A 56,498-nucleotide genomic window follows, 5' to 3' on the forward strand; every position below is an offset into this window, starting at 1 on the left:
CATGATGGGAGGACAGGCACGGATGATCCTCATCGGAGATTACGCAGCGTAGACACCTACGTGATCTTGAGGTTCCGTGCCTGTGTTACGTCTGGCTCCTTGCTCGCGGCCTATCCGCGCGACCTCTTAGTGTGGCCAGCAGCGCGGCTGGTCCGGCGTTTTTTCTTCCAGTGCCGATCACGTTCATGGTCTGAGCTCCTCGCGGTAATGCCGCCCACGCGGCTGCTCGATGTATGCAGATGAGGCTATGGAGCCGCTGTTGCCACGTGGTTGCCATGCGCAGCGCAGCGAGACACGAGGCTGGCAGCAGGGTGAACATGCCGGACCGACCGTTTGGCCATGCAATCCGCGCGGGGGCGACCGTGAGGGAGTGTTGCCGGCGCAGCGCGGGCCGCGTGTTTGATCTTGAGGTTGCCGGGGTGCGGGTGCGTTTGGGCTGGGGGGTTGGGTCCGGCCGGTTGGTCGGGGTGGGGATGACGGGGTGTTGTACGTCATGTTTTTCACGTACGGGGTCACGTGCCGCTCTCTCCGGCCGTCCCAGCTTCCCTCGCTGGTCAGAGGCGGTGCCTCACCCCACGAGGGGGAGGAATTCCTTGTGGACCTCGTTTGAGTTGATCTCGTAGGAGGAACCGTCCGCGCGGCGGAAGAAGTTCCGCGTGTAGATCTCATCCCCGGTGGCGGCGTCCTCGTCCAGCCGGTAACCGGCCACCTTGAAACGATCTCTGTTGCCGGGGTAGTTCCGGTAGAGCATCGTGTCGTCGGGGTCCGGCCAGTCGGCTCCCATGTACCTGGTCGTGGTGAGCGTGTCGGTGGCCAAGCGGGGGGAGCAGGAGTTCTCGGCAATCACGTAGAGGTCGCCGCGAAGCTGGGTGATGGTCAGGGTGCAGCGCCCGGCTGCCTGCGTGGATTCGGCCAGGGCGGGCTGGGCCAGGACGGGGACTGTTGCGAGGGTCGTCAGTGCCGCTATCGCGAGCGTCGCTGCGGCTCGCTTGTGGATTGCTGTGGTCTTCATTTCGCTTTCCTTGTGGTTGGGTCTGGATATCTGGTGAGGATCAGTAGGTGAAGGTCTTGCGCCCTGGTGGCTGATCCCCTGCCATATCGGGACGGTGCCGTGGAGGTGCGCGGCGTCGATGAGTTGCCTTCACCTGCTTAGGCGTTCCATGGGGTTCCATTGCATTCCAACGCGTGATAGGGGCAATCGGGTGGTCGGTCCGCCGTCGATATCTGGCGCTCGACGTCGGTGATGTGGCCACCTGTATCGGCCTGGCCCGTCGCTTTCCCGTTGTCCTCCGCCCATCAGACGGCCGGGGGTTGCCTCAAATCCCCGTAGTTGATCTTGGAGTGTCCCGCGGCGGCGTTCTTAATGATCTTGGTGTCGTCGCGATGGTTGCGGGCGGCTGCCGCTCCCGCTGGGATCGGGCGGGTCAGGTTTGGCTGGTGGGGGGGCCTGGGGCGTGGGCGGCCTCTATGGCGGCGTCTAGCGTTTCGTGTGGTGGTATGTGGTCGCTCAGGTGGGTGAGGTCCAGGAGGCGTCGGGCTCGGCTACCGGTGGGGGCGACCACGATTAGGTGCCGGTCGTTGCTGGTGAGGCGTTGGCGGGCGTTGATGATCAGGTCTAGCCCGGCTGATGCGATGAAGTCGATCTGGGTGAGATCAATGATCAGCACGGCCGGTTCGTCGGCCCGCATGAGATCGTCGAGGGCGGCTTCGACGATGGATGAGGTGGCGAAGTCCCGTTCGCCGATGAGGCGTAGCACCGTGCGCGTGTCGAGTCGCCAGGTCTGTACCTGTAGCGGTGGAGGGTCTTCGGTCACGGTGTGCCCTCTCCGCCTGCGGTTTCCGGTGCCTGGTCACCGTCCGGCCTGTGCAAGCGGCCTGAGGGGGTCGCGTGGGGACAGCGTAGTGGCGGTCCACGGTGATGGGAATGCGGCGCGGGTGATCTTCAGAGAGGCGGACGGTACGGCTTGCTGGTCGGTCCATACTCTACGCCGCCATCCTTAATGATCTTGGTGGGCGGGCTTCCGTGACGAACTGCGGGCGGCTGCCGCTCCCCCGGGACCGGGCCGGAGGCCCGCATGCCCGGGGGGAGGGCGGCGTTTTGCCGCCCGGGCAGCCCGAGCCTGCTCGTGTAGGCCCGGCACAGCTCCTCGATCGCGGGCACCAGACCGGCGTCCTCCAGCGCCACCGGGCGCAGTTCGAGCAGGATGGCCCGCATCTCCCGCATCGCCCGGGTCGCCGTGCTCTCCATCGCCTCGGACTCGCGCCGCAGCCGGTCTGGGGCGGCCCGGCGCATTCCGGCGGCCAGCAGGCTCAGCGAGAACAGGTCCTGGGAGATGGAGTCGTGCAGCTCGCGGGCGATCCTGACCCGCTCGGCCTGCCGCGCCTCGGCCTGCCCGGCCGCCCGCTCGGCGTCCAGGGCCGACTCCAGCCGTTCGGTCATCCGGTTGAACGACTCCTCCAGCTGGCCCACCTCGTCCCCGCCGGTCACCGCCACCCGCGGGCGGAAGTCACCCTGGGCGGCCGCGCCGGTGGAACCGGCGTAGTCCGCCGGCGCCTCGGCGTAGACGTATCCGGCGATCTTGTATGGTTTCCCGCCGCTGGAGTGGCTGATCAGGACCGGGTTCACCCACCAGATGACGTTCCCCGTCCGCGCCTTGCCCTGCCCGCCGCCGCTGACGACGGGCACGTCGAGCACGCCGCCAGGAGGGTAGGCGTCCACGGCCGAGCTGGCCACGATCCGGCCGTCGGGGTCGGCCAGCACCTCGATGGGCTTGTCCGGAGAGGTCCCCTTGGCGGACACGATCTGGATGCCCTGGTTGTCGAGCCTGGTGCCCTGGAGCGAGACCAGGGGTCCCGCCTCCCGCTGCGCCAGGAACAGCAGGCTGGGGATGTTCAGCTTGGGGTTATCGGAACTGATCTTGCTGATGGTGAGACTGAGAATCTTCGCGTCCTGAGTGGCCAGGCTCTGCAGGCGGTTCCGCAGGTCGGAGTCGCCCAGCAGCGACGGCACGAAGACACCCAGCAGGGCCGCCTCCACCACCAGCACGGCCGCCGCCGTCACCAGCACGTACGACGCGGCCATCCGGCGCCTGAGGCCCATGTCCGCAGCGTAACGCCCCGGCGGGAATCGCTCCTCCCCCGCTCGGGGGACCTAGCGGGTAGCGGCGACGAGCGGTTCCGCAGCCGTCTCGGGTGCCCTGCGGCCACGGGCGGCCGGCACCAGGAGCGCCAGGCCGACGGTGATCGCCGAGGTCACGGCCACCAGGACGAAGGCGCTGGTGAAGCCGGTCTCGTAGGGCAGGCCGCCCGGCTGGAGGTGCGCGGTGATGGTGGTGCTGACGACGGCCGTGCCGATCGAGCCGCCGATGGTGCGGATGTTGGCGTTCATGCCGCTGGCGGCGCCGGTCTGGTGGGCCGGGACGCTCTGCACGATCAGGTTGGTCATGGCGGCGTAGGCCAGGCCGAGGCCGAAGCCGAAGATCCCGCCGGCGGTCGCGAGCTGCCACGGCTGGTCGTGAAAGATCGCGAAGGAGGCGCTCGTCAGGACGCTGAGCACCGAACCGAGCACCAGTTGCCCCTTGACGCCGATGATCGGGGCGATCGGACCGCTGAGGACTCCCGCGACGGCCATGGTCACGAGCATGGGCAGCATCAGCAGCCCGGCTTCGGTGACGGTGGAGCCGAGGCCGTAACCGGTGGCCGACGGGATCTGCATGAAGATCGGCAGGAACGCGTAGACCGGGAACATGCTCGCCCCGAACAGCAACGCCGTCAGGTTGGTGGTCCAGACGGCCGGCAGGCGCATCATGCGCATGTCGATCAGCGGGTGCGACGAGCTCAGCTCGACCCAGATCCACAGCGCCAGCAGCGCAGCGGCGAGGGCGAACAACCCGATCGTCGCGGGCGAGCTCCAGCCCCACGACGAGGCTTCGCTGAGCGGGATCAGCAGCGCCACCAGCCATCCCGACAGCAGCACCGCGGCCAGCCAGTCGATCCGCCCGGGGGTGCGCACCGGAGACTCCGGGACGTACCGATGGGCCAATATCGCGGTCACCCCGACAATGATCACCGGGAACCCGAACAGCCACCGCCAGTTCAGTGATTCGACGATCGGGCCGGCCAGAACGATGCCCAACCCGCCTCCCACCGCGATCACGGCCGACAGGCCGCCGATCATCGAGGGCACCCGCCGGGCGGGGAACTCGTCGCGGATGATGCCGAACGCCATGGGGAAGACGGCTCCGCCCAGCCCTTGGATCACCCGGCCGACGATCAGCACCCCGATGGTCGGAGCCAGCGCGGCGGTCAGGCAGCCGACCGCGATCGCGCCCAGGGCGATGAGAAGCGTGCGCTCCTTGCCGATCATGTCGCCGATCCGGCCCAGCAGGGGGGTCGCGACCGAAGCCGACAGCAGCCACGCGGTCAGCACCCAGGTCACGGTGCTCTGGCTGGTGTTCAGGTCGTGCTGGATGGTGGGCAGCACGGGGCTGACCAGGGACTGCAAAATCGAGAAAGAGGCCACGGCGGCCGAGAGCACCACAAAGGTCAGCCGTGTAGACGAGGTCGTGCTTGCCATGGAGAATCCTTCGACGCGGAGAGCGCGGGATGATCGATACCTGCCGGCGGGCATCGCTGAAGAGATGCCTGCTAAAGTTGAGGCATACCTCCACAATAGCGGAGGCATGCCTCCGGTACAAGTCGCGGTCCAGGTCAGGGGAGGAAGACGATGACAGACAAGGCCGTCGCGATGCGCCGCCCGCACCGGGCCGACGCGCGGCGCAACTTCGACGCCCTGCTCAGCGCCGCCCGCGAGGCGTTCGCGGAGAAGGGCACCGAGGCCTCGCTGGAGGACATCGCCCGCCGCGCGGGCGTCGGGATCGGCACGCTCTACCGCAACTTCCCGACCCGCCAGGACCTGTTCGAGAGCGTGTACGTCGGCGAGGTCGAGGACCTCTGCGCGGCGGCGGAACAGGTCGCCGAGCTCCCCCCGTGGGAGGCCCTGGTCACCTGGCTGCGCCGTTTCGTCTCGTACGTGGCCACCAAGCGGGCCATCTACGAGGCGCTCAACCGCGAGTCCGAGATGTTCCGTACCTGCAGGGTCGCCATGTACGGCGCGGGAGAGCCCCTACTCGCCCGGGCCCAGCAGGCCGGCGAAGCCCGCGCGGACGCCAGCTTCGACGACGTGCTGCGGCTGGTCAGCGGCATCACCGCCGGCGCCTTCGCGGACGACGCGCAGCGCGAGCGGGTGCTGGGCATCGCCCTCGACGGCGTACGGGCACGCCCCGCAGCCAGCACCGGGTGAAATCGGTGGTGATGTGGCCATCCTGATGTCACGCTCGGACGGTGGATAAGCCGGAAATTTCCACTCACGGTGCTACGAAGCCCCCCGGGAATGGCAAGGCTCCCGAGCGGTTCACGATCGATGACTTCGTCCGGGGTGCGGACGGGCCGCGCGACTGGCGGCGACTACCCCGGCTGGTGGGAGCCTCGTTCCGGCTTCCGCGACGCGCCGTTCATCGTGCTCGACGAGCCCACCGCGTCCCTCGACGCGCGCGCCGAGCACGACTTGTTCCAGCGGATCCGCGAGCTGTTCCGGGGGCGTACGGTGCTGCTCATCTCGCACCGGTTCTCCACTGTGCGGTCGGCCGACCACATCTACGTGCTGCACGGCGGCGAGATCGAGGAGCGCGGGAGCCACGAGGAGCTGATGGCCTCCGGCGGCCGCTATTCAGAACTTTTCACCCTGCAGGCGGCGGCGTTCCTGGATCCCGAGGCGGAACGTTGAAGTTGTCGCGGAAGACGTTGTCGGGGTCGTAGCGGAGTTTCAGCGCGCGCAGCCGCTGGAGGGTCTCGGTGGGGTAGGCGTCGGTGAGGCGCTCGGGGCGCAGGTCGGTCTCGAAGTTGATGTAGAGGCCGGAGAAGTGGTGGTGCATCGCGTCCCAGACCCGGTCCAGTCCGGTGCGGTTCGGACCGAACGCGACGACCTGGAAGTTCGCCGAGCGGTGGGCGTAGGCGGTGGCGTCGGGGGCGACATCGGCCACGGCCCCGCCGACCGAGCGGATCTGGAAGAAGTAGGACTCCCCGCTCATGATCAGGTCCGTCGCGGCGGCGGCGAATTCGGGGGTGATGTGGCCGACGAGCCCGGAGCGGGTCACGGGTTCGCCCTGCGCGTCGTGCGCGGCGGGCGGGGCCGCCATGACCGCCGGGTACGGCACGCGCTGGATGGCGTGGTCCAGCAGCGGCCCGGCATCGGCCAGGGGCTGGATCCTGTCGATGATCGTGTCGGGGTCGTCGCTGTCGACCACGGCCATGACCTGGGCGATGACCGGCTGCCCCGGCCGTGGCCGCCCGATGATGAGGAAACTGGTGAGATCCCGTGGCGCGGCCTCCACCGCGGCCCCCCAGCGTTCCAGGAACCCGGCGGTGTCGCTGGCGTCGAGCACCAGCTGCCCGAATCCCACGTCGCCGACCTCGTCCGCCTCGAACTCGAAGGAGGTGACGATGCCGAAGTTCGCCCCCGCGCCGCGCACCGCCCAGAACAGGTCGGCGTTCTCGGTCTCGCTGGCGCGGGTGAGGGTGCCGTCGGCCAGGACGATGTCGACGGCGCGCAGGTGGTCGATGGTCAGGCCGTGCTCGCGGACCAGCCAGCCGATGCCGCCCGAGGTGGCGAGGCCGCCGACGCCGACCCCGCCGTAGTCTCCGGAGCTGAGCGCCCACCCGTGCGGGGCGAGCGCGGCGGCGACCTCGCTCCATCGCGCGCCCGGCTCGACGCGGATCCGGCGCGTCTCCTTGTCCAGGACCTCGATCTGATGGAGTTTCGCCAGGTCGATGACGATGCCGCCGCGGTTGGTGGACCGGCCGCCGATGCCGTGCCCGCCACTGCGGATCGACAGTTTCACGGGCTGCCGCCGGGCGAAGGACAGCGCGTCGGCCACCTCGTCCACGGTGCGGGGCCGCAGGACCAGGCCCGGCGAGCCGCCCCGCAGGTAGGTGGACCTGACGGCGGCGTATCCGGAGTCGCCCGGTTCGATCGCCGCGCCCGCGAGGGAGGCCGGAAGTCCGTCGTAATCGATATCCGGGTGGCGGCGGTCGCGGATGGAGACGCTCGGCACCGTGTCATGGGCGGTCGGCACCGTGCCCTGGGCGGTCCCGCGTGCGGCGCGTTCCGCGGCGACGGCTTCGCGGAGCGCGGGTGCGACCTCCTGGCCGAAGATCTGGATGGCGGCCGGGTCGTCGCCCATGAGGATGTAGCCGGAGAATCCGTACTCCAGGGTCAGGACCGCCAGCTGCTCGACCCACTGCTGGGGTGGGCCGGACAGGAACCCGTCCCCCGCCGGGCCGAACCGGCCGCCGATGTTGAGCAGGCGGCGGACCGCCGAAGGGTCGCGCCCGGCCTGGGCAGCGGCCTCGTCGATGATCGCGTTGCTCGTGGCGATCTCGTCCAGGCCGCCCTTCAGGTACGGCAGGGACGGCAGCCACCCGTCGGCCTTGCCCCCGGTCAGCCGGAGCATCTTCGGCTTGTAGGCCCCCACCCAGATCCCGATGTCATGCGCCGGGGCGGGACCGCGCTTGGCGCCGTCGACCTGGTAGTACGTCCCGTCCACCCGCAAGATCGATTTGTTGTCGGCATCCCAGATGCCGCGGATGATGTCGATGGCCTCGCTCAGGGCCTGCACCCCCTGGGCGGGAGTCAGCCGCCGCCCGCCCATCGCGCCGATCGCGTCCCAGAAGCCGCCCGCGCCCAGGCCGAGCTCGACGCGCCCGCCGGACAGCAGGTCCAGGCTCGCCGCCGCCCGCGCCAGCACGGCCGGCGGGCGCAGCGGGAGGTTGAGGACGTTGGCCGAGACATGGATGCGCTCGGTTTGCGAGGCGACGTAGGACAGCAGCGTCCAGGTGTCGAGGAATCCCGGCTGGTAGGGGTGGTCCTGGAAGGTCACCAGGTCCAGACCCGCGGCCTCCGACGCCCGCGCCAGGCCCACGACCTGCTGCGGCGCGGCGTTCACCGGGGTGATGAAGGACCCGAAGATCAGGTCGTGGCCGTAGTCGGACATCCGTCCGCCTCTCCTCCCGAGCGATGCGCTCTGCCATCCAGATGAGTTGTCGCACAAACTATATTCATTGCCGATGTTTTGTCGAACAGCGCTTCCCTGGGTAATATTTCGCCATGACACCTCAGGAGCGGCGCGCGGACGGCGACTTCGGCTGGCATCTCGGCGTGCTCCTGTCCGCGTATCACGGCTCGGTGACCCCGCTGCTCGGGGAACTCCCGCACGCCATGCGCGGCTACCAGATCCTGTCCACGGTGGTCCACGGCGACCAGCCCACCCAGGCCGCCCTGGCCGGCCACCTGAGCATCGACCGCACCGTGATGACCTACCTCATCGACGACCTCGTCAAGGCCGGCCTGGTCGAACGCCAGCTCAACCCGGCCGACCGCCGGGCCAGGAAGATCGTCGTCACCCCGCTGGGCGAACGCACCCTCGCCGAACTGGAACAGCGGGTCCGCGAGGCCGAGGAGAGCCTCCTGGGCGGGCTCGACGAGCGGCAGCGGGCGGCCTTCCGCGACCTGCTGCGCCGCGTGGCCTGCGGTCTCCGCGACATCGAACCGCAGGCCGACCCGTGCGTCGCCGCCGAGCACGTCCTGACGGAACTGCCCTGAGCTACGCGCGCGACAGCGTGCGGGCAATCGGGCCCGGCTGTCAGCGCCTGCCGCGCACCGCCCAGGCCCGGGCGGTCAGAGCGATCTGGCCGTCGGCCTCGATCGGCAGTCGCGTCCGGATGAGTTCCCGCAGGTCGGCGCGGCGATCCCCGGCCAGGGACACGGCGTAACCCGGCGCGGGGCCCTGGCCGCCGAGGAACGGGAGCCAGTAGTCGTCGAAGTCGCGGAATCGGGTGGGCACGTCGATCGCGGACACCTCCACGCCGGCCAGCCCGCCTCCGGTGAACAGCGAGGCGAGGGCGTCGGGATGGCACAGCGGGAAGCGCGTCCCCTCGTAGAGGTCTCGCGCCTGGGGGTCGAGTTCTACGGCGGCGTCCCAGAAATGCCGGATGAACTGCGCCCCATCGGCGTAGTCCCACACGTATGCGCCGATCACACCATCGGTGCGGGTCACCCGGGTCATCTCGGCCACGGCGCGCTCGGGTTCGGGCACGAAGTTGAGCACGAGGCCGCTGATGGTCGCGTCCATCTCGCCGTCGCCCAAGGAAAGTGCCGTGGCGGTGCCGACCTGGAAGCCGGCGCGCGGGTCGGTGACATGGGCACGGGCGTAGGCGAGGAAGCCCTCCGACTGATCGATGCCGATCACCCTGGCGGGTGCGGCGAACCTCAGGACGGCCTCGGTGACCGCCCCGGTCCCGCACCCGACGTCCGCCCACTGGCATCCGTCCGCGATGTCCAGCCACCGCAGGAAATCCGCCGCCACAAGACGGCTCCACCGCCCGACATACGGCTCGTACGCGTCCCCTAATGCCCATACCTCAGCGCTCATGTCCGACAAAGTACGGCGTAAGTGGACCTGTGGGTTGCCGTATGGCGGTGCTTTCATGGGGTCGGGATACGACCGGGGGTGAAGTTTGGAAGTCTCGTTCGGCCGGAGCGTCCGGGGATTGTTCGCGGGCGAGGACGGCGGGGAGTTGTACAGCAGTGATGCCTGGCTGGAGCTTCTTGAGCGGGTGGGTCATGAGCACCGGTATCTGACTGTCGCCGACGGTCCGGGCCGCGCGATGGTGCCGGTGTGTGCGGGAGAGCAGGTCAGGTCTGGCCGTTATGCCGTGGGCCATCTGCTCGCCGGTCGGCTGGCCGCGCGGGAGTGTGTCGTGGCCGCGCCGCAGGCGGGGTATCGCAACGCGCCGAGGCTGGCCGGTGGCGCGACGGCCGCGCTTCTGGCGGGTGGAGTTCTGGACGCTTTTCCGGATCGGGTCACGATCATCCCCTACGTCAGCACGGACACCGCTGAGGACCTGCGGGCCGCCGGCGTCCAGGTGGAACCGCTGGTCAGCGATGCGTGGTTGACGCTTCCCGGGAGTGGGTTCGACGACTACGCGCAGTCCCTGGCACCGAAGCGGCGGCGTATGGTGCGCGCCGAGATGCAGGCTGCGGTGGAGTCGGGGGTGCGCTATTCCGTCGTGGATCCGATGGATTGCGCGGACGAAGCCGCCGCTCTCTTCGTCGGTCAGATGCGGAAATATGACGCTAACTACCGGCGGCCCGCCAGCGACTACATCGAGTATCTCAAGGAATGCGCTGGGCTTCTGAAGGGCTTCATGATCACGGCTCGGTTTCGGGGTTCCCTTCTCGGGTGCGCGGTGTTCTTCCTTCACGGCGGCACGCTCTGGGGGCGGATGCTCGGCATCGATCACCGGCAACCGGCGCACCGCCAGGTCTATTTTCAGCTCGTCTTCTACCGGGCCATCGAGCTCGCCTACGAGATCGGCGCGAGGGCGCTGCATCTCGGCATCGGCTCCTACGCGGCCAAGACACAGCGCGGCGCCGTACTGGAAACGCTGTGGGTGGGTCTGGCCGGGAGGGATCCTGAACTGGTCGCGATCGCCCGCGACGGCGTGCGCGAACGCCGCCGGGCCGACGCGGCGGAATCGCTTGATCAGCCCCCTTCGCCGTGCGCGCCTACGTAGGCGTCCTCGCCGGGCCGGTCTTCCGCCGTTACTACGCCGCCCAGTCGGCCTCGATGCTCGGGGACGCCTTCGCCCCTACGGCGATCGCCCTCTGCCTGGTCGGGACCGGTGACGACGGAACCTGGCTCAGCACCTTCCTCGCCGCGGTCACCCTGCCACGCCTGGTCGTCACGCTGGCCGGCGGCGTCCTGGGGGACGCGCTCCCGAAGCTGCCGCTGCTCATGGCCGGCTTTCTCGCGCGCGGCTGCCTGCAACTCGCCACCGGCCTGCTGTTCCTCCTCGACGGCCCGCTACTGGCGGCCCTGCTCTGCCAGCTGCTGTACGGCACCGTCGCGAGCATCGTGTTCCCGGTGGGCTTCGCCTACCTGCCGGTCTGCGTCGGCGAGCGGGACCTGGGCCCGGCCAACGGCCTGCTCGCCAGCACGCTGAACCTCGCGAACATCGTCGGCCCGACGTTCGTCGCCCTGATCGCCTTGGTCACCCGGGACGCGGCCGTGGCGATAGTCCTGGACGGGGTCACCTTCTTCGCCGCCGCGCTGCTGATGCGCGGACTTCCCAGGGGCGCCGCGACGGGCGGGATCAGCCTGGGCGGCGGGATCGCGAGCCTGCGCGCCGGGTGGGACGCGCTGCGGCGGGTCCGCTGGCTGCTGCTGGAGACCAGCGTGTCCGCCTCGATGTTGTTCTTCGTGACGGCGCCGTTCATGGTGTTCGGCCCGTCGCTGGTCGAGTCCCACGGCTCCGGGGCGTGGGCGCTGGTCATGACCGCGTTCGGCGTGGGCAGCGTGCTCGGCGGCATGGCGGCGGGTGCGGCCAGACCCTCCCGGCCGGTCCTGTGGGCCGGAGCCGGGTTGGGCCTGCTCGCCTTCCCGCCGCTGGCCCTGGCCCTGGACCAGCCCTTCTGGATCATCTGTGTGGCGGAGGCCGGAGCCGGTGTCGGGATCGCCGCCTATTCGGTGCTGATGTCGGCATCGATCCAGGAATCCGTGGAGTCCGGGTTGATGGCCCGGGTCAGTGCGGTCTCTTCGGCCGGATCTTTCGTGCTGTTCCCGCTGGGCCTCCTGATCGCCCCCGTGGTCGCGGGCGGAGCCGGGCAGTCCGTTGTCCTGATATTTGGCGGCTTATGGGCGGTCGCGGGGACGCTGGTCCTGGTGGCCAGCCGTGACGTGCGCGCCTACCGCGCGGAGGGCCCGGGGTGAACGGGACATCGTCGCCGTCGATCGACGCCGTCGCGGAGCGGCTGCTTGAGCGTGAGCTGGAGCGGTCGGCCGCGTGGCTGCGGGCTGAAGAGGGCAGGGTCGCGGACCGCCAGAGCTACGTGACCGTCCATGCCGAGGACGGTCAGGCGATCGGGATGGCGGCCTGCTACCTGGTCCCCCGCGCCGGAACGCATCGCGCGTACCAGCCGGCCGAAGTCCTGCTCGGCGCGCGAGCCGAGCAGCTCGCCCGGCGAGACGACCTGGAACGCCTCGCCGTGCTGCGGCGGCTCGCCGCGGACCGGTGCGGCGACACGCTGGTCGTCGTGACACCGGGTACGGCCACGGCATCGGGCGTGGTCCTCGCGCATGACCAGGGGATCGCCGAGACCTTGGTGTGTGCGGTGGAGTCGGTCGCGCGATCCTGGGGAGCCACGCATGTGGAGTTCGCCCATCTCCAGGCGACGGGTCGAGACCGTTGGATCGCGAAGGTCCTCGACGCGCGGGGCTACGCCGACGCGCTGGTCGGCGCCAACGCCGTTCTGGACGTGACGTTCCCCAGCCTGGACGCCTACTTCGCAGGTTTCACCGCCAACCGGCGCAAGGTGCTGCGCAAGGAGCGCCGCCGCTACCTCGACGAGGGTCATCGGGTGTCGGCGGGCAGCGACCTGACCGGCGACCTGGTCCCGCTCCAGCTGGAGCGCTACCTGAGGTACGGCTTCGAAGCCGACACTCACGCCGTCCGGGATCGTTTCGCCCGCGCGCGCACGATCCCCGGCCTCCAAGTTGTACGGGCGGACAGCCAGGACGGCCCCGCCGGATTCGTCGCCTGCTACCACGACCCGCATCGCTCCCGCCTGGTGCCCCGGCTGGGCGCCTTCGGCCGCGACCGGGCCGGGGTGTATTTCAATCTCGCGTTCTACGAGCTGATCATCCACGCCATCGAGATCGGCGCGCGGTCGATCCACTACGGCACGCACTCCTACGAGGCGAAGACCCACCGGGGTTGCCGCCTCGAACGCCTGCACACCCGCATCCTCGCGCTGGACGGCGACCAGGACTGGCTGGCGGACGCGGCGGCGCTGCGCGGCGGGCTGGAGGAGTCCGAACTCGCCCGCTTTCACCACCAGAACGGGGACCAGGTTGCCTGACACGATCACCACGGTGCTCTTCGACGCCGCCGGAACGCTCTTCGACCTCGACCCCCCGATGGCCCGGCTGATAGCGGACGAGGTGACCGCCGGCGGAGTTCCCGTGACTCAAGCGGAGATCGAGCGAGCGGTCAGCCTCGTCGGCACGTCTGAGGGCTGGCCCGACGACCAGAGTTCGGCGTCCGCGCGCGTCGAGGCCTGGTCCCACTTCGTCGGGAACGTCCTGCGCGCGGCCGGTCAGTCACACCCGGAGCCGCGGACAATCGCCCAGAAGATCCTGGACCCGACCCGATATGTCCTGTACCCCGAGGCGCGGCCGGTCCTGGACTTGCTGACCGCCGCCGGTATCAGGATCGCCGTCGTGTCCAATTTCGACGACCTGCTGTACGAGATCCTCGACGCCACCGGCATCACCCACTATTTCCGGCTCATCGTGACCTCGTACCGTTTCGGCGCCTACAAGCCCGACGCGTCGATCTTCCAGTACGCACTCGACCAGACGGGCTCACTCCCCCACGAGACACTCCACGTGGGCGACTCGCCGTATTCCGACATCGGCGGCGCCACGGCGGCGGGAATTCACGGCGTGCTGGTGGACAGAACCGGCCGGCACTCCTCCTTCGCGGGCACCCGAATCCCGTCCTTGACCGGCGTGGTGCCGCTCATCAAGATGTCTGGTTAATGCCAGCCCGCGCCGAGTGTCATGAGCAACTCGGCGACCCGAGCCGTCTGCGCTGGAGCCAGGTCCGGCCGGGGCGCCACCGAAAGGAAGACCAGGGCGAGCATCACGGCGGCGTCGAGACGGTAGAGGCAGTCGGCGACCCCCTCCTCCGGGAGGCCGGCGGCGTAACCCTTCCGGATCAGGGCCTCGTCCAAGCCGTTCTCCGGGATTCTGGCGTATTCCGACATACGCGCCAGCTCCATCCGCGGGTCGCCGACGAGCGCGTTGGACCAGTCGATGACCGCGCGCACCAGGCCGCCCCGGCAGAGGAGATTCTGCCGCCGGACGTCCAGGTGCAGCAGGGCGTGGCGGGCGGGAACCACGGCGAGCCGCCTGGCGATCGCGGCGGGCGACGGCAGGCCGCCGAGATCCGGCTGGAGGGCTTGGAGGCGGCGGAATCGTTCCGGCAGCCGTTTGGCGATCAACTCCGGCAGGGACATGCCGTACTGCAGGACCGGCCCGGGTTCCGGCGCGGGCAGGGCATGCAGGGTGGCGAGCAAGGCGCCCACCGACGCCCAGTCGGGGTCCCCGGCGTCGGAGTCGATGAATCGGGAGATCAGGACGGGAAGCCCCGTGCCGGTCTGGTGCCGGCCGAGGACCTCCGCGACCGGGAAGCCCTGGGGTGACAGCCACTCGGCCAGCCGCTGCTCCTGGTCGAGCAGGAGTAAGGCTTCGACCCCCACGTTGTTCGCCGTGTGGAAGGTGCGCGCCCGGGGCATCCGGACGACCAGGTCCTCGCCCTCGGGGCCGGTGCCCCGGAAGGCGAGGAACTCGATCCCGCCGCTCAGCGGCGCCAGCCGTACGATGCCGAGAGCGGAAGCCAGGGCCGCCAGCTCGGCGGGAACGCCGCTCATCCGGAGAGCCTTCGCCACGACCGGCTCAGCCACGCCTCATACCGGGACCCGGACGGCTTGTCCACCACCAGGCAGAGCGGCTCGATGACGCGCCCCCGCCCCCCGGCCATACCGCCGTGCAGGGTGGTGAGATTGTGCCCCACCAGCAGGTCGAACCGCTCCCCCGGCACCTGGACCTCGTAACGCGCGCGGAACTCCGGCCAGGTCAGGCCCATCGCCAGCGAGGTGACATTGCAGAACACCCGGGTGACCTCGCCGGCGCAGCCGCGGCACGGGCAGGTGCCGCTCAGGGTGTGCAGAAGCGGGAAGCGCTCCTTCATCTCCGCCGCGACCGGCCGCTCGCAGTGCAGCAGCGGCACGGCCAGCAGGGCCGTCTCGGTCAGGCCGAGCATGCCGCCGACCGTGGGATAGGAGAAGGAGTGCGTCAGGCCGGCGTCCAGCGCCCGCCTGAGGTTGTCGCCCAGCCAGCGCGCGGTGCTGGGCGCGTCCGGGTTGCCGATGAAACGGGCGGACTTCACGTCTTCGAGGATGCGCAGCCAGTCGTAGTACGTGGTCACGCTCAAGGCCTCGCCGGGGTCGGCGATGAAGATCCCTTGATACATCTTGTGCGCATGCGTGGTGGTGTACCCGGAGCTGGAGAAGGTACGCCAGGCGGGGTCCCAGTCCGGCTCGTCCAGGACGCTCGGGGTGAGATACGAGGCGTGCTGGCCGTCGTGGTGCGGCAGCAGCGAGCGGCACGAGAACGGCTCGGGCACGGGGGTCGCCTGGGCGGCGTCGATCTCCAGGCCCAGGTCGTCGGGCGCGCCCGCGCGGATCAGCTCGGTCCGCAGTTCGGCGGCGACCCGATGCGCCAGCCGGCGGCTGGCGTCGCCGTCGAGCCGGAGCATCCCGATCTTGAAGACGACGAAGCCGTACCGCTCCAGACCCGCGACCGCGTTCTCGGCCACGACCGGAGCCGTCTCCGGCCAGAATTCCTCGTGTTTCATCAGCGAGCAGTCGATCAACTGCTCCATCAGGGGAAATCTCATCGTTCTGCTTTCTATTTGACTGCGAGGAATCCCTCGAAACAGACGTATTTCTGCACGGAGACCACCTGGCCGAACCCGGCGGCACGCAGCGAGGCGATGTTCTCCTCGCTGGTCAGCGGCGCGAGCACGCCTTTGAGGCTGCGCGACTTCCCCAGCACCTCATCCGGCGTGTACCCATTGCTCAACTTGAAATCCTGATAAATCTGCTGGGCCAGATCCTGGAACATCGGGCTGGCCGAGCGGACCTTCTCGTAGACGACGACGGCGCCACCCGGAAGCAGCGCGGAGTAAAGGCCGGCCAGCAGCCGCTGCCGCTGATCGGGGCGGAGAAACTGGAGCGTGTAGTAGATCGCGGCGAAATCGAATCCCTCGAACTCCAGAGCGGTGGCGTCGGCCTCGATGATTTCGATGTCCGGATCCCGCGCGCAGCGCCGCCGCGCCTCCTCCGCCATCCGGGGTTCGACGTCCACGGCCAGGAATCGCACGTCCTTGCCATGGTGCCGCCGGGCGAGCGCGCGGATCAGGGTGCCGGTCGAGCAGCCGATCTCGTAAACGACCCCGCCGGGCCGGACGAAGAACTCGGATAGCTGGGCCACCAGCTCGTGCCCGTCCCGGTAGTACGGAATGCTTTTGTCGGCGTGAATGTCGAAGGTGTCGCAGACATCGCCCGCGAAAGTCCACCTCCCATGCGGGCTGACAATGCCGTCGCCGACCGCCGTGCCATGGAACAAGTTCATAGTTCATGGAACGTCGCCGGGCGCATCGCGCACAGATCCACTCGGAATGCGCATTGACCCGCAAGTGGTCCGATCGACATACCCGGGGGTCCACTCCGGCCCTTCACTTCACCGCAAGTGGCCCTGGGCGGTACGGCGCGGAAAGGGTCCCATGGATTTCGCAAGTCGCGCCGGGCACCCGGCGCGAAAGAAATCATCCCTGGAGGAAGTCAATGACTTCAGAAAGCGCCACGCACGCCCGAGGGCGTGCGCTGGTCCTGCTGGCCGGGATCGGGGTGGCCGTCGCCGCCTTCCTGGCCAGCGGTGCCGCGGACGCCCGCGTCGGGGCCCTGCCCCCGTGCGGCGCCGAACTGCCCATTCCCGGGCACCCGGGCGAGACGTACGAGGTGCTCTGCCCGATCCAAGGTCCGCCGCCGAACGACGATGTTCCGTACGACTTCCAGGAGCCAGACCCTGACTGGCCCTGGCCCGGCCCGATCAACCCCTGATCGGTTGGACGCTCCTGGGGATGCCCCGCGCATCTCCAGGAGCCGGCGTCACCGGACGGTGAGCGGCCGCGGCGATCCGCCGACCCGGCGCAGGCTCGCCGCGACGGCGTTCCGCAGGGGCGGGGCCCCGCAGCGGGCGGCCAGCTCCAGCGCGGCCTCCAGGCGGGTCCGCGCGTCCGCGAGGCGGCCTGCGCGCAGCAGCGCCTCGCCGAAGGCGTGCAGCGACTTGGCCTGCTCCAGGTTGGCCTGGGTGGGGTCCAGCAGGCGGACCGACTCGGCGAGCATGTCCAGCCGGCGCGAGCCGGATTCGACCGAGGCGGCGAACCGCAGCGCCCGGCCGACGGCCCGCGGGGTGCCCCACGCGGTCGCCACGGCCAGCATCTCCCCGGCGGCCTCGCGCGCCTCCTCGCCCCGTCCGAGCAGGGCCAGGCAGCGGACCAGCGGCGCGCGCCAGTCCGAGACCAGCGGGTTGACCAGCGGTTTCCAGCCGCACTCGTCCCGGGTGGCCAGCACCGTCTCGAAGGCCCGCCGGGTCTGGCCCATGGCCAGGTGCACGGCGATCTCGCCAGGGGCGTACAGCACCGCGGTGACGCCGGCGACGTGCCGGGACCTGACCTGCTTGAGCACCTCGGCGGCCGCCTCGACCTCGCCGCGGGCCACCAGCGTCTTCAGCAGCGCGTTGGCGATGAACGGCTCGCCGATTCCGGTGGGCTCACCCTGGCAGCCCTCCCATGACTGCCGCGCGTCGGCGAGCGCCTCGGTCAGGCGGCCGAGGGCGTACATGATCTCCGAGCGGTAGAAGAGGGAGGGGGTGATGCCGCGCGGGGAGCCGGTGCGGCGGCTGTGCGCGAGCGCCGCCTCCACCGACGGCAGCAGCGCGGGTGAGTCACACGGGAGCAGGGCATACCACGCGCAGGTCAGCGGCGGCTCGGCCAGTGGATGGCCGATCAGACGGTCGCCCGCGATGACGTTAAGCCCTCGCCGCTCGGCCGCCTCCCGCCGGTTCTGGTGCGCGTCGTGCAGCGCGAGACCCGCTTCGAGGATGAGCCCGCCGATGGACGTGCCGGGCGGCTCGGCCGCGTAGCCGTCGATCAGCGCGACCAGGTCGGAGCCGTAGCGGGTGCCGTAGGCCACCATCGCGGCGCAGCCCTGCAGCGCCTGCCGGGCGTCCGCGGACATGCCCAGGTCGCGGTCCAGGGATGTCTGGCAGACGCGAGCCGCCTCCCTGGGGCGACTGGTCAGCCACAGCGTGCTGGCCAGACCGTGGGAGATCCGCGCCCGCGCCTCGGGGTCGGGTTCCCTGGCCAGCGCCTCCGACAGCCGCTCGATGGCGGGCCCGGTGCCGACCAGCGCTTCGGCCATGCCGAGCCGGGCCAGGATCCCGGGCCGCCGGTCCCCGAGATCCTCCGCCAGGGCCCGGCGCAGGAAGTCCACCGCGCAGGTCACCGAGCCGCGGGCCAGGCTGAGGTCGGCCGCCTGGGTGAGCACCCCGACCGGGTCGGGCGCGCCGGCGCCGGGCGGGACCTTGAGCAGGTGGGTGGCGGCGGTGATCGGATCCTGGCCGCGGCCGGCCGTCTCGGCGGCGCGCAGGTGCAGGTCGGTGCGGAGCGCCATCGGGATGGCGTCGTATACCGCGGTGCGGATCAGCGGATGGTCGAAGGCGAACCTGGCCGGCACGCCGTCGGCGACGATCAGCTGGCTGGACAGCAGCGGGACCAGCGCGTCCATGGCCTCGCGGGGGGAGATCCCGGCGATCTGGGCCAGCCAGTCACTGCCGGCCGCCTCGCGTAGCACGGCCAGGATCCGGGCCACGTCCACTGCGGCGGGCGGCAGGTGGCGGAGCTGCTGGGCGACGAACCTGGTCACGCCCGCCGGCAGAGTCCTGCGCGCGTCGCCGCCGGAGGCCGCGAGTTCCCGCATCAGGAACGGGTTGCCGCGGCTCATGGTGTGGCACCGGCCGGCCAGCTCCGGGTCCGGCTCGGCGTCGATCGCCTCGGCCAGCAGTTCGGCGCAGCCGTCCCGGCTGAGCGGCCGGAGCACCCGGGTGGTCGCGTGCGGCAGGCCGGCGATGGCCGAGGTCAGATGGCCGATGCGGTCGTGGCCCGGCCGGAGGGCGAGGACGAGCACCACCGGCAGCGCGTCGAGACGGGCGGCCAGGAAGGCCGCGAACCGCACCGAGGGCGTGTCCGCCCAGTGCAGGTCGTCCAGCACGATCACCAGCGGGTGGTCCGCCGCCAGCCCGGCGGTGCGCCGGTAGAGCGAGCTGAGGACGCGGTACTCGCCGTCCGGCGTGGTGGGGACGTCGTCCACCTCGGTGTGGCCGGGGAAGAGCTGCCTGGCGCACGCCCACGCGTAGTCGGGCTCCAGGTCGGTGCCGCGGGCCGCGGCCAGCGGCCAGCCCAGCGCGGCGGCCCGCTTCCTGGCGTGGTTGAGCACGCTGGTCTTCCCGATCCCCGCCGGTCCTTCGAAGATCAGGACATGTCCGGTACGGGTGGCCGCCGCGTGGTCGAGCGCCTGGTCGATGAGGCTGGTCTCGGCGTCCCTTTCGATCAGGGCGGGGCCCGCGAGCCGTCCGGACCGCTCGGGTACGGGCGCACGATCCAGGGCTGGGTCCTGGCGCAGGATCGCCGCCTCCAGGTCGCGCAGCGGCGCGCCGGGGTCGATGCCGAGATCCTCGCGCAGCCGGTCGCGCAACCGGCGGAAGACGGCCAGGGCGTCGGCCTGCCTGCCGCTGCGGTACAGGGCGATCATGAGCTGCCCGTGCAGGTCCTCGTCGAACGGGTACAGCTCCGCCAGGCCCGGGAGTTCCGGCACCAGCGAGGCGTGCTGGCCGAGCAGCAGCCGGCATTCCACGGCCGCCCGCTCCGCCGCCCGCCGCATCCGCTCCAGCCGGTCCGCCTCCCGGGCGAACCATGACAGGCCGGACACGTCGGCGAGGGGCTGTCCCCGCCACAGGCCCTCCGCCCGCTCCAGGGTGGCCAGCCGTTCCACCGGTTCGGCGGTGTGCCTGGCCCGCTCGATCAGCTGCTCCGCCTGGCTCAGATCGGTCCCCCACCCGGTGAGCACGTATCCCGGGGGCCGCGCGAGGATCTTCCCGCGCGCCCCGAGCAGGCGCCGCAGGGACGACACGTGTCGCTGCAGCGAGTTCGCCGCGGTGGCGGGGGGTTCGCCGTCCCACACCGCGTCGATCAGCTGTTCTGCGCCGACCACCTCGCCCGGCCGCAGCGCCAGCCGGGCCAGTACGGCCTTGCGCCGCAGGCCCGGCAGCGGCATGGCCACGCCGTCCACCGTCACATCCACCGGACCCAGCAGCCGCACCAGGACTGACATGAACAAGATCACCTACCGTACGGTTCCACGTCGCTGTGGGGCTCGCCTCTCTCAATGTGGCGTTCCATCCCGTTCCAGGTGGCGTTCCAGCGGTCACGGGAGGCTGTAGGAGTCTGCGCCAGGGGGCCAACGCCCTCGCGCCAGCACGACGCGTACCTTTTCGGCTTATGGGCGGGGTGTGGTTCCGGGCATGGCGAATAGCCCGAATATGCCCCAGTTAAACGAATACCCGGCCTTCCTGATTTGGCGCTGACGTGGCGCTGACGTCTGAAATATCACGCTTTTCCCGCGAATCTGTGGATCCGCCGCTGTGTGATGCTTAAATCCCGACAAGACAGGAAAGGCCCGATGGGCGTTGAGCTTGTGGACCCGCTGAGCGACCCGGAACCCTCGGGATGGCGCGATCTTCACCGGGACGAGGGGCTGACCGCGCCGTGGTCCTATGACGTGATCCGGGAGGCGGCCGGCTCGGCGCGGGCGGGCGTGCTGCCCGCCCTGCTCCACGACGGCGGGCGGGCCTGCGGCATCGCGATCGGCCTCTACCTCGGGCTCGGCCGCGGCAGGCGGCCCCGGCCGCGCCGCGAGCCGGTCCTGCTCGACGTCCGGGTGCCCGGATACTCGCACGGCCCCGGCTGGCACTTCGCCTCCTGGGTCCCGCCGGAGCGCCGGCGCCTGCTGCTGCGCGCCTACGAGCGCGCGGTCCTGGCCTGGCTGGGGAAGGGCTGCGCCGGTCTCGTGTACCGGGGCATGACCGCCACCGATCTGCCCGTGGTGGCGCGCCGGGCGGCCTTCACCCAGGCCGCCGCCACGTCCGGGAGCATGCCCGTGACCTGGACCTCGGCCGAGGAGTGGCTCGGCTCGTTGCGCGCGAGCCGCCGCAAGGACCTGCGCAGGCAGCGCCGCATCGTGGCGCGCTCGGAAGACCTGGAGGTGGAGATCGGAGCCGGGCGCGCCGACCTCGGGCCCGAGGCGCACGCGGAGATGGCGCGCTTGCACGACGACCACGAGCTGCGGCTCAAGTCGATGTGGGAGCCGCACGTGCCGCTGCCCGCGAGCTACTTCGCCGCCCTGCACGGCCGCCCCGACGTGGTCACCGCGACCTACCGGGAACGCCAGGGGCGGCTGCTGGCCTTCGGCGCCCTGCTCGACCATCCCACCCATCCGAAGCTGGGCTCGTGGGCGGCGGTCGATCCCGGCGAAGGCGGCCGCAAGCACCTGTACTTCTACCACTACCTCCGCCTGATCGACCACGTGGCCGGCAGCGGCGGGCGGCGCGAGCTCTCCGCCGGTCAGGGCATGTTCGAGGTCAAGGGTTCGCTCGGATTCCAGCCCGTGCCGATGTGGCGGGTGGTCGTGCCGCGATGGGCGGCGGGACGAACCGCATAGTCCACTTTTTCCGCCGCAAGTGGTTCTGTGATCGCCAGGGAAGCAGGGATAGATTTCCGGCAAATCATCCCGGAACATTAATGGAGGCATGGTGAAGAGTCCCGTTCTCATCACGGGAGTGGCGGGGTTCCTGGGGAGCCATTTAGCCGACGCGCTGCTGGCGGAGGGGCATCAGGTGCGTGGCGTCGACAATCTGATGGGCGGCTACAAGGACAACGTTCCCGGCGCGGTGGATTTCCGGGTCGCCGACTGCCGCGAATCCGGGGCGTACGCCGATCTGCTGGCGGGGGTCGAGACCGTTTACCACTGCGCCGCCGCGCCGTACGAGGGGCTCAGCGTGTTCAGTCCCTTTCACGTGCACGAGCACACCTGCGGCGCCACCGTGGCGCTGCTGTCGGCCGCCGCCGCCGCGGCGGGCGTGCGCCGTTTCGTGTTCTGCTCGTCGATGTCCAGGTACGGCGATGGCCGCCCGCCGTTCGCGGAGACCGACGAGCCCGCCCCCGTGACGCCGTACGGGATCGCGAAGTACGCCGCCGAGCTCATGGTGCGATCGGTCTGCGAGGCGCACGGCATGGAGTTCAACATCGCCGTCCCGCACAACGTCATCGGCCCCCGGCAGCGTTACGACGATCCCTACCGCAACGTCGCCGCCATCATGATCAACCGCATGCTGCGGGGAGAGCGCCCGGTGATCTACGGCGACGGCTCCCAGCTGCGCTGCTTCAGCTTCGTCTCCGACGTCGTGTCGTGCCTGGTCCGGCTCGGCGCGGACGCCCGGGTGCGCGGCGAGGTCGTCAACGTCGGCCCGGACGAGGATCCGGTCTCCGTGCTCACCCTGGCCGAGACCCTCGCCGAGCTCATGGGGGTGCCCTGCGATCCGATCTTCGTGCCGGCCCGGCCCCTGGAGGTCCACCACGCCACCTGCGACTCCGGCAAGGCGCGCCGGCTGCTGGGCTACGAGACGGGGACCACGCTGCGGGAAGGGCTGCGGAGCATGATCGATTGGATCTCGGCGCGCGGGCCGCGGGAGTTCGACTACGGCCTGGAGCTGGAGATCGTCTCGGCGCTCACGCCCAGAACCTGGACCGACCACCTGATCTGACCGCATCACAGACCACTCGGAGTCCCCATGCCTGTAGACGCCTTACCAGAGCACCGCGCGCCGTTCCTGCGGGCGAACGCGGTCACCCTCGTCGCCGGGACGACGGGCCTGGCGCTCGCGGCGATCGTGTGGCTCCGGCTGCCGCACGAGCACACCATCGAATCCCTGTGGATCTTCCTGTTCAAGCTGCTGCCGTTCGTCGCGATGAGCGTCGCGATCGCGTGGCTGGATCCGGCGTGGGCGCGGTGGCTGCGGCTGCCGATGATCCTCATCCCCGCCTGCTTCCTGATCTTCTACGCCGTGTTCATCCCCCGGATGTTCTTCGTCGCCGGTGAGCCGGGCTCGGAGTACTACTACACGGTCCTGACGCTGGTCCCGTTCATCATCCTGTCCATCGCGCTGGCCTACCGGCTTGGCGGCGGCTCGCGCTCGGGCACGCTGCGGCTGTGCGGGGCGATGATCATCCTCCAGCTTTCCGGGCTTGAGGATCTGGCCTTCCTGGTCATCAACCCGCACACCGATCCGGCGTGGACGCCCATCCCGGAGGTGTGGCACTGGGCCGAGCACATCAGGGTCAGGCTCGGGCACTATCCGGCCAAGCACGAGGCGTACATCTTCATCGCGGTGCACGTGGCGCTGGCGATCGCGGTGCTGGCGGTGCCGGGGCGGGCGGTCCGGTCTCTCAGCCGGCGGCTGCGGCGGTCCCCGTGACCGGGCTGACGGCCGTGGTGCCCTGTTTCAACGAGGGCGAGCAGGTGGCGGCGGCGCATCGCGCCATCGTGAGCGCGCTCGGCGCGATCCCCGAGCTGGAGATCATCTTCATCGACGACGGCAGCTCGGACGACACGTTGGAGCACATGCGCGCGATCGCCGCGATAGACCGGCGCGTGCGGTATATCTCGTTCTCGCGCAATTTCGGGCTCTCGGCCGCGATCAGCGCGGGGTTCCGCTACGCGAGCCGCCCGTGGATCGTCCAGCTCGACGCCGACCTGCAGGTCCCGCCGGACCAGACGTGGGTGCTGCTGGCCGAGGCGGCCAAGGGCTACGACGTGGTGTTCGGCACCCGGCGGGTCCGGCATGATCCACTCCTGCGCCGGCTGGGAGCCGCAGGCCACCAGTGGGCGGCCAAACGGCTGCTCGGCGTCGAGGTGCCAATGGGGGCTTCGTCTTTCCGGGTGCTCCGCGCGCCGGTGGCCCGCACCCTGGCCGAGCTGCGGATGAACAACGCGTACTTCGCCGCGAAGGTGCCGCTGGTGACCTCCCGCTATACCGCGGTCGAGACGACCCACCAAGCCCGGGAGTCCGGGGGGTCGCGGTTCCGCCCGCTGCGTCTTGGCGGGCACGCCTTCGAGCTGTTCTTCGGTTTCTCGTGGCGGCCGCTCAACGCCGCGTACCTGATCGCGGCGGTGGCGGCGGCCGTGGCCGCCGTGGCCGCCGTGGGCTGGCTGCTGGGCGTGATCGCGCCGGCGGGCGTGGCGCTGGCGGCGCTGGACAGCTCGGCGCTGACCGCCGTCGTGTGCGCCCTGTCGGCGCGCTACCTGCACCGGTTGATGCTGGACTCCACGCCGTTGCGCGCCTTCTACATCGCCGAGTCGAATCTGGACGTCCTGCCCGAGGACACCCTGGACGGGGGCGTGCCCGCCGTGCCCCCGCCCGCGCTGCCGCTTGAGAAAGGGCACGATCATGTCCGCTGACGGGCCGCTGCTGGTGCTGGGGGCCGGGGAGGAGCAGTTGCCGCTGTTCCGGGAGGCGCGCCTGCGGGGTCTGCGTACCATCGCGGTGGACTGGCGGGACGACCGGCCGGGGGTACCGCTGGCCGACCGGTTCCTGCGGGTCTCGACCCGCGACCACGCCGCCGTGGTCGCGGCGCTCGGCGAGACCCGGCCGAGCGGCGTGGTGTCGGCGGGCAGCGACATGTGCCTGCTGAGCTGGCACATGCTCTCCCGGAGGTACGGCACCCCGCACCTCTATCCTCGGGAGGCCGCCGACGCGTCGATGGACAAGGCCGCCTTCCACCGGATCGCGCGGAGCGCGGGCCTGCCCGGCTACCGGTGGGCGGTGACGCGCCGGGCCGAGCCAATGCCCGGGCTGGAGTTCCCCGTGGTGGTCAAGCCGGTGGACGCCTCCGGCGGCAAGGGGGTCGCGCTGGTGCGCGAACCGTCCGGGCTGGTCGCGGCGCTCGCCGCCGCGCTGGCGCATTCGGTGTGCGGCGAGGCCGTCGTGGAGGAGTTCCGCGAGGGCAGGAACATCACCGTCGAGGTCTTCCTGCGGGACGGCGCGGCCGCCTTCTCCGTGCTCACCGAGAAGCGGGTGATCCCGGGCCCGGGCTTCCTGATCGGCGGGCACACCTGCCCGGCCCCGATCGCCGCGGAATCACGGAGGAGGATCGTCGAGGCGGCCCTGCGGCTGTGCGCGGCGATGGGATGGCGTGACGGGCCCGCCCATTTCGACGTCATCCTGGCTCCGGACGGTACGCCCTACGTGCTGGAGGTGGGGGCGAGGCTGTGCGGCAACGGGTATCCGCGGCTCACCCGCGCGGTGTACGGCGTCGACACGGTCGGCGCGCTGATCTCTCTCGCGCTGGGCGAACCTTACGACCTGACGCCGCGGCGGCACGGCCACGGCATCATCCACGTGCTGCGCTCACCGTACGAATGGGACGGGGGGCTGGCCCGCGTCGACGGTCTGGACGAGGTCAGGGCGCTGCCCGGGGTGGCCGACGCGGAGGTGGTGACGCCCGTGGGGGCGCCGGTCCATCCGTTCACGCAGTCGGGGCACAAGCTCGGCTACCTGGTGGTGACCGGCGACTCCGCCGAGGACGCGGAGGCCACGCTGAAGAAGGCGCTCGCGACGCTGCGCCTGGTGATCACTCGCGGGCCGCGCTGACCGTGCGCCGGATGACCCGCAGGGTGGCGCCGAGCACCGCCTCGCCGAGGTGGCCGAACCCGATGACGAGCCCGTTCAGCGCGGGCGACCGGGGATGCACGTAGGAGTCGAGCTCGGTGAGGTGGATCCGCTGGACGGCGAGGGCGCGGACGACCCGCTTCGCGCACACCTCGTCCGGCAGCAGCAGCGTCGCCGTGCCTCCGGCCCGCAGCAGCCGCGTGCCGGGCTGGTCACCCAGGGCCTGCCACACCAGCCGCCACAGCGCGGCGTGCCGCCCGGCGAGCCGGGTGAGGTGCGCGGCCATGCCGCCGGAGGCCAGCAGATCGCTGACGGCCAGCTGCACGAGCGGCGACGGCTGCTCGTAGTGGGCGGGATCGGTCTTGGCGATCGTCTCGGCCAGGCCGCGCTCGACGACGGCGAAGCCCAGGTGCAACGCCGGGGTCAGGACGGCGCCGAAGGAGCCGATCAGGGCGGCGTGCTCAGAGCGCGCCAGCGACATGAGGGGCGGCAGCGGGCTGACGTCCAGGTCCAGGACGCCGCCCAGGGCCGGTTCGATGAGGAGCGACCCGCGCGTGCGCGCGTCCTCGGCCAGCGCCCGCCTGCGCTCCAGCGACAGCCGCGCGCCCAGCAGCGGGTTGCGCTCCGGGGTCAGCACCGCGGCGTCCCAGTCCCCGCGCATCAGGTCGAGGCGCACGCCCTGGTCGTCGACCGGGACGGACGACACCCGGCCCTGCCTGGCCGCCACCGTGCGCGCCATGGGCAGCGCGGGACACTCCAGCGCGATCACCGGATCCTCGCCGAGGGCGCTCAGCACCAGCCGCAGAGCGCTGTCCTGGCTGCTGGTGACGACCACCTCGTGCCGATCCAGCACGATTCCCCGCGCCTGGAGGAGGTGCCCGGCGATGGCCGCGCGCAGTTCCGGCAGCCCCAGCGGCGGCGCCTCCGCGACGCCGGGGGCGATGTAGCTGACCGTGCGCCAGGCCGCCCGCCAGGCCGGCAGCGGGAAGCAGTCCGAGCTCGGCCGGTCCGGCCGCAGATCGATGGCCGGCGCCGGTCCCGGCCTGCCGGACGCGGGGGCCGTGCGCGCGGCGTCCAGGGAGTCTTTCGCGACGTAGGTTCCCGAGCCGACGACTCCGGTGATGTAACCGTCGGCGTAGAGGGCGTCGTAGGTTCCGACCACGACGCCGCGCGACACCTTGAGTATTCTCGCCAGCGCCCTGGTGGAGGGCATCCGGGTTCCGGTGGCGAGCCGGCCCGAGTCGATGGCCGCCTTCAACTGCGTCAGCAGTTGCTCCTGGAGCGGCGGGGCCTGGTTTCTGTCTAGGAGCAGAGGAACGCTGAGTCGCTGTGGCTGGCGCATTTTCTCCCCGGAACGCGTCTTTCCGTCGCCGCCCCCGCCGGCGGCGCTTGACCCCTTCATGGTGTCCGGGCGGCCTGAAAATCCGCTGACGCGGTGCTGAAGCAGGAGGTCAGCGCGGGGTCACCTTCGAGATCACCGTGCGCAGCTTGCCCGTGCGCCCGCGCGCGATCCGGGCGGTCAGCCGGACCTCCACCCTGACCTCCCCGCCGAACAGCGCGCCCAGCTCCCGCTCGATCACGGCCGGGGTGGAGTCCCGGTGCGCCTCGGCGACGTTGACCCGGACCAGGACGTGATCGAGGCTCTCCTGGATGAGCACGTGCTCCAGCAGTCCGGGCAGGTGCTCGTAGACCGGGTTGATCGCCCGGGGGCTGAGCCGCCGGCCGGAGGGCAGGACGACGAAGTCGTCGACCCGCCCCTGCACCAGCTTCATGGTGGGGAACCCGCTGCCGCACGGGCAGATCTCGTCGCCGGGCACGCCGACGTCGCCGATCGCGTAGCGGAACAGCGGCATGGCGCGGTTGCTCAGCCCGGTGAGCAGGATCTCCCCTTCCTCGCCGGGCCCGGCGGGCCGCCCGTCCCGGACGAATTCCACGATCACGTTGTCGGCCGCGAGGTGGTAGCGGTGCCGCGGGCACTCGTAGGCGATGTGGTGGAACTCGAAGGCGCCGTAATCGTCGAAGCAGTCACACTGGAATCCCTCGCTGATCTGCCTGCGCAGCCCCTCGGTCAGCAGTTCGGAGTGCAGGTGGATGGCGCGTGGCCGGATGCGGGACAGCTCCGCCGGGGTGGCCGTGGCCAGGATCAGCTGCAGGATCGAGGGATAGGCCGTGATGAAGTGGGGCCGGACGCGCAGCAGGTCCGCCACGTAGCCGCGCGGGTCCGCCTGGGTGAGATCGACGCGTTCCCGCCGCCCGAGGCCGAGCCGCTCCCAGGGCAGCGGCGTGAGCCGCTCGTAGGCCGTGTACGCCACCCGGTGCCACGGCCGGTAGCCGATGGCCGCCAGGTGCCGGTAGGCGAAGGCGAAGTACCGGTTGTACGCCTCGCGCGAGTGGTAGAACTTCATCACGGTCCCGGAGGAGCCGGAGGTGGCGTCCTCGAACGTGTTGGCCGGGGAGTAGCCCCGCGCCAGCGCCCGGGTGATTCCGTACCGCTGGAGTTCGGCCTTGGTCGTCGTGGGCAGCCTGGCCAGATCGGCGATCGACCTGATGTCTTCGGGGCGCACCCCGGCCGCCTCGAACTTGTCGCGGTAGAACCGGCTGCGGTTCCAGGCGTACTCGACCATGCGGCGCAGGGAGCGGTCCTGGCGGCGCCGCACCTGGTCCGGCGTCAGCCTCTCGTTGCGGAGCGCGCGGATCACGGCGGCGCCCTGCTGTATCGCGTCTCGCATCATGACATCCTCCGCAGCGGCCAGCCGACGCACCGGTTCAGGATTGGACTGCGCATGGCGAGCAGGCGTCCCCTCGGTTCCTGGCACACGCCGAACTGTTTCTTCGTCTCGTACGCCGATGCGCCGAATTGCACCCGGCGCACGCCCAGCGTGATCGCGGTCCGCACACACGCGGCGACCAGCGCGTGGTAAGCGCTGGTGCCCTCGGTCAGCCCGTAGTCCCGGCCGATCCATTTGGCGGACAGGTCATCGCCGTCCCGGAGCAGGGCGACACATCCGGCCAGCTCCTCGTTCCGGTAGGCGGCCAGGACGGTCAGATCGTCACCCAGCACGGCGGCGGCCTCCTGGAACAGCCCTGGCACGAACCGGTGAATGCCGTGGTGGCGCCGCACCACATCGCCCACCAGGCGATCCAGGCGCGGATCGCCCCGCTCGGCCAAGGGCCGCACGGTTATACCCTCGCCGAGAGAGCGCCGTGCGACCCGCCGAACCTCCTGCCGCCGCTTCCTGGGCAGGCTCCCCAGGTACTCCTCGAACGAACTCCACGCCACGTCCATGCGCGTCTCCGGCGCCATGACGAGCGCATGACACCTGTCCAGGCCGCTCCAGGCCGGATGGCCGACCGGCAGGTGGTCGATGACGCTGAACGGGGCACGCTCGCGCCGGGTCAGGGCGCGGAGCTCCCGGCACAGGGCGGCGAACTCGTCAAGGTCCCGCGCCAGCAGCCCGGCCTTCGACATCATGGGCACCCCCACGTGCAGGTACGGCGTCCGCCGCAGCACCCACCCGAACCGCGCCTCCAGGGCAGGGTTCTGCAGCCGCTGTTCGAGCGTGCACGCCGCCGCGGCCACCAGCCGTCCCCGGCGGCGCAGCAACAGGTATCTGGGCCGGTGACCGGCCAGCACCCGCTCGGCCAGCCGCAGCCAGCGATGCCCGGTGAAGTCGCCGACCGTGCCAAGAGCGTCCCACTCGGCGGGATCGACGGACGTGATCGTGTCCAGCACCTCAGTGGAGTACATGGCTCGCCACCGTGAAGCGCAGCGTCCGCGACACGGCCGCGGCGGCGGCGTCGAGCGCGGCGACGCTGTCCCCGCGCAGGACCACCCAGCCCAGCTTGTCCGACACCTCGCGGTAAGGTCGCACCTGCTGCCCGGGTCGCGCCAGGATCACCAACTCGGCCACGCCTGGGAGCGCCCTGGCCCGCTCAGCGCCGGACACCGAGACAAGCCTCCCCGCCTGCTCGGCGGCCAGCACTTTCCACATGACCGGCCGCGGTATGTGCGGCCTCAACTCGATCGGCTCGCCGACCGCGGCCCGCACCGCCGCCCGGACCGGATCCACCCCGTGGCAGATCCGCGTCAGGTCGTCGATGCCGTTCCCTCCCGTGCGCACCCCCAGCTCGATCAGGTACGGCTCGCCGCCCGGCGTGACGACCAGGTCGAGATTGAGCGGCCCGCGCCGGTAGCCCAGCAGCCCGCAGACCCGGTTCACCAGCCGCCGACAGGCCCGCTCGACCTCGGGGGGCAGCCCGGCGGGCATGGCGTGCGCCGTGGTCAGTGTCAGCGGCGGCGGGCTCAGCGTGCGCCGGGTCATCGCCATGAACACCACCCGGCCGCCCTCGATGACGCACTCGCAGCCGCAGTGCGTGCCGCGGATCTCCTCCTCGACCAAGATCCCGCCGCCGTAGGCCCGCTCCTTCGCCGCCTGCGCGGCCGCCAGGATCTGCTCGGGCGACTCGCATCTGGTCACCCCGCGGCCCCCCTGCGCGTCCGCGGGCTTGACCACCACCGGAAACCGGAGGCCGCGGGCACGTTCGGCGATCTCGCGGGGATCGTGGCTCGCGATCCACCGATAGGAGGAGACACCCAGCCCGTCGAGCATGCTCCTCAGCACCGTCTTGTCCACCGACGCGCGGACGGCCGTCTCCGACAGGTGGACAGGCAGCCCGAGGACACGGGTCAGCTGGAGCAGGGTGGGCAGGGCGATGTCGCTGCACGGCGCGATGACCCCGGCCAGGTCGCCGCGCGGGGCGAGCGCGCGCTGGATCCCGTCGGCGTCCCTGGTGCTCAGCGGCACGTACTCGTCCGCCACGGCGACGCCGGGCGCGGCGGCCGAGCGGTCCACGGCGATCGTCCGGTAGCCCATCTCGGCCGCGATCCGGTAGGTGGACAGCGCGCCGTCCGCCGCGCCGAGCACGACGAGGGTCTTCACGACGCCACGTGCCCGCGCGCGAGCCACCGCTCGGCGACCCTGTCCAGCGGCAGCAGGAGCACGGCGAGGGCCAGCGCCAGGTGCACGGCCATGAAGATCACGGCAGCGGTGACGCTGGGCGGCCCGCCGAGGAAGACGATGATGTGCGAGGCCCAGCTCAGCTCGGACGGCCTGCCGTTCTGCCAGTCGTAGGTCAGCCAGAAGGTGAGGTCGTTGAGCCCGGAGATGACCACCAGGATGGCGGCGAACCCGGCCTTGAGCACCGCCGTGGTCCGCGCACCCGCCATGCGGTAGGCGAAGAGCGCGAACAGCACCACGAACGTCACCGTCAGCAGCTGGAACTGGTAGATCGGCTGGAACGCGGCGTCCTGCTCGGCGGGCGGGACCGCGCCGTACGCGAGGATCCGCAGGACCAGCCCAGTGTCCAGGAAGCCCATGTAGACGACCGTGGCGAGAACCAGCAGCCAGGGCGCGGCTCTCCAGCGGGGCAGCAGCGCCACCGTCACCACGGCGAGCACGAACGGGCTGAGCCTGAATGCCCAGTCGGCCAGGTCGCCCAGTGTCTGCTTCGGCGGCAGCACGATCATGATCAGGTAGACCAGGGCCGCCGTCGGGACTCCCGGAACCAGCCAGAGCCAGTTCTTCACGCGCCGGCCTCCTTCCGCGTCCAGAAGGGGCCGAGCGCGAGCGCGTCGACGTCGGTCTTGCGGAAGCAGGCGACCGCGTCCTCCGGCGTGCACACGATGGGCTCGTCGTTGTCGTTGAACGAGGTGTTCATCAGCATCGGCACACCGGTCAGCTCCGCGAACCTCTCGATGAGCCGGTGGTAGAGCGGGTTGTCGTCCCGGCACACCGTCTGCACCCGGGCGGTGCCGTCCACGTGCGTGATCGCGGGCACCCGATCGCGCTGATGCGCCAGCACGTCGGAGACCAGCAGCATGACCGGCGACGGGTGGTCGCCCGCGAAGTACTCCCCCGCGCGCTCCGCCAGGCACGACGGCGCGAACGGCCGGAACGCCTCGCGGTGCTTGACCTTCTCGTTCATCCGGGTCTTGGCCTCGGGATCCCGGGGGTCGGCGAGCAGCGACCTGTTGCCCAGGGCGCGCGGGCCGCACTCCATCCGCCCCTGGAACCAGCCCACGATCAGGCCGTCGGCGAGCGCCGCCGCGGTGTGCGCGGCGATGTCGTCCACCCGCTGGTACGGCAGCCCGGCGTCGGACAGCGCGCGTTCCATCCGGTCCTCGCCGAACTGGGGTCCCGTGTAGATGAAGCCCCCGGTCGGCCGGGGGCGGCCGTAGCGGCCCACCGACACCTCCAGGGCCGCGCCGAGCGCCGACCCGTCGTCGGCCGCCGCCGGTTGGGCGAAGAACTCCTCGAACGGCGTCTCCCGCAGGATCCGGCCGTTCATGACCGAGTTCAGCGCCACGCCGCCGGCCACGGCCAGCCTGGGCAGGCCGGTTCGCTCGTGCAGCCACCTGGCCAGGTGCAGGCCCGCGCGTTCCAGCGTCGCCTGCAACGCGTAGGCGATGTCCATGTAGTGCTGCGAGATCGGGTTGTCCCTGGTGACTTTCGTGCGGGGCCGGGGCGGGCCGAAGGTGTCGAGGAACTTGCGCGAGACCAGGTGCCTGCCGTTGACGTGATGCCGGAACCAGCTCAGGTTCAGCTCGAACCCGCCGTCGGGGTCCAGGTGGACGAGGTCGGCGAACTGCTCGGTGTAGGTGGCGGAGCCGAAGGGGGCCAGGCCCATCACCTTGCCCTCGTCCACGGTGGGGTGGAAACCGAGGTAGCCGGTGATGATCGCGTACATGGCGCCCAGGGAGTGCGGGTACTTGACGCGCCGCAGGTCGGAGATCTTGCCGCCGTGCGCGACGGCGAGGCAGGTGCTCGTGCCGTCGCTGCCGACGCCGTCCATGGTGAGGACGGCGGCGGAGTCGAACGGGGAGACGTAGAAGGCGCTGGCCGCGTGCGCGCGGTGATGGTCGATCAGATGCACCTTGAACCGGGTCGGGCCGGTGTGCCCGACGGCGTCCCTGATCTCCTGGCCGATCGTGTAGGTGCGTTTGACATGCGCGAGCACCGCCCCGCCGACGTGGAAGTCGTCCACGCCTCCGGATCCCCCGCCGTGCCGCCAGGTCTCCCGCCAGCCGGCCGAGCGCACGCCCCCCTCGCGCCTGTTGCGGAACACCTCCAGGGTGCCCGGGAAGTAGCGGGCGAACACCCTGGCCGCGTGCGCCACCTCGGGCCAGCGCTGCCAGTAGAAGGCGACGTGGTCGACCTCGGCCAGGGTGATGCCCGCCTGGTCGAGGCAGGAGTTGATCGCCCCGCCGGGAAAGCGGCCGTCGTGCTTGACGCGGCTGAACCGTTCCTCCTCCGCGAACGCGACGATCTCGCCGTCGCGTACGAGCGCCGCCGCCGAGTCGTGGACCCGGGATATGCCAAGGACGTACATGTCAGGGCTCCGTACTGTAGGTGCGTTGGGTTCGCCGCAGGACGCCCGCCCGGGCCGCGATGGCGAGGGCCAGGGCCGTCAGGCCGCCCACCGCGCCGAGCGCGGGCGCCAGCGCGGCCGCCAGGAGGCCGGCGGCGAGCACGCCGATCAGCGCGGTCGTGGAGGTGTGGGCCGCGGCCCGGTCGGTGGTGTTCTCCAGCAGGTGCACGGCGTATCTCACGATGAGGAACAGGGCCAGCACGAGGAGCGCGAGCGCGCCGAGCGCCACCCAGCGGCCGATCCCGGTCAGCAGCAGTTCGCGGGTGCCAGGCACGAGCAGCAGGACGGACCACAGCACGGCGAAGGCGAGCCCGAGGCGCTCGCCGAGGCGCAGCAGCCCGGCGGCGCGGGCGTCGCCCTCGGCGCGACCGGCGCCCCGCAGCCGGGCCGACGTGCCGGGCTGGGCCATCCGCAGCAGGTAGTTGGCCAGCTGGGCGATCGCGGTCGCGGGCAGCAGGACCAGGTAGAGCGTCCCGCTCTCGGCGACCTGTCCGGACACGGCCAGGGCCAGGTAGACCAGGGAGAAGGAGAGCGTGTCCAGCACCTCGGAACCGCCGAGCAGCACCGTCGAGCGCGCCAGGCGGCGGACGAGCCCGCGGCGGCGCAGCCTGCGCTCGGGCCGCGTCACGGCCTTCGGCAGCGTCGCCAGCGTCCACGCCGTGACCAGCGCGCATCCGGCGGCCAGCGTCGTCAGGTGGAACTGCGGCGTCCAGCCGGCCAGCCAGGTGACGGCGGTGGCGGCGAGCACCGTGACGCCGTTGGCCGCGAACGCCAGCGCGTCGGTGGACGCCCTGCCGTACAGGCGGTGCAGGCCGCACAGGGTCATGAGCAGGCCGGTGCAGGCGAGCCAGGCCGCCGCGGCGAGGTAGGCCGCCGCCTCCGAGTCCGGCGCCAGCGCCATGACCGGCGCCAGGACGGCCAGCAGGACGGCCACGGGAGCGGCGGACAGGGCGACGGTGATCCTGGCCAGCTGCGGGGCGAGCCGCCTGCACCGGGGCAGGGCCTTCAGGGCGGCCTTCTCCGGCGCGTTCACGACCAGCGGCAGCCACATGGACAACCCGACCGTGCTGGCGTAGAGGCCGAAGGCGTCCGCGTCCCAGACGCCCGCCAGGGTGACCGGCATGAGCTGCACGCCGAGCCGGAAGGCGCCCCGGCCCGCGAGCAGGCGCAGGATCATGGCAGGTCGGGGGAATGCGACGGTCACCTCGCTCATGGCCGCCGCGCGCTGGTTTCGGCGGGGCGGCACAGCAGGTCCTCGGCGGCGATCGGGATGCTCGCCTCGCGGACGTAGAAGAGCCGGGGTCTGGCCTGGCCGGCCGCGATCGTCGCCAGGTGCCGTACCACGAAGGCCAGGACGCCGAGGCTCACCGCCGCGAGCAGCAGCGACACCGTGACACCGGCCGTCTGGCCGGCCCATCCCGCGGCCTCGCCGGCGGCGCACAGCGCGGCCAGCCCGGCCGCGGCCAGGGCCAGGCCGGACGCCGCGCTCGTCAGCCGCCCGCTCCTGGTGACGAACAGATCGGCCGCGTGCGCGGCGAGCCGGCGCAGGGTCGCCTTCGGCGAACCGGTCAGGCGCTCGCGGTGGCGCACGGGGACGGTGGCGTACCTGCTGGTCAGCTTCGGCAGGGTGGCGAGGAAGTACGGCGTGCCCAGGTCGAGGTCGACGACCGCCCGGGCGACGGGCGAGCGTACCAGCCGGAACGCGGTCGCTCCCGCCGGCAGCTCCACGTTCAGGACCCTGGCGGCCAGGAAGTGGAAGAGCGCGGTGCCCGCTCTGCGGGTCCAGGAGTCCTTGCGCTCGGTCCTGATCCCGAATACCGCGTCCTGGCCGGGGGAGGCTTCGATCAGCCGGAGCGCCTCGGCCGCGGGGAACTGCTGGTCGGCGTCGAGATGCAGGATCCACGGGCGGTCCGCGTACCGGTAGCCGGCCGAGAACGCGGCCTCGAAGCCGAAGTTCCTGGTGAAGGAGATGTACCGTACGCGCGGATCCGTTCCGGCGAGCGACTTGATCGCTTCGAGGGTGCCGTCGTCGCTGCCGTCGTCGACGAAGAGGATCTCCAGGTCCAGGTGCCCCAGGTCGGCCACGATCTCGGCGTGCACCCCCGCGATGGCGTCGACTTCGTTGAAACACGGGATGACCACTGATAATCCGGCTTCTGCCGGTCCGGTGTTTTCCGTGTTCACGGCCACTCCCCCAGGGTCTTTTCGGCAGCGTATCCACGGGTTCGGACCGTTTCACAGGTCCACTTGGGCGGCGGATGATCGGCTTGGTGGACCTCTCAGACTCGGGCTTCGCGGCGGAAGCGGGGGCGGATCCGGTTGCCGTACATCGCGAGCGCGGAGGCGATGGCCATGTGCATGTCGAGGTAGGTGTACGTGCCGAGACGCCCGCCGAACAGCACGTCCTTCTCGGCGCGGGCGAGTTCCCGGTAGCGCGCCAGGCGGGCGCGGTCGGCGGGAGTGCCGATGGGGTAGTACGGCTCGTCTCCCGGGCCCGCGAAGCGGGAGTACTCGCGCGCGATGACGGTGCGGTCGCCGGGATAGTCACGCTCGGGATGGAAGTGGCGGAACTCGTGGACCCGGGTGTAGGGCACGTGCTCGTCGGCGTAGTTCATCACCGACGTGCCCTGGAAGTCGCCCTGGGCCACGACCTCGAACTCGAAATCCAGGGTCCGCCAGCCCAGCGCTCCCTCGGCGCGGCCGAAGTAGCCGTCCAGCGGTCCGGTGTAGACGACGGGAACGTTCCCGGCCGCGCCCAGCTCGGCGAAGTCGGTGCCCAGCCGTACCTCGATCAGCGGATGGTCGGACATCCTCTCCAGCCATGCCGTGTAGCCGTCGACCGGCAGCCCCTGGTACCGGTCGGCGAAGTAGCTGTCGTCGAAGGTGTAGCGCATCGGCAGCCGCGTGATGATCTCCGCGGGCAGTTCCCTGGGGTCGGTCTGCCACTGCTTGGCGGTGTAGCCGCGGATGAACGCCTCGTACAGCGGCCGCCCGACCAGCGATATCGCCTTCTCCTCCAGATTGGCCGGATGCGCGACCTCGCCCGCCTGCGCGGCGATCACCGCCCTGGCCTCCCCGGGCGACATGGCCCGGCCGAAGTAGGCGCAGATCGTGGCCAGGTTGATCGGCATGGGATAGACGCGATCCCCCGCGATCGTGAAAACCCGATGGCGGTAGTCGGTGAATGCCGTGAACCGGTTCACGTACTCCCAGACCCGCTCGTTGGAGGTGTGGAACAGGTGCGCCCCGTAGCGGTGCACCTCGATCCCGGTCGAGGGCTCGACCTCGCTGTACACGTTGCCCCCGATGTGATCCCGCCGCTCCACGACGAGCACCCGCAGCCCCAGGTCCCTGGCACACCGCTCCGCGACAGTCAGCCCGAACAGCCCCGCCCCCGCGACCACAAGATCAATATCCATCGCGTTTCACCGTAATGGCCACACCCGCGCTCGCCGAGGTCCACTTCCCACCGGACCACACTGGCTCGGCTCAGGTCGCGAGCGCGTGGTCCGCGGGAAGGGTCTTGACACCCTTGATCAAGAGGTAGGCGAGCATGGAGACCTCGCTGACGGTCGCCACCACGACGACGAGCGGGTTGACCACGCCGGCGAGTTCGGGGGCGAGGAACTGCAGGGCCACGTCGAGCAGGTAGAAGACGGTCGCGAGCATCAGCATGACGCTGAGGGGGCGGGGGAACATGCCGGACCGGTAGGCCAGGAGGCCCAGGGGGAACAGCCACAGGCCGAAGAAGATCTGGGCGATGAGGTAGCCGGAGCGCTGGAGGTCGAGCAGGAGTAACACCAGCGCGGGCGAGCCTTCGGGGCCGAAGGCGCCGGCGTAGGAGGGGTCGGTGGCGACTAGCAGGCTGCCCAGCTGGTTGAGCATGTTCAGGCAGGTGATGGCGACCGCGACCACCACGAAGAGGACCATGGCGTGGGCCACGCTCTTGTTCACGTGGTGCAGCAGCCGGTAGAGGGACATGACGACAAACAGAAGGAATGTCGCCTGCGTCAGGTCGGCCACGAAGCTCATCCGGACCAGTGAGGCGTTCGCCACGACGTTCGCCACGGTGGTGGCGGCATCGCCTGGCGCGAAGGCATCGACTCGGATGATTTGGGCGAAGCCGCCGAGGATCGCGACGATGAGGTAGAAGAGTCCCGCGGTTCGGGCGAGCCGCTTCGGTGAGTCCATGACGTGCTCCTTCGGTCCGGTGGATGTGGTCAGACCGTGACAGAGCCGGGTTGAGTCCCGGTGGAAGGCCGGTGGAGCCCGTGGGAGGATCGACCCCTGAGCGCGGGAGCGGCCCGGTGGTGCGGATCGGTCTTTTCGGTGGTGTCAGTGCCGCCGTCGGTGGGGCGACGGTGGACGTCGGTCCGGCGAAGTGCCAGACCGTGCTCGCGGTGCTCGCCCTGTCCGCCGGGTCCGTCGTTCCGGTGCCGCGGCTGGTGGAGCTGGTGTGGGGCGACGACCCACCGCGTACGGCAGGAAAGACCGTGCAGTCCTATGTCGTCCGGCTCCGCAAGGCCCTGGGCCCCGACTCGATCGTCCGGACCGGCGCGGGCTACCGCCTGGCCGTGGCGGCTGACGCCGTCGACGTGGCCCGCTTCCGGCGGCGGCTCGACGTGGGCGACGTCCAGGCGGCGTTGACCGAGTGGACCGGGACTCCCTTGGCCGGGCTCGACGCGCAAGCCCTGACGCCGATGGTGGACGGGCTGGTGGAGCAGTGGCTGGGCGCGGTGGAGGCCGACCTCGAGCATCGCGTCGGGACGGATGCCCAGGCGGCCATCGGCCCGCTGACGGAGCTCACCGCGAGCCATCCGCTGCGGGAGGGGTTGTGGGCGCTGCTGATGACCGCCTTGTACCGGGTTGGACGGCAGGCCGACGCGCTCGCGGCGTACCAGAAGGCCCGCCGCCAGCTCGTGGAGCAGCTCGGAATAGAACCCGGCCCACGCCTGCATGACCTGGAGTCCCTGATTCTCGGCCACGATGAGCGGCTGCACGGGTCAGGACACCGCATCCTCCCGGTAGGCGACGGGAACCTCCCGGTCCGGCTGGGCCGACTCATCGGCCGTGATGAGGATCTCGGCGTCGTCGCCGGCGCTCTCGCGGAGTCCCCTGTCGTGACGCTGGTGGGGCCCGGCGGGATCGGCAAGACCCGGCTGGCCCTGGCGGCGGCGCAGCTGTCCGATGGGGCGGCCTGGCTCGTAGAGCTGGCCGACATCGCCTCGCCGGGCGACGTGCCCCGCCTCGTGGCCGACACCCTGGAGGTCAAGGAAAGCTCGGGGCGCACCCTGACCCAGTCGATCGTCGCGGCCCTGCGGTCACGTCCGGCGCTTCTCGTCCTGGACAACTGCGAGCATGTCATCGACGGCGCGGCCGGGCTCGCCCACGCCATCGCCGAGCGCTGCCCGAGCGTGCGGGTGCTCGCCACCTCCCGGGAGTCCCTCGGCATCGGCGGCGAGCAGCTCGTCGAGGTGGCGCCCCTGGACCCCGCCGGGCCGGGAGCCGAGCTGTTCAACGAGCGGGCCCGGCGGTCTCGCTGACCTTCGACCCCCACGCCCACCGGGACGACGTCGAGGAGATCTGCCGCCGCCTCGACGGCGTGCCGCTCGCCATCGAGCTGGCCGCCGCTCGCACGAGAAGTCTCGCGCCACCGGATCTCGTGGCCCGGCTCGGCGCTCCGCTCCGCCTCCTGACCGGCGGCAGGCGAACCAGCGCCGAACGCCACCGGACGCTCCGGGCCACCATCGACTGGTCCTACGACCTGCTCACGCGCCCCCAGCAGGTGCTCTTCCAGCGGCTCTCGATCTTCGCGGGGCCGTTCGATCTCGCGGCGGCCGGGAGCGTCGCCGCCGGTGAGGAGCTGGACCTCGCCGATATCGACGACCTGCTGGGGGATCTGGTCGACAAGTCGATGCTCGTCGTCGAGTCCGGCCCGTTCGGGCGGCGTTTCCGGCTGCTGGAGTCCATCCGCGAACTGGCGGCCGAGCATCTGGCGGAGGAGGGCCACACCGGCCTGATCGCTGGGCGCCACGCGCGGTGGTGCCGACCTTCCTGTGCCTGAGCTTGGCCATGCTCGGCTACTCCGCCCTGTTCCAGGGCGACGCCGACCGGGCGGACCGGTTCTTCGACGAGTCGGCGAGCGTCGCCGTCCCGCATCGGACCATCTCGGTGAGCAAGCCCATCGAGGCACGATCCGCCTTCCGGCGCGGGGACCGGTCGGGGGCGTTCCGGATTCTCCGCTCGTACGTCGAAGAGTTGCTTGAGACCGACTACACCGACGTCGCCAGGATCGCCGCCGTGGAGTTCGTCAACATGATGGCGGCGATCGGCCGCCTGCAGGACGCGGCACGCGTGCTGGACTACCTCGCGACAACCGGCGACTTCGGCGCTCTCGCGCTCCGGACCCTCGTCGCCGACGCCGCCAGCAAGATCGCCGCAGGCGTCGTACGCCCTGGAAAAAAGTTTGATGCCCGGCAAGCACTTGAGTACATGCGTGACGTTCTCACTGACCTGCGATAACTGCGGTATTGCGATAATCCACTCTTATACGTAGACTCATACGTATAAGGGGAGGTGGTCATGCCAAATAAAACGATCTACGTGTCCGAGGACGATCTGAAGCTCTTCCAGCGAGCGCAGGAGCTCTCCGGGGGCAATCTGTCTCAGGCGATCTCCACGGCGTTGCGGCGCTACATCGAGATGGAGGAAGGGCGCCAGGAGGGCTACGACGAGATCATCGTGCAGGTGGGGCAGGGTGTCGGGCGCAAGCAGCGGTTCTCGGGTGTGCTTCTCGGCGAGTGGGGGCGCACCACGGGGAGCCGGGTCGAGATGTTCCGCGTCTACCGGTCCCGGACGGGCAAGTTCGTCCTGCATGTGGACCGCTCTCCCGACTGGACGGACAGCGCGGCCGCGGGCTCCGAGAACTGGCTGGAAGGGCTCTTCTCCCGTGGCGCGTGGAAGACCTATCTCGGCCTGGCCGACTCGAACTGGGGTTTCGTCCAGGGTGAATCCACGCTTGAGGTGGTGGCCTCCTTCGAGGACCTGCGCGGGAAGGTTCCGGACGAGTTCTACGACCTGATCGCCGACGTGGCCGGGCGTCCCGCCGTGGAGGACCTCGACATCTGATTCATCTCGATGAATAGCCGAACGACAATTGGTCGCTCGGCTGGCCGTCATACGCCGAATACCCTGAAGGAGAATCGAAGGAGAAAGAGTTATGCCAATAGAGCCGCAGGTGCGTGTCTCCGACGACGATCGGGACAGGACCGTTCAGCGACTTCAGCAGGCGTTCGCTGCGGGCCTGATCACGCGCGAGGAGATGGACGATCGGCTCGAACTGGCTTTCACGGCCAGGTCCCATGGCGACCTGGTACCGGTGGTCGCCGACCTGCCCGGCGAGCCCGTGGACGAGGTGGTCGAGCTGAACTCCACGGGCGGGCGCGTCAAGCGCGCCGGTGACTGGCTGGTCCCGCGACGGCTGAGGATCACCTCCGAGTACGGCGGCGCGCACCTCGACCTTTCCCAGGCCGCGATCGAGCACTCAGTGATCGAGATCGAACTCCAGCTCGCGTACGGCTCCGCGACGATCATCCTCCCGCCCGGCGCGACCGCGAACGCCGACGCCGTGGTGACCAAATGGGGCAGCACCACCTGCAAGGTGCCGGGACGCCCCAGCCCCGGCAAGCCCCACGTCCGGGTCACCGGCGAGCTGGGCTACGGCCACGTGAAGATCCGCTACGCGCGCAAACGCTTCAGCTAACCCTCGCCCGATAACCACAAACCGGACGATCAACCGACCGTCCGCCATGCCGTCATGCCCACAGGAGAAGCTCATGCCCCCCGCCATAATGGCCGAAGGCCTGGTCAAGAAGTACGGCGACGTGGTCGCCCTCGACGGGATGAACCTGTCGGTCCCCGAAGGAACGGTGTTCGGCCTGCTCGGCCCGAACGGCGCCGGCAAGACCACGACCGTACGAATCCTGACCACCCTCCTCAAACCCGACGCCGGCCATGCCACCGTCGCCGGCTTCGACGTCGTCGCCGACGCGCACCGCCTGCGCTCCCACATCGGCGCCTCCGGCCAGTACGCCGCCGTGGACGACCACCTCACCGGCGCCGAGAACCTGGAAATGGTCGGACGCCTCTACCACCTCGGCACCAAACCCAGCAAACAACGCGCACGCGAACTCCTCGAACGCTTCGACCTGACCGAGGCCGCCGACCGCCCGGTGCAGGGCTACTCCGGCGGCATGCGCCGCCGCCTCGACCTCGCCGCGGCCCTGGTCGCCAACCCGCCGGTGCTGTTCCTGGACGAGCCCACCACCGGCCTGGACCCGAGGGCGCGCGCCGGCCTGTGGGACGCCATCTCCGAACTCGTCGCCACCGGCACGACGGTGCTGCTCACCACCCAGTACATGGAGGAGGCCGACCGCCTCGCCGACCGGATCGCGGTGGTCGACCACGGCCACGTGATCGCGCTCGGCACCGCCGACGAGCTCAAGGACCAGATCGGCGGCGACCGGATCGAGCTGACCGTGACGAACCCGGCGGACCTGGAGACCGTCATGCGGGCGCTGGCACCCCTGGCCGTAGGGGACATGCGGATCGACGCCCTCCAGGTGACGGTCCCGGTGACCAGCGGCGCGGCGTCGCTCACCAGCGCGCTGGGCACGCTGGCCGCCGAACGTGTCACGGTACGCGACGCCAGCCTGCGGCGACCGACCCTGGACGAGGTGTTCCTGACCCTCACCGGCCACCAGACAACCGACAACCCGAAGGAACTGCACCGATGAACACCCTCCAGATGGCGATCGCCGACAGCGTGACGATCACCAAGCGCAACGCATTGAAGATCAAGCGTGCCCCTGACCTGCTCGGCGGCGCGGTCATCCTCCCGATCGTGTTCGTGCTGCTGTTCGCCTACATCTTCGGCAGCATGATCGAAGTGCCCGGCGTCTCCTACCGCGAGTACATGGTCCCGGGGGTCTTCGTCGTGGCGATCGTCTCCAGCGCGCAGATCACCGGCTACACCCTGACCCTGGACCTGCGGAAAGGCATCTTCGACCGGTTCCGCACCCTGCCGATGTCACCCTCGGCGGTGCTGACCGGCCAGACTCTCAGCGACGTGCTCATGAACCTCACCAGCATCGTCGTGATGGCCGTGGTGGGTCTGATCGTCGGCTGGCGGATCCACACGACACCGTACGAGGCCGTCCTGGGCTTCCTGCTGCTGTTGCTCTTCGCCTACGCGTTCTCCTGGGTGACGGCGACGGTCGCGCTGGCCCTGCGCACGCCCGAGGTGTTCAACAACATCTCCACCCTCGTGTCGATGCCGCTGATGTTCCTGTCCAACGTGTTCGTCGACAGCGCCCGGCTGCCCGGCCCGCTGAAGGCCGTCGCCGAGTGGAATCCCGTCTCCACGATCGTCCAGGCGGCGCGCGACCTGTTCGGCAATTCGATTCCCGCCACGGCCGTCTCGGGCGCCTGGCCGCTCCAGCACGCGGTGCTGGTGTCGCTGCTCTGGTCGGTGCTGATCCTGGTCGTGTTCGTCCCCCTGGCCACGCGCCTCTACAAGAGGACAGTCAGCCACTGAGCCCGTCAAGAACGCGTAGGGATTACCGCCCAACCCGTAGAAGTCTCATATGGGTGGCCCCAGGCGATCCAATGCCGTCCGAGAGTGGAACTCCCGACAAAGGAGGATTAATGGCCGTGCTCGCGTTCCAGTCCAACGAACCCCCGGATACCAGCGGCAAGCTGGGGCGCGGGATGGAGCAGTTCCACCATCCGCGGCCGGTGCGCGTCGGGGGCCGGGGCAGCTCGCGCCCGACGGAGCAACGGGACCGCCTGCTGAGCGGCCTCGCGGGTTCGGTGCTGGAGATCGGCGCCGGCGACGGGGTCAAGCTCACCTGCTATCCCCGCGAGGTCGAGGAGATCACGCTCGTCGAGCCGGACCCGTTCCTGCGGGCCGCAGCCCGGCTCGCCGCGGCCAATGTCGCGACCGGCGTACAGATCCTGGACGGCGACCTGACCCGCCTGCCGGTGCCTGACGGGTCGTGCGACGCCGTGGTCTGCGCACTGATCCTCTGTTGCGCACCTCGCCTGGAGACGACATTGGCCGAGGTGAGGCGCGTGCTCCGGCCCGATGGTGAGCTGCGGTTCTACGAGCACCAGCCGTCGCCGAAGCCGATCGCCGTGCTGGCCGAGCGGATGGCGACCCCGCTCTGGTCGCGCGTCTGCGGCGGCTGCCACCTCGCCCGCGACACCGTGGCCGCCATCGAGCGCACCGGATTCACCATCGAGCGCCTCGACCGTTTCCCCCTCCACCGCATCTCCCACGCCCTCGGAACCGCCAGGCCCGCATAGTCAGACCCGGAACCGCATCCGGCACACCACCACGTCGGTACGGCGCCGCAGCGCGCGAGCCAGCACCGCCCCCCGCTGGTTCTGCAACAGCCGCTGCCAGGCATGCTCCGGCTCGACCTCCGGGATCAGCACGAAAACGTGAGCCTCGGGAACCCGGCTGATGTAGTCGACCAGGGGTTCGTCCAGGCGCCGGTGGGCGTCGAAGAGCTGGACCAGTTCGACGTCGGGCTGCCAGCGCTCCCAGGCTTCGACGAACCGGCGGGCGTCCTGCTCATCCTCGGGGTGGGTGACGTTGACCGCCACCACCCGGTCGCCGAGGGACAGCGCGGCGGCCAGGGCCTCGCACGCCAGCCGGTTGACCCCCTGCACGGGAACCACCACCAGGGACCGCCGGGACCGGGGTGGAACCGGCGTCCTGCCCAATTCCAGACGCCGCCCGATACGCGCGTAGGACCGGTTGACCCGCTCCATCACCAGCACCATCAGCGGCAGCGTAACCACGATCAGCCAGCCGCCCTCGGTGAACTTGGAGATCGTGACGACGATCGCGGCCAGAAAAGTCAACAGGGCGCCGAAGCCGTTGAGCGCGGCCCGCCACCGCCAGCCAGCCGGGCGGGCGGTCACCCAATGCTTGACCATTCCGCCCTGGGAAAGGGTGAAGCCGACGAAGACGCCGATCGCGAACAGCGGTACCAGCAGGTTCATGTCGCCCCGCGCGAGGACCAGCAGCGCGGCCGAGGTGACGGTGAGGAAGGCGATGCCGTACCGGTGCACGTGCCGGTCGGCGCGCAGCGCGAAGAAGTGCGGCAGGTTGTTGTCGGCGGCCAGCAGCTGGGCCAGCACCGGCAAACCACCGAAGGAGGTGTTGGCCGCCAGCGCGAGCAGGATCACGGTGGAAAATTGGACCAGGTAGAACAGCGGTCCGTCACCGAGGGACGCCTGGGTCACCTGCGCCAGGACCGTGACGCCTTCCACCGGCGCGATCGCGAACTTCTCGATCAGCGCGGCGATCCCGACCAGCATCACCGCCAGCAGCGCCCCAAGCGCGACCTCGGCCCGCTGAGCCCGCTTCACCCGCGGCTTCCGGAAGGAAGGTACGGCGTTGGCGATGGCCTCAACTCCGGTGAGCGAGGCGCAGCCGTTGGCGAAGGCCTTGAGCAGCAGCAGGACCCCCACGGTCTGCAGGCCTGTCACGTGCGCCTCGGTCACCACGGCGGGCCCGTTGCGAACCAGACCCACGACGATCACCAGCAGGATCGCGCCGACGTAAACCGCCGTCGGGGCGATGAAAGCGCGGGCACTGCCCGCGATCCCGCGCAGGTTGACACCCGTGACCAACGCCAGCACCGCCAGGCAGATCCAGACGGTGTAGGGCAGCAGCTCAGGAAAGGCCGACGTGAGCGCCGCGACCCCGGCGGCCACCGACACCGCCACGTTGAGCACGTAATCGACGATCAAGCTGGCCCCGGCCACCAGCCCGGCCCTCCGGCCGAGATGGGTCTTGGCCACCCCGTAGGCGCCACCCCCCTCGGGGAAGGCGGCGATGACCTGCCGGTAGGAGAAGGTCAGCACCGCCAGCAGCGCGGCGATGGTGAGCGTGACCGGAATGGCGAACCCCAGACCGGCCCCGCCCGCCACGGCCAGCACCAGCACGATCGCCTCGGGACCGTAAGCGACCGAGGCCATCGCGTCCAGCGACAGCGCGGCCAGGCCGCCGAGCACGCTCAGCCGATGCCTGTCCCGGGTATCCGGGGGCTCCTTGGCCGCAGGGGTGGTAAGCACCGCGGACATCAAGTCCTCCTATGAGGGTAGATGTCGTGATCTAGCCGGGCGGATTGATGACCGGCTCGTACACTTTGGGGGTAGATGTTCCTATCGTCACCCCTGGTCAGCCCTGTCACCGTGCTCCCCTACGACACCCATACGGCGAGACCCGGAATCCCTACGCCTTCTTGACGGCGTGCGCTCGCGACGAGAGCGGCAGCGTGAGGATCATGGTGAGGCCGCCTCCCGGTGTCTCCTCGGGGAGCAGGGTGCCGCCCATGGCCTCCGCGAGTCCCCGGGAGAGCGCGAGGCCGAGACCGACCCCCGTGTGGTTGTCGCGGTCGCCGAGCCGCTGAAATGGCATGAAGACCCGCTCGTGCGCCTCGGGCGGGATGCCGGGGCCCCGGTCGATGATCCGGATCTCCGCCTGGTCGACGTGCCAGCTCGCGGTGATCAGGACCTTCCGGTCCGGAGGACTGTAGCGGACGGCGTTGGACATCAGGTTGGCCAGGATCCGTTCGAGCAGGGCCGGGTCGGCGACGATGTCGGGGAACTCGGCGGAGATCTCGCCCTCGACACGGTCCCGGAGCGGCCCGAGATCGTCGATCGCCCGGGGCAGGACGTCGGCCAGGGAGACAGGTTGCGGAGCCGGGCCGAGCACGCCCGACTGCAGGCGGCTCATGTCGAGCAGGTTCTCGACCAGGCGGCCCAGCTTGATCAGGGACTCCGCGGCGGTGGCGAGCAGCTCTTCCCTATCGTCGGCCGACCACGCGATGCCGGTGTTGCGCAGGCTCTCGACGGCCGCTCTGGCCGAGGCGAGCGGCGTGCGCAGGTCGTGGCTGACAGCGGCCAGCAGCGCCGTACGCATCCGGTCGGCCTCGGCCAGCGGCTTGGCCTGCTCGGCCTCGTCCCGCAGCCGCTCCTGGCGCAGGGCCACGGCGACCTCGGCCGCGAAGGCCTCCAGCACCCGGCGGTCGGAGGCGTCCAGGAGCCTCCCCCGCGCGACCAGGACGAGCGTTTCGTCGATGACCACGTCGGTGTCGGCGACGGCGGGGCAGGCGCACGGCTCTCCCCCGGCGGTGGCGAGGATGCGCCACGCCTGCGGGTCGGACCGGTCGTCGGGCAGCTGCCCCGCCTCGGGCCGCCGCTCCAGGACGGTGACCGAGCGGAAGCCGAAGCTCTCCCGCATCCGCGCCAGCAGGGAGGGCACCGCCGCCTCCCCCCGCAGCACGTGACCGGCCAGCGTGGACAGCAGCTCGGCCTCCGCCCCGGCCCGCGCGGCCTGCCTGGTACGGCGCGCCGCCAGATCCACGATCATGCTCACCATGACCGCGACCAGCACGAATACGACCAGGGCGAGAATGTTCTCGGGATCGGAGATCGTCCATTCGTGGATGGGCGGGGCGAAGTAGTAGTTCAGCAGCAGCGACCCGCCGACGGCGGCGGCGATGGCCGGCCACATGCCGCCGATCAGGGCGACGCCGATGACCATCAGCAGGAACAGCAGCGTCTCGCTGGGCAGCGCCAGCGCGTCGCGGGACGGGATGAGCGCGGCGGTCAACGCGGGCATTCCGGCGACGGCCACGGCCCAGCCCGCGCGCCTGCGCGTGCGGGTCAGCGCCGCCCGGGACCGCGAGGGCCGCCGCCGACCCCGCTTGGCCTCGTCATGGGTGATCATGTGGACGTCGATGGTCCCGGACATCGCGGTGGTCTCCACGCCGACGCCGCGGGACAGGATCTGGGCGAACTTCCCCCGCCGGGAGGCGCCCAGGACCAGCTGGGTGGCGTTGACGCCGCGGGCGAAGTCGAGCAGCGCCCGCGGGATGTCCTCGCCGATCACCTGATGGTAGGTGCCGCCCATGCTCTCCACCAGCGTGCGCTGCCTGGCCAGGCTCGCGGGGTCGCCGCCGGTCAGCCCGTCGGCCCTGGTGACGTGGACGGCCAGCAGGTCCGCGCCCTTGGTCCTGGCGGCGATCCTGACCGCGCGCCGTACCAGGGTGTCGCCTTCGGGGCCGCCGGTCAGGGCGACCACGACGCGTTCGCGCGCCTCCCAGGTGGTGGCGATGCCGTGCTCGGCGCGGTAGCGGTCGAGCTGGTCGTCGACCTTTCCGGCGACCCAGAGCAGGGCGAGCTCGCGCAGGGCGGTCAGGTTTCCGACCCGGAAGTAGTTCGACAAGGCGGCGTCCACCTTCTCCGGCGCGTACACGTTGCCGTGGGCCAGCCTGCGGCGGAGTGCCTCGGGCGCCATGTCGACCAGCTCGACCTGGTCGGCCCGCCGCACCACCTCGTCCGGCACGGTCTCCCGCTGCGGGATGCCGGTGATCTGCTGGACCACGTCGTTGACCGACTCCAGGTGCTGGACGTTCACCGTGGAGACGACGTCGATCCCGGCGGCGAGGATCTCCTCGACGTCCTGCCAGCGCTTGGCGTTGCGCGAGCCGGGCACGTTGCTGTGGGCCAGCTCGTCGATGAGCGCCACCCGGGGGCGGCGGGCGATGACGGCGTCGACGTCGAGTTCGGTGAAGGTGGTCCCCCGGTGGACCATCGTCCTGCGGGGGACCACTTCCATGCCGTCCAGCAGCTCGGCGGTGCGGGGGCGGCCGTGCGTCTCGACGAGGCCCACGACCACGTCCCTGCCACGCTCCAGGCCACGCAGGCCCTCGTTGAGCATCGCGAAGGTCTTGCCGACCCCCGGCGCCGCCCCCAGGTAGACCCTCAGCCGCCCGCGTGGCACGGTTCCTACCCCCGGTCCAGCGCCAGGTTGAGCTGGAGCACGTTGACGGCGGGTTCGCCCATGAAGCCGACCGCCCGGCCGGTGGTGTTCGCCTCGATGAGCGCCCGCACCTTGGCCACGTCGATTCCCCGCTCCTTGGCGACGCGGGCCGCCTGGAGCTCGGCGTACGCGACCGAGATGTGCGGGTCCAGCCCGGAGGCGCTCGCGGTGACCGCGTCGGCGGGCACCTGGACATCGGTGACCTCACCCCGGACCGGCACGGTACGGCCCGCCGAGTAGTCCTCCCCCGGCTTCCCGCACTCCACCGCGACGCCCGCGTATTCGGCGACGAAGGGAGTGGCGGGGCAGGCCTGGTTGACGCTGACCACCCGGGCGGGAGCGCCGACGGCGGGGAAGACCTTCAGCACGGCGCCGACTCCGTCCCCTGTGCAGAACGGGCGGGCCCCGGAGACGCCTTCCAGCTCGCCGACGGCCTTGGACCGCGCGCAGACGGTGGTCAGCAGGCTCTGGCTGCCCTCGTCAGGGTTGCCCTCCTCGTCGGTGGCGCCCGGAACCGCGAGGGTGTCCACGACATCCTCCGGGCCGAGGTTGCTGGCCGCGGTGGACAGCGGGTCATACCCGTCACCCGCCGCGGACGGCCGGCTCTGGAAGTACCGCTTGACCGGGTTTCCGTCGGCGTCGGTGAAGTTCTGGCCGATGAGCGCGCTGCCCACGGTCTTCCCGTCCTTGGTCACCAGCGAGCCGTTGGCGTTGGAGTTGAACACGGCCTGGGCCACGCCGGTGGCGGCCAGCGGATAGATGACGCCGGTCACCACGGTGAGCACGAGCAGCGCCCGTACGGCGGCGAGATGCTGGCGGAGCCAGCCTGGCAGACGTTCCATTACGACATCCCTGGAAGGAACTGGATGAGAAGGTCGATCAGCTTGATGCCGAGGAAGGGCACGACGATGCCGCCCAGACCGTAGATGTAGAGGTTGCGGCTGAGCAGCTTGGACGCGCCGCCCGGCGTGTACCGCACGCCGCGCAGGGCCAGCGGGATGAGCGCCACGATGACGACCGCGTTGAACACGACCGCGGACAGGATCGCCGACTGCGGGCTGGCCAGGCGCATGACGTTGAGCGTGTCCAGACCCGGATAGACCGCGGCGAACATGGCCGGGATGATCGCGAAATACTTGGCGATGTCGTTGGCGATGGAGAACGTGGTCAGCGCACCCCGGGTGATGAGCAGCTGCTTGCCGATCTCGACGATCTCGATGAGCTTGGTGGGGTTGGAGTCGAGGTCGACCATGTTCCCCGCCTCCTTCGCCGCCGACGTCCCGGTGTTCATGGCCACGCCCACGTCCGCCTGCGCGAGCGCGGGGGCGTCGTTGGTGCCGTCGCCGGTCATGGCGACCAGCCGCCCGCCCTCCTGCTCCGTCCGGATCAGGGCGAGCTTGTCCTCCGGCGTGGCCTCGGCCAGGAAGTCGTCCACCCCGGCCTCGTCGGCGATGGCCTTGGCGGTCAGCGGGTTGTCCCCGGTGATCATCACCGTTCTGATGCCCATCCGGCGCATCTCATCGAATCGTTCGCGCATGCCTTGCTTGACGACGTCCTTCAGGTGGATGACGCCCAGCACGCGGGCCTTGCCGCCGGTGACCTCGCCGACCACCAGCGGGGTACCGCCGGAGGCCGAGATGCCGTCCACCAGGTGGCCGACGCCTTCCGTGGCTTGGCCGCCGTTCTCGCGTACCCACTTCATGACCGCCGTCGCGGCGCCCTTGCGTACCTGACGGCCGTCCATGTTCACGCCGGACATCCGGGTCTGAGCGGTGAACTGGACCCACTCGGCGAGGGCGAGCTCGCCGGGCTGGCGCTCGCGCAGGCCGTAGGCCTGCTTGGCGTACACGACGATCGAGCGGCCCTCGGGTGTCTCGTCGGCGAGGCTGGCCAGCTGGGCGGCCTCGGCCAGCTCGTCAGGGGAGACACCGGCGGCGGGGACGAACTCCGAAGCCTGCCGGTTGCCGAGCGTGATCGTGCCGGTCTTGTCCAGCAGCAGCGTGCCGACGTCGCCCGCCGCCTCGACCGCCCGCCCGCTCATGGCCAGCACGTTACGCTGCACCAGCCGATCCATTCCGGCGATGCCGATGGCCGACAGCAGCGCGCCGATCGTGGTCGGGATCAGGCAGACGACGAGCGAGACGAGCACGATGCCGGTCACGCCGTCGCCGGTGAGCGCGATGGAGTCGGGGATCCCGGCGTTGACGTCCTTGGCGAAGATCGCCATCGGCTGCATGGTCGCCGTCGCCACCAGGAAGATGATCGTCAGCGCGGCCAGCAGGATGTTGAGCGCGATCTCGTTGGGCGTCTTCTGCCGGTTCGCGCCCTCGACCAGGGCGATCATCCGGTCGATGAAGCTCTCCCCCGGCTTCTGGGTGATCTGGACGACGATCTGGTCGGACAGCACCCTGGTGCCGCCGGTCACGGCCGAGCGGTCGCCGCCGGACTCGCGGATCACGGGGGCGGATTCGCCGGTGATGGCTGACTCGTCGACGCTGGCGATGCCCTCGACCACGTCGCCGTCACCGGGGATGATCTCCCCGGCCTCGACCACCACGAAGTCGCCCTGCCTGAGCTCGGGAGCGCCGACGACGTCCCAGTCCAGCGAGGTGCGGCTCCTCAGGCGGCGGGCGGTGGTGTCGCGCTTGGCGGCGCGCAGCGTGGCGGCCTGCGCCTTGCCCCGGCCTTCGGCCACGGCCTCCGCCAGATTGGCGAACACCACCGTCAGCCACAGCCACACCACGATGGCCCAGGCGAAGAACGACGGATCGGCGACGGCGAGCACGGTGGTGAACAGCGCGCCGATCTCGACGATGAACATGACCGGATTGCGCCAGAGCGTGGCGGGGTTGAGCTTCTTGATCGCGTCGGGCAGCGATTTGATCATCTGCCGCGGGTCGAGGAGGCCGGCGCCGACCTTCTGGGGAGCCCGGCCCGGCGCTTGGAGCACTGGGGTTGACATGTCAGAACAGTCCTTCCGCGATCGGGCCGAGCGCGAGGGCGGGCAGGAACGTCAGGGCGACCAGGATGACCGTCACCCCGGCCACCATGCCGATGAACTGCGGCCGGTGGGTGGGCAGCGTGCCGGCCGAGGCCGGGACCGGCGACTGCCTGGCCAGGGAGCCGGCCAGCGCCAGCACCAGGACGATCGGCAGGAAGCGGCCCAGCGCCATGCACAGGCCGAGCGTGGTGTTGTGGAAGTCGGTGTTCACGCTGACACCGGCGAACGCCGAGCCATTGTTGTTGGAGGCGCTGGTGTAGGCGTAGAGGATCTCGGAGAATCCGTGCGGCCCGCTGTTCAGCATGGCCGACCTGCCGGTCTCGGTGGCCATCGCGACCGCGGTGCCGGCCAGCACCAGGATCGGAGTGACCAGGAAGTACATCGAGGCCAGCTTCATCTCCCTGGCGCCGATCTTCTTGCCCAGGTACTCGGGGGTGCGGCCGACCATCAGGCCGGCCACGAAGACCGTGATCACGGCCAGGATGAGCATGCCGTACAGGCCCGCGCCGGTGCCGCCGGGGGCCACCTCGCCGAGCAGCATGTTGAAGATCAGCATGCCGCCGCCGAGCGCGGTGTAGGAGTCGTGGAAGGAGTTCACCGAGCCGGTGGAGGTCAGCGTGGTGGAGGAGGCGAACATGGCCGAGTTGGAGACGCCGAAGCGGGCCTCGCGGCCTTCCATCGCCTGGCCGATGGCCTGCGGCACGGTCCCGGCCGAGGACAGCTCGGCCCAGTTGGTCAGCACGACGCTGAGGGTGAAGATGGTCGCCATCACCGCGACGATCGCGTAGCCCTGCCGGTTGTCGCCGACCATCCGGCCGAACGTGCGCGGCAGGCAGAACGAGATCATCAGCAGGAGCAGGATCGTCAGCCAGTTGGTCCAGGCGGCCGGGTTCTCGAACGGGTGCGCCGAGTTGACGTTGAAGATGCCGCCGCCGTTGGTGCCCAGATCCTTGATGGCCTCCTGCGAGGCGACCGCGCCCGGGGTGAAGGTCTGCTCGCCGCCGGTCAGGGTGGTCCACACGTGGTGGTCGCCGAGGGTCTGGATCGCGCCGCCGGCGACCAGGAGCAGCGCGGCCACGAAGGCGATCGGCAGCAGGATCCGGAGGGTGCCGCGGACCAGGTCCACCCAGAAGTTGCCGAGCTGGTCGGTCTTCTTCCGGGCGAAGCCGCGGACCAGGGCGATCGCCACGGACATGCCGACCGCGGCCGAGACGAAGTTCTGCACGGCCAGGCCCGCGGTCTGCACCAGGTGGCCCATCGTGGCTTCGCCCGAGTAGGCCTGCCAGTTGGTGTTCGTGACGAAGCTGACCGCGGTGTTCCAGGCCAGCGCTGGGGAGACCGCGTCCATGCCCAGGCTGAGGAAAAGGTGGTTCTGCAGGCGCTGCAGGCCGTACAGGAAGAGGATCGAGACGAGCGAGAAGGCCAGCACGCCGCGGGCGTAGACGCCCCAGGTCTGCTCGGCGTCGGCGCGGACGCCGAGCAGGCGGTAGATCCCGCGCTCTACGCGGGAGTGCCGGGTGCCGCTGTAGACGCGGTACATGTAGTCGCCCAGCGGCTTGTACAGCACCGCCAGGGCGAGCAGGAGGGAACCGATGAACAGGATCCCGGCCATGGTGGAGGACATCAGAAACGCTCCGGGAAGAGCAGGGCCACGATCACGAAGATCACCAGGCCGGCGGCCAGGACCAGACCGACGGCGTTGACGGCACTCACAGCCGTTCCACCGCCTTGACGGCGAGCCCGAGGATCACGAACACCGCGACCGTCAGGACGACGAAGATGACGTCAGCCATCCCTACTCCTCAAGTTCCGGAAACATGCCTCGGGCCACCCAGACAGGCGGCCCGATCAGTAGCAAATCGCGATATCCGGGCTTTTTGTCTGCCTTGACGGCTTACCTACGGTTTGGGAGGGAATATTGACGCGATCCATACGGGTGCCCGCGCTTGATAGGTTGTCCTCAGGCGCGCCGGGAAGTCTGGTCGGCAGGTTCTGTTGTCGATCATGAAGGCTGGCGGGCATGCGAGCGCGCGATCTGGTCACCGATTTCCCGAGGGTCACCCCTGACACCCCCGTCGTCGAGGCGGCGCGGCTCCTCGCCACGCACGACCTGCCCGGCCTGATCGTGATGGCGCGCACCCACAGCCCGCTGGTCGCCGTCGTCGGCGACGGGCGCCTGCTGGGCGCCGTCACGCTGAAGACGCTCCTGAACCGGGCGCTCCCGCAGTGACCGTGCTCGCCTGGCTGTCCCTGGCGGTCTTTCTCGGCGCGTACGCGCTGATCGCGACCGAGCGTATCCACCGGGTGGCCGCCGCGCTCGGCGGAGCGGGGATCATGCTGCTGATCCACGCCACCGACGCGGGGGCGGCGTTCTTCGCGGAAGAGACCGGAATCGACTGGAACGTCATCTTCCTGCTGCTCGGGATGATGATCATCGTCGGGGTGCTGAAGCGGACCGGCGTCTTCGAGTACCTGGCCGTCTGGGCCGCCAAGCGGGCGCGCGGGCGACCGTACCGGCTGATGGTGCTGCTGGTCGTCATCACCGCCGTCGCCTCGGCGCTGCTGGACAACGTCACCACCGTGCTGCTGGTCGCGCCGGTCACGTTCCTGGTGTGCGAGCGGCTGGCGCTGCCGGTCGTGCCGTACCTGATCGCGGAGGCGATGTCCTCCAACATCGGCGGCGCCGCCACCCTGGTCGGCGACCCGCCCAACATCATCATCGCCAGCCGGGGCGGGCTGTCGTTCAACGACTTCCTGATCCACATGGCACCGATGATCATCATTTTGATGATCGTGTTCCTCGGGCTGTGCCGGATCATGTTCCGCAAGTCCTTCACCTACGATCCGGTACGGGCTGCCGAGATCATGCGCCTGGACTAGCGCGAGGCCATCGCCGACCCGCGGCTGCTGCGGCAGAGCCTGGCCGTGCTCGGCCTGGTGACGGCCGCGTTCGTGCTGCACCCGGTGCTGCACTACGAGCCGTCGGTGGTCGCCATCCTGGGCGCCGGGATCCTGGTGGCGGTCACGCCGGTCACCACCGAGCAGGCCCTCGCCGAGGTCGAATGGCCGACGCTGGTGTTCTTCGCGGGCCTGTTCGTGATGGTCGGCGCGCTGGTGGAGACCGGCGTCATCGGCCAGGTCTCGCAGCTGGCCGTGAACGCCACCGAAGGACGGCTCGGCCTGACCACGATGGTCCTGCTGTGGGCGTCGGCTGGGCTGTCGGCGATCGTGGACAACATCCCCTACGTGGCCTCCATGAGCCCGATCGTCGCCGACCTGGTCCAGGCCAACGGCGGCAACGAGCACGCCCAGGTCCTGTGGTGGGCCCTCGCCTTCGGCGCCGACCTGGGCGGCAACGCCACCGCCGTCGGCGCCGCCGCCAACGTCGTCGTCCTCGGCATCGCCGCCCGCAACCGCCACCCGATCAGCTTCTGGGAATTCACCAAGTACGGCCTGATCGTCACCTTCGTCACCGTCCTACTGGTGACGCCCTACTTGTGGCTGCGCTACCTATGACCCGGCAGCTCAGGTAGATGGCGAAGGAGATGGTCGTGACGTACGGGCTGATCGGGATGCTGCTGCCCAGGGCGAGCAGGATGCCGCCTACCACCGAGGTGACGGCGAACAGGACGCTGAGCAGCGTGACTCGGACCGGCGCGGCGGTGACCCGCATGGCCGCGGCGGCGGGGGTGACCAGCAGGGCCAGCACCAGTAGGGCGCCGACGACCTGGATGGAGACGGCCACTGAGAGGCCGAGGAGCACCATGAAGACGGGCGACAGGATGCGGACGGGAACGCCTCTGGCGGCGGCGACCTCGGGGTCGAGGCTGGCGAAGACCAGGGGGCGCCACACCACAGCGAGGCCGAGGAGGACCACGGCGGAGGTGCCGACCAGCCAGCTCATCTGCACGGTGTCCACAGCCACGATCTGGCCGGTGAGCAGGCCGAACTTGTTCGCGGCGCGGCCTTTGTAGAGGGCCAGGAACAGCACGCCGAGACCGAGGCCGAAGGGCATGAGCACTCCGATGACCGAATTGCGATCCCTTGCTCGTACGCCTAACGCGCCGATGATCAGCGCTGCCAAGATCGATCCGGCGAGGGAACCTGCCGCGACGTTCACGCCGATCAGGAGTGCCGCCGAGGCGCCCGCGAAGGACAGTTCGGCGATGCCGTGTACGGCGAAGGCGAGATCGCGCATCATGACGAAGGTGCCGATGACGCCGCCGACCAGCCCCAGGACGGCTCCGGCGATCAGCGAGTTGCGGACCAGGACCAGGAGTTCGCCGTAGTTGTCGAAGTTGAAGAGCTGTTGCCAGATGTCGCCGGTCATGCCGAGGGTTCTCCGCCGTGGTCGTGGGAACCGGGGGCGCCGACGACCACGAGTCTGCCGTTGACGTGGACCACTTCGACCGGGCTTCCGTACAGGCCGGACAGGCTCGCGGAGGTCATGACCTCCGCCGGGGTGCCGAAGCGGAACCGCCCCTCGGCGAGGTAGAGCACGCGGTCCGCCATCTCCAGGATGGGGTTGATCTCGTGGGTGACGAACACCACCGTGGTGTCGTGGGAGCGCCTCCGCTCGTTGACCAGGTCGGCGACCACCTTCTGATGGTGCAGGTCCAGCGACAGCAAGGGTTCGTCGCAGAGCAGGAGGGCGGGGTCGGTGGCCAGGGCCTGCGCGACGCGGAGCCGTTGCAGCTCGCCGCCCGAGAGCAGGGCGAGCGGGCGGTCGGCGAATGCCGTGGCGCCTACCGCTTCCAGCAGTTCGTCCACCTGGCGGCGGAGGTTGCCGATGGGCAGGCCCCAGCGGTGGCCGTCCAGGCCCAGCCGGATCAGGTCGCGGCCCCGCAGCGGAGTTTGCGGAGCCACCGCCCGATGTTGCGGAATGTAGCCGAGCAGCGGGCTGCCCCGGCGGGGTGGCCGTCCTTCGATCAGCAGGGTGCCCGCGGTCAGGCGCTGCTGTCCGAGGAGAACACGCAGGAAGCTGGTCTTGCCCGAGCCGTTCGGGCCGAGGACGGCGACGAACTCGCCCCGGCCCAGCTCCAGGTCCAGGTCTTGCCACAGGATCCGGTCGCCGAAGGCGAGCTCCGCGCCGCTGAGGCTTATCACCGTGTCAGTATGCGAGCGGCGCGGAGCGGTGAGTGCGGTGGCCGTCATGGGATGAGGGCGGCCTGGAGGGCGTCGAGGGTGGCCGTCATCCAGGTGACGTAGTCCTTGCCTTCCGTCAGAGTCTCGGTGACCGGGACCACCGCGACGCCGTTGTCGGCCGCCGCCTTCTTCAGCTGCTCGGTCTGCGGGCCGCTGGTCTGCTCGTTGTAGACCAGGGCCTCCACCTTCTTGCCGGTGAACAGGGCGATCGTCTCGGCCAGCACCTGCGGGGAGACGTCGTCGCCCTCCTCGATGGCCTCGCTGAACTCCTCGGGGGTGAGGTTCTTGAGCCCGGCGGCCTCCAGCAGGTAGACCGGGACCGGCTCGGTGATCGCCACGGCGGTGCCGCCCGCCTGCGCCGCGATCGTGGCCGTACGGTCCTCCAAGGGCTTGAGCTTCTGCTTGAAGGCCTCGGCGTTGGCGGTGAAGGCGGCGGCGGAGGCGGGGTCGGCCTTGGCCAGGGCGGCGGAGATCTGGTCGGCGATCTTGGCGACGG

General features: G+C 70.4%; 51 protein-coding genes and 1 pseudogene (1 of these 52 running past the window's edge). 23 read left to right on the forward strand and 29 right to left on the reverse strand.

What is annotated here, in order from left to right:
• Positions 1 to 568 precede the first annotated feature (568 nt).
• The 4 genes from ABGB08_RS35730 to ABGB08_RS35745 all read right to left on the reverse strand — a co-directional run bounded on the left by ABGB08_RS35730 (position 569) and on the right by ABGB08_RS35745 (position 4,576).
• Positions 569 to 1,012 carry a hypothetical protein gene (locus ABGB08_RS35730; protein WP_347599826.1) on the reverse strand — a complete coding sequence of 148 codons (444 nt, stop codon included), beginning with the start codon at positions 1,010 to 1,012 and terminating at the stop codon, positions 569 to 571.
• Between the two features lie 412 nt (positions 1,013 to 1,424).
• On the reverse strand, positions 1,425 to 1,814 hold the full coding sequence (locus ABGB08_RS35735) for an STAS domain-containing protein (protein ID WP_347599829.1): 390 nt from the start codon (positions 1,812 to 1,814) through the stop codon (positions 1,425 to 1,427).
• 128 nt (positions 1,815 to 1,942) lie between these two features.
• Entirely contained in the window at positions 1,943 to 3,100 is a 1,158-nt protein-coding gene (locus tag ABGB08_RS35740) for a histidine kinase (protein ID WP_347599832.1), read from the reverse strand.
• Between the two features lie 51 nt (positions 3,101 to 3,151).
• Positions 3,152 to 4,576, reverse strand: a complete 1,425-nt coding sequence (locus ABGB08_RS35745; protein ID WP_347599834.1) for an MFS transporter — start codon at positions 4,574 to 4,576, stop codon at positions 3,152 to 3,154.
• Between the two features lie 150 nt (positions 4,577 to 4,726).
• Between ABGB08_RS35745 and ABGB08_RS35750 the strand changes: the two genes are divergently transcribed.
• The gene (locus ABGB08_RS35750; RefSeq protein ID WP_347599837.1) at positions 4,727 to 5,302 is read left to right on the forward strand and encodes a helix-turn-helix domain-containing protein; all 576 of its coding nucleotides are present in this window, start codon (positions 4,727 to 4,729) and stop codon (positions 5,300 to 5,302) included.
• Positions 5,303 to 5,422: 120 nt separating this feature from the next.
• Positions 5,423 to 5,785, forward strand: a complete 363-nt coding sequence (locus tag ABGB08_RS35755) for a hypothetical protein (protein ID WP_347599840.1) — start codon at positions 5,423 to 5,425, stop codon at positions 5,783 to 5,785.
• Here the strand turns inward: ABGB08_RS35755 and ABGB08_RS35760 are convergent.
• Positions 5,739 to 8,051, reverse strand: coding sequence for an LLM class flavin-dependent oxidoreductase (locus tag ABGB08_RS35760; protein WP_347599843.1), 2,313 nt, complete (start codon positions 8,049 to 8,051; stop codon positions 5,739 to 5,741). The two genes, ABGB08_RS35755 and ABGB08_RS35760, sit on opposite strands and share 47 nt — an antisense overlap.
• A gap of 113 nt (positions 8,052 to 8,164) precedes the next feature.
• Between ABGB08_RS35760 and ABGB08_RS35765 the strand changes: the two genes are divergently transcribed.
• Entirely contained in the window at positions 8,165 to 8,659 is a 495-nt protein-coding gene (locus ABGB08_RS35765) for a MarR family winged helix-turn-helix transcriptional regulator (RefSeq protein WP_347599846.1), read from the forward strand.
• A gap of 40 nt (positions 8,660 to 8,699) precedes the next feature.
• Here ABGB08_RS35765 and ABGB08_RS35770 read toward each other — a convergent pair whose 3' ends face one another.
• A complete protein-coding gene (locus ABGB08_RS35770; RefSeq protein ID WP_347599849.1) occupies positions 8,700 to 9,488 on the reverse strand; it encodes a class I SAM-dependent methyltransferase in 789 nt (262 codons plus the stop codon).
• 85 nt (positions 9,489 to 9,573) lie between these two features.
• Between ABGB08_RS35770 and ABGB08_RS35775 the strand changes: the two genes are divergently transcribed.
• From ABGB08_RS35775 to ABGB08_RS35790, 4 genes are read left to right on the forward strand one after another with little or no spacing between them, the layout of a single operon-like run.
• Positions 9,574 to 10,632 carry a GNAT family N-acetyltransferase gene (locus ABGB08_RS35775; RefSeq protein WP_347599852.1) on the forward strand — a complete coding sequence of 353 codons (1,059 nt, stop codon included), beginning with the start codon at positions 9,574 to 9,576 and terminating at the stop codon, positions 10,630 to 10,632.
• Entirely contained in the window at positions 10,617 to 11,828 is a 1,212-nt protein-coding gene (locus ABGB08_RS35780) for an MFS transporter (RefSeq protein ID WP_347599855.1), read from the forward strand. Before ABGB08_RS35775 ends, ABGB08_RS35780 begins: the two co-directional genes overlap by 16 nt.
• Positions 11,825 to 12,976 carry a hypothetical protein gene (locus ABGB08_RS35785; RefSeq protein WP_347599858.1) on the forward strand — a complete coding sequence of 384 codons (1,152 nt, stop codon included), beginning with the start codon at positions 11,825 to 11,827 and terminating at the stop codon, positions 12,974 to 12,976. The genes ABGB08_RS35780 and ABGB08_RS35785 overlap by 4 nt, the downstream gene beginning before the upstream one ends.
• On the forward strand, positions 12,969 to 13,658 hold the full coding sequence (locus ABGB08_RS35790) for an HAD-IA family hydrolase (RefSeq protein ID WP_347599861.1): 690 nt from the start codon (positions 12,969 to 12,971) through the stop codon (positions 13,656 to 13,658). Before ABGB08_RS35785 ends, ABGB08_RS35790 begins: the two co-directional genes overlap by 8 nt.
• Here the strand turns inward: ABGB08_RS35790 and ABGB08_RS35795 are convergent.
• From ABGB08_RS35795 to ABGB08_RS35805, 3 genes are read right to left on the reverse strand one after another with little or no spacing between them, the layout of a single operon-like run.
• Positions 13,655 to 14,551, reverse strand: a complete 897-nt coding sequence (locus ABGB08_RS35795) for an aminoglycoside phosphotransferase family protein (RefSeq protein ID WP_347599864.1) — start codon at positions 14,549 to 14,551, stop codon at positions 13,655 to 13,657. The two genes, ABGB08_RS35790 and ABGB08_RS35795, sit on opposite strands and share 4 nt — an antisense overlap.
• The gene (locus ABGB08_RS35800; RefSeq protein WP_347599867.1) at positions 14,548 to 15,579 is read right to left on the reverse strand and encodes a hypothetical protein; all 1,032 of its coding nucleotides are present in this window, start codon (positions 15,577 to 15,579) and stop codon (positions 14,548 to 14,550) included. The genes ABGB08_RS35795 and ABGB08_RS35800 overlap by 4 nt, the downstream gene beginning before the upstream one ends.
• A gap of 11 nt (positions 15,580 to 15,590) precedes the next feature.
• Positions 15,591 to 16,316 (reverse strand): methyltransferase domain-containing protein, encoded by a 726-nt coding sequence (locus ABGB08_RS35805; RefSeq protein ID WP_347599870.1) that lies wholly within the window; start codon positions 16,314 to 16,316, stop codon positions 15,591 to 15,593.
• Positions 16,317 to 16,528: 212 nt separating this feature from the next.
• Here ABGB08_RS35805 and ABGB08_RS35810 point away from each other — a divergent pair, with 212 nt between their 5' ends.
• Positions 16,529 to 16,804, forward strand: a complete 276-nt coding sequence (locus ABGB08_RS35810) for a hypothetical protein (RefSeq protein WP_347599873.1) — start codon at positions 16,529 to 16,531, stop codon at positions 16,802 to 16,804.
• A gap of 48 nt (positions 16,805 to 16,852) precedes the next feature.
• On the opposite strand, the gene ABGB08_RS35815 is transcribed toward ABGB08_RS35810, so the two are convergent.
• Positions 16,853 to 20,134: a BTAD domain-containing putative transcriptional regulator gene (locus ABGB08_RS35815; RefSeq protein WP_347599876.1), complete on the reverse strand. Its 3,282-nt coding sequence runs from the start codon at positions 20,132 to 20,134 to the stop codon at positions 16,853 to 16,855.
• A gap of 348 nt (positions 20,135 to 20,482) precedes the next feature.
• Here ABGB08_RS35815 and ABGB08_RS35820 point away from each other — a divergent pair, with 348 nt between their 5' ends.
• The 5 genes from ABGB08_RS35820 (at position 20,483) to ABGB08_RS35840 (ending at position 25,508) form a co-directional block, all read left to right on the forward strand.
• Positions 20,483 to 21,520: a hypothetical protein gene (locus ABGB08_RS35820; protein WP_347599879.1), complete on the forward strand. Its 1,038-nt coding sequence runs from the start codon at positions 20,483 to 20,485 to the stop codon at positions 21,518 to 21,520.
• An 88-nt stretch (positions 21,521 to 21,608) separates the two neighbouring features.
• Positions 21,609 to 22,622 (forward strand): NAD-dependent epimerase/dehydratase family protein, encoded by a 1,014-nt coding sequence (locus tag ABGB08_RS35825; RefSeq protein WP_347599882.1) that lies wholly within the window; start codon positions 21,609 to 21,611, stop codon positions 22,620 to 22,622.
• Positions 22,623 to 22,649: 27 nt separating this feature from the next.
• Positions 22,650 to 23,333 (forward strand): hypothetical protein, encoded by a 684-nt coding sequence (locus ABGB08_RS35830; protein WP_347599885.1) that lies wholly within the window; start codon positions 22,650 to 22,652, stop codon positions 23,331 to 23,333.
• A complete protein-coding gene (locus tag ABGB08_RS35835; RefSeq protein WP_347599888.1) occupies positions 23,330 to 24,316 on the forward strand; it encodes a glycosyltransferase family 2 protein in 987 nt (328 codons plus the stop codon). Before ABGB08_RS35830 ends, ABGB08_RS35835 begins: the two co-directional genes overlap by 4 nt.
• A complete protein-coding gene (locus ABGB08_RS35840; RefSeq protein WP_347599891.1) occupies positions 24,306 to 25,508 on the forward strand; it encodes an ATP-grasp domain-containing protein in 1,203 nt (400 codons plus the stop codon). Before ABGB08_RS35835 ends, ABGB08_RS35840 begins: the two co-directional genes overlap by 11 nt.
• Here the strand turns inward: ABGB08_RS35840 and ABGB08_RS35845 are convergent.
• The 10 genes from ABGB08_RS35845 to ABGB08_RS35890 all read right to left on the reverse strand — a co-directional run bounded on the left by ABGB08_RS35845 (position 25,489) and on the right by ABGB08_RS35890 (position 37,145).
• Complete coding sequence (locus ABGB08_RS35845; RefSeq protein ID WP_347599894.1) at positions 25,489 to 26,868, reverse strand: PLP-dependent aminotransferase family protein; 1,380 nt, start codon at positions 26,866 to 26,868, stop codon at positions 25,489 to 25,491. The genes ABGB08_RS35840 and ABGB08_RS35845 overlap by 20 nt on opposite strands.
• Before the next feature lie 109 nt (positions 26,869 to 26,977).
• Complete coding sequence (locus ABGB08_RS35850; protein WP_347599897.1) at positions 26,978 to 28,258, reverse strand: hypothetical protein; 1,281 nt, start codon at positions 28,256 to 28,258, stop codon at positions 26,978 to 26,980.
• Positions 28,255 to 29,274 carry a GNAT family N-acetyltransferase gene (locus ABGB08_RS35855; protein WP_347599900.1) on the reverse strand — a complete coding sequence of 340 codons (1,020 nt, stop codon included), beginning with the start codon at positions 29,272 to 29,274 and terminating at the stop codon, positions 28,255 to 28,257. Before ABGB08_RS35855 ends, ABGB08_RS35850 begins: the two co-directional genes overlap by 4 nt.
• Complete coding sequence (locus ABGB08_RS35860) at positions 29,261 to 30,466, reverse strand: ATP-grasp domain-containing protein (protein WP_347599903.1); 1,206 nt, start codon at positions 30,464 to 30,466, stop codon at positions 29,261 to 29,263. Before ABGB08_RS35860 ends, ABGB08_RS35855 begins: the two co-directional genes overlap by 14 nt.
• Positions 30,463 to 31,113 (reverse strand): hypothetical protein, encoded by a 651-nt coding sequence (locus ABGB08_RS35865; protein WP_347599906.1) that lies wholly within the window; start codon positions 31,111 to 31,113, stop codon positions 30,463 to 30,465. The genes ABGB08_RS35860 and ABGB08_RS35865 overlap by 4 nt, the downstream gene beginning before the upstream one ends.
• Positions 31,110 to 32,915 carry a carbamoyltransferase C-terminal domain-containing protein gene (locus ABGB08_RS35870; protein WP_347599909.1) on the reverse strand — a complete coding sequence of 602 codons (1,806 nt, stop codon included), beginning with the start codon at positions 32,913 to 32,915 and terminating at the stop codon, positions 31,110 to 31,112. The genes ABGB08_RS35865 and ABGB08_RS35870 overlap by 4 nt, the downstream gene beginning before the upstream one ends.
• A 1-nt stretch (position 32,916) precedes the next feature.
• Positions 32,917 to 34,200, reverse strand: a complete 1,284-nt coding sequence (locus ABGB08_RS35875; RefSeq protein WP_347599912.1) for a hypothetical protein — start codon at positions 34,198 to 34,200, stop codon at positions 32,917 to 32,919.
• Complete coding sequence (locus ABGB08_RS35880; RefSeq protein ID WP_347599914.1) at positions 34,164 to 35,138, reverse strand: glycosyltransferase family 2 protein; 975 nt, start codon at positions 35,136 to 35,138, stop codon at positions 34,164 to 34,166. The genes ABGB08_RS35875 and ABGB08_RS35880 overlap by 37 nt, the downstream gene beginning before the upstream one ends.
• A gap of 95 nt (positions 35,139 to 35,233) precedes the next feature.
• Entirely contained in the window at positions 35,234 to 36,373 is a 1,140-nt protein-coding gene (gene glf, locus ABGB08_RS35885) for a UDP-galactopyranose mutase (protein ID WP_347599917.1), read from the reverse strand.
• 70 nt (positions 36,374 to 36,443) lie between these two features.
• Positions 36,444 to 37,145, reverse strand: coding sequence for a DUF4386 domain-containing protein (locus ABGB08_RS35890; RefSeq protein ID WP_347599920.1), 702 nt, complete (start codon positions 37,143 to 37,145; stop codon positions 36,444 to 36,446).
• Positions 37,146 to 37,261: 116 nt separating this feature from the next.
• On the opposite strand from ABGB08_RS35890, the gene ABGB08_RS35895 reads away from it, so the two are divergent.
• The 8 genes from ABGB08_RS35895 to ABGB08_RS35930 all read left to right on the forward strand — a co-directional run bounded on the left by ABGB08_RS35895 (position 37,262) and on the right by ABGB08_RS35930 (position 43,319).
• Positions 37,262 to 38,497, forward strand: coding sequence for a BTAD domain-containing putative transcriptional regulator (locus ABGB08_RS35895; RefSeq protein WP_347599923.1), 1,236 nt, complete (start codon positions 37,262 to 37,264; stop codon positions 38,495 to 38,497).
• 59 nt (positions 38,498 to 38,556) lie between these two features.
• Positions 38,557 to 39,018 (forward strand): hypothetical protein, encoded by a 462-nt coding sequence (locus ABGB08_RS35900; RefSeq protein ID WP_347599926.1) that lies wholly within the window; start codon positions 38,557 to 38,559, stop codon positions 39,016 to 39,018.
• Complete coding sequence (locus tag ABGB08_RS35905) at positions 38,997 to 39,476, forward strand: hypothetical protein (protein ID WP_347599929.1); 480 nt, start codon at positions 38,997 to 38,999, stop codon at positions 39,474 to 39,476. Before ABGB08_RS35900 ends, ABGB08_RS35905 begins: the two co-directional genes overlap by 22 nt.
• A gap of 60 nt (positions 39,477 to 39,536) precedes the next feature.
• Positions 39,537 to 40,082, forward strand: coding sequence for an EXLDI protein (locus ABGB08_RS35910; protein ID WP_347599932.1), 546 nt, complete (start codon positions 39,537 to 39,539; stop codon positions 40,080 to 40,082).
• 91 nt (positions 40,083 to 40,173) lie between these two features.
• The gene (locus ABGB08_RS35915) at positions 40,174 to 40,716 is read left to right on the forward strand and encodes a DUF1707 domain-containing protein (RefSeq protein WP_347599935.1); all 543 of its coding nucleotides are present in this window, start codon (positions 40,174 to 40,176) and stop codon (positions 40,714 to 40,716) included.
• Positions 40,717 to 40,789: 73 nt separating this feature from the next.
• Positions 40,790 to 41,749 carry an ATP-binding cassette domain-containing protein gene (locus ABGB08_RS35920; protein WP_347599937.1) on the forward strand — a complete coding sequence of 320 codons (960 nt, stop codon included), beginning with the start codon at positions 40,790 to 40,792 and terminating at the stop codon, positions 41,747 to 41,749.
• On the forward strand, positions 41,746 to 42,549 hold the full coding sequence (locus ABGB08_RS35925; protein ID WP_347599940.1) for an ABC transporter permease: 804 nt from the start codon (positions 41,746 to 41,748) through the stop codon (positions 42,547 to 42,549). The genes ABGB08_RS35920 and ABGB08_RS35925 overlap by 4 nt, the downstream gene beginning before the upstream one ends.
• A gap of 110 nt (positions 42,550 to 42,659) precedes the next feature.
• The gene (locus ABGB08_RS35930) at positions 42,660 to 43,319 is read left to right on the forward strand and encodes a class I SAM-dependent methyltransferase (protein WP_347599943.1); all 660 of its coding nucleotides are present in this window, start codon (positions 42,660 to 42,662) and stop codon (positions 43,317 to 43,319) included.
• On the opposite strand, the gene ABGB08_RS35935 is transcribed toward ABGB08_RS35930, so the two are convergent.
• The 6 genes from ABGB08_RS35935 to kdpF form a co-directional block, all read right to left on the reverse strand.
• Positions 43,320 to 45,110: an APC family permease gene (locus ABGB08_RS35935; protein ID WP_347599946.1), complete on the reverse strand. Its 1,791-nt coding sequence runs from the start codon at positions 45,108 to 45,110 to the stop codon at positions 43,320 to 43,322.
• Positions 45,111 to 45,261: 151 nt separating this feature from the next.
• Positions 45,262 to 47,817: a DUF4118 domain-containing protein gene (locus ABGB08_RS35940; RefSeq protein WP_347599949.1), complete on the reverse strand. Its 2,556-nt coding sequence runs from the start codon at positions 47,815 to 47,817 to the stop codon at positions 45,262 to 45,264.
• Positions 47,818 to 47,822: 5 nt separating this feature from the next.
• Complete coding sequence (locus ABGB08_RS35945; RefSeq protein ID WP_347599951.1) at positions 47,823 to 48,698, reverse strand: potassium-transporting ATPase subunit C; 876 nt, start codon at positions 48,696 to 48,698, stop codon at positions 47,823 to 47,825.
• On the reverse strand, positions 48,698 to 50,818 hold the full coding sequence (kdpB, locus tag ABGB08_RS35950; protein ID WP_347599954.1) for a potassium-transporting ATPase subunit KdpB: 2,121 nt from the start codon (positions 50,816 to 50,818) through the stop codon (positions 48,698 to 48,700). Before kdpB ends, ABGB08_RS35945 begins: the two co-directional genes overlap by 1 nt.
• A gap of 1 nt (position 50,819) precedes the next feature.
• The gene (kdpA, locus tag ABGB08_RS35955) at positions 50,820 to 52,481 is read right to left on the reverse strand and encodes a potassium-transporting ATPase subunit KdpA (RefSeq protein WP_347599957.1); all 1,662 of its coding nucleotides are present in this window, start codon (positions 52,479 to 52,481) and stop codon (positions 50,820 to 50,822) included.
• Entirely contained in the window at positions 52,481 to 52,570 is a 90-nt protein-coding gene (gene kdpF, locus ABGB08_RS35960) for a K(+)-transporting ATPase subunit F (protein ID WP_155346090.1), read from the reverse strand. Before kdpF ends, kdpA begins: the two co-directional genes overlap by 1 nt.
• A 307-nt stretch (positions 52,571 to 52,877) precedes the next feature.
• Here kdpF and ABGB08_RS35965 point away from each other — a divergent pair, with 307 nt between their 5' ends.
• Positions 52,878 to 53,087: a CBS domain-containing protein gene (locus tag ABGB08_RS35965; protein ID WP_347599961.1), complete on the forward strand. Its 210-nt coding sequence runs from the start codon at positions 52,878 to 52,880 to the stop codon at positions 53,085 to 53,087.
• 2 nt (positions 53,088 to 53,089) lie between these two features.
• Positions 53,090 to 54,373, forward strand: a pseudogene (locus tag ABGB08_RS35970) (ArsB/NhaD family transporter).
• Here the strand turns inward: ABGB08_RS35970 and ABGB08_RS35975 are convergent.
• The 3 genes in view from ABGB08_RS35975 to ABGB08_RS35985 are tightly spaced (at most 44 nt apart) and all read right to left on the reverse strand, a layout consistent with a single transcriptional unit that may run on beyond the window.
• Positions 54,327 to 55,187: a metal ABC transporter permease gene (locus ABGB08_RS35975; RefSeq protein WP_347599964.1), complete on the reverse strand. Its 861-nt coding sequence runs from the start codon at positions 55,185 to 55,187 to the stop codon at positions 54,327 to 54,329. The pseudogene ABGB08_RS35970 and the gene ABGB08_RS35975 overlap by 47 nt on opposite strands.
• The gene (locus tag ABGB08_RS35980) at positions 55,184 to 55,963 is read right to left on the reverse strand and encodes an ATP-binding cassette domain-containing protein (protein ID WP_347599967.1); all 780 of its coding nucleotides are present in this window, start codon (positions 55,961 to 55,963) and stop codon (positions 55,184 to 55,186) included. The genes ABGB08_RS35975 and ABGB08_RS35980 overlap by 4 nt, the downstream gene beginning before the upstream one ends.
• A 44-nt stretch (positions 55,964 to 56,007) precedes the next feature.
• Positions 56,008 to 56,498, reverse strand: the 3' portion of a protein-coding gene (locus tag ABGB08_RS35985) for a zinc ABC transporter substrate-binding protein (protein ID WP_347599970.1). 430 nt of this gene lie beyond the right edge of the window; only the last 491 of its 921 coding nucleotides appear in the window; its start codon lies beyond the right edge, outside the window; the stop codon is at positions 56,008 to 56,010.

Source organism: Acrocarpospora sp. B8E8, assembly GCF_039871605.1.
Classification (GTDB): domain Bacteria; phylum Actinomycetota; class Actinomycetes; order Streptosporangiales; family Streptosporangiaceae; genus Acrocarpospora; species Acrocarpospora macrocephala.

Bases quoted from the DNA above. Each gene is read 5' to 3' on its own strand.
- ABGB08_RS35730 (WP_347599826.1), bottom strand. From the start codon at position 1,012: ATGAAGACCACAGCAATCCACAAGCGAGCCGCAGCGACGCTCGCGATA.
- ABGB08_RS35740 (WP_347599832.1), bottom strand. From the start codon at position 3,100: ATGGGCCTCAGGCGCCGGATGGCCGCGTCGTACGTGCTGGTGACGGCG.
- ABGB08_RS35745 (WP_347599834.1), bottom strand. From the start codon at position 4,576: ATGGCAAGCACGACCTCGTCTACACGGCTGACCTTTGTGGTGCTCTCG.
- ABGB08_RS35750 (WP_347599837.1), top strand. From the start codon at position 4,727: ATGACAGACAAGGCCGTCGCGATGCGCCGCCCGCACCGGGCCGACGCG.
- ABGB08_RS35755 (WP_347599840.1), top strand. From the start codon at position 5,423: ATGACTTCGTCCGGGGTGCGGACGGGCCGCGCGACTGGCGGCGACTAC.
- ABGB08_RS35760 (WP_347599843.1), bottom strand. From the start codon at position 8,051: ATGTCCGACTACGGCCACGACCTGATCTTCGGGTCCTTCATCACCCCG.
- ABGB08_RS35765 (WP_347599846.1), top strand. From the start codon at position 8,165: ATGACACCTCAGGAGCGGCGCGCGGACGGCGACTTCGGCTGGCATCTC.
- ABGB08_RS35770 (WP_347599849.1), bottom strand. From the start codon at position 9,488: ATGAGCGCTGAGGTATGGGCATTAGGGGACGCGTACGAGCCGTATGTC.
- ABGB08_RS35795 (WP_347599864.1), bottom strand. From the start codon at position 14,551: ATGAGCGGCGTTCCCGCCGAGCTGGCGGCCCTGGCTTCCGCTCTCGGC.
- ABGB08_RS35800 (WP_347599867.1), bottom strand. From the start codon at position 15,579: ATGAGATTTCCCCTGATGGAGCAGTTGATCGACTGCTCGCTGATGAAA.
- ABGB08_RS35805 (WP_347599870.1), bottom strand. From the start codon at position 16,316: ATGAACTTGTTCCATGGCACGGCGGTCGGCGACGGCATTGTCAGCCCG.
- ABGB08_RS35810 (WP_347599873.1), top strand. From the start codon at position 16,529: ATGACTTCAGAAAGCGCCACGCACGCCCGAGGGCGTGCGCTGGTCCTG.
- ABGB08_RS35815 (WP_347599876.1), bottom strand. From the start codon at position 20,134: ATGTCAGTCCTGGTGCGGCTGCTGGGTCCGGTGGATGTGACGGTGGAC.
- ABGB08_RS35820 (WP_347599879.1), top strand. From the start codon at position 20,483: ATGGGCGTTGAGCTTGTGGACCCGCTGAGCGACCCGGAACCCTCGGGA.
- ABGB08_RS35825 (WP_347599882.1), top strand. From the start codon at position 21,609: ATGGTGAAGAGTCCCGTTCTCATCACGGGAGTGGCGGGGTTCCTGGGG.
- ABGB08_RS35830 (WP_347599885.1), top strand. From the start codon at position 22,650: ATGCCTGTAGACGCCTTACCAGAGCACCGCGCGCCGTTCCTGCGGGCG.
- ABGB08_RS35840 (WP_347599891.1), top strand. From the start codon at position 24,306: ATGTCCGCTGACGGGCCGCTGCTGGTGCTGGGGGCCGGGGAGGAGCAG.
- ABGB08_RS35845 (WP_347599894.1), bottom strand. From the start codon at position 26,868: ATGCGCCAGCCACAGCGACTCAGCGTTCCTCTGCTCCTAGACAGAAAC.
- ABGB08_RS35850 (WP_347599897.1), bottom strand. From the start codon at position 28,258: ATGATGCGAGACGCGATACAGCAGGGCGCCGCCGTGATCCGCGCGCTC.
- ABGB08_RS35855 (WP_347599900.1), bottom strand. From the start codon at position 29,274: ATGTACTCCACTGAGGTGCTGGACACGATCACGTCCGTCGATCCCGCC.
- ABGB08_RS35870 (WP_347599909.1), bottom strand. From the start codon at position 32,915: ATGTACGTCCTTGGCATATCCCGGGTCCACGACTCGGCGGCGGCGCTC.
- glf (WP_347599917.1), bottom strand. From the start codon at position 36,373: ATGGATATTGATCTTGTGGTCGCGGGGGCGGGGCTGTTCGGGCTGACT.
- ABGB08_RS35890 (WP_347599920.1), bottom strand. From the start codon at position 37,145: ATGGACTCACCGAAGCGGCTCGCCCGAACCGCGGGACTCTTCTACCTC.
- ABGB08_RS35910 (WP_347599932.1), top strand. From the start codon at position 39,537: ATGCCAAATAAAACGATCTACGTGTCCGAGGACGATCTGAAGCTCTTC.
- ABGB08_RS35915 (WP_347599935.1), top strand. From the start codon at position 40,174: ATGCCAATAGAGCCGCAGGTGCGTGTCTCCGACGACGATCGGGACAGG.
- ABGB08_RS35920 (WP_347599937.1), top strand. From the start codon at position 40,790: ATGCCCCCCGCCATAATGGCCGAAGGCCTGGTCAAGAAGTACGGCGAC.
- ABGB08_RS35925 (WP_347599940.1), top strand. From the start codon at position 41,746: ATGAACACCCTCCAGATGGCGATCGCCGACAGCGTGACGATCACCAAG.
- ABGB08_RS35930 (WP_347599943.1), top strand. From the start codon at position 42,660: ATGGCCGTGCTCGCGTTCCAGTCCAACGAACCCCCGGATACCAGCGGC.
- ABGB08_RS35935 (WP_347599946.1), bottom strand. From the start codon at position 45,110: ATGTCCGCGGTGCTTACCACCCCTGCGGCCAAGGAGCCCCCGGATACC.
- ABGB08_RS35945 (WP_347599951.1), bottom strand. From the start codon at position 48,698: ATGGAACGTCTGCCAGGCTGGCTCCGCCAGCATCTCGCCGCCGTACGG.
- kdpB (WP_347599954.1), bottom strand. From the start codon at position 50,818: ATGTCAACCCCAGTGCTCCAAGCGCCGGGCCGGGCTCCCCAGAAGGTC.
- kdpA (WP_347599957.1), bottom strand. From the start codon at position 52,481: ATGTCCTCCACCATGGCCGGGATCCTGTTCATCGGTTCCCTCCTGCTC.
- ABGB08_RS35965 (WP_347599961.1), top strand. From the start codon at position 52,878: ATGCGAGCGCGCGATCTGGTCACCGATTTCCCGAGGGTCACCCCTGAC.
- ABGB08_RS35975 (WP_347599964.1), bottom strand. From the start codon at position 55,187: ATGACCGGCGACATCTGGCAACAGCTCTTCAACTTCGACAACTACGGC.